Raw genomic sequence first — 57,671 nt, forward strand, 5'->3', positions numbered from 1 at the left:
CTGTTATCTTCTTATTTGGTATCTCTAGTCTAACCTGTCTCATGAACTCATTCATAATAGCAATTTTCTCTCCTAAGGTTGCTTCACTTCCCATAACATTTGGATATCTACAAAAATCAAGAGTTATTCCATCTACATTTTCCACCACTGAAACCTCTTTGAGTACATTTAAAATATAGGTTCTATATTTTGGATAGTAATAGCTTAAATTATAATTATTGTTTTGAAGAAACTCCTTATAGAAATCATACATGGCACCATTTAAAAATAGAGTTGATTGCTGATTATAAAAAGCATTCATTCTAAGGGAAGCATTAACACTAACCCCTAAGGTTTCTCCTTTACTAGCTACTAGTTCTAAAGGTGATTTCCCTCCAATTAATATATTTAATATTTGATATCTTGCTAGTATATCCCCCTCTCGTACATAGGAATCAAACTTTTCAGCTCCTTGAAAAGCTGTTCCTGCAAACTGGCTATTATAATTTAATAATCCTGTAGTCCCCAGTGTCCAGTTTATACTTTGACTATTAAGCTTTGATGTTATATCCTCTGGAAACTTTTCAAGACTAGTTATATCTGGATATTTTCCTAGAAAGAAATCAGTATACCCATCATTATCATATACAACAGTTTTTTTATTTCCAGGTGAACTCTCACTAGTCTTATTGTAGAGAGTGATTTCTTCTTCATTTAATGGCACTAATCTAACATAAGCAATTTGAGCCTTTTTTCCCTCAACTCCTGATATTGTAACACTATCATCTTCAGTAAAATTCTTTGCAAATATGAAGCTCTCATTTATAAATCCATTTCCTGATTTATTTTTATTATCATCATAATTTTTAAACTTAAATTCATTTCCATTAGAGTTAATAGTGAACTCTTCTGTATCATTGTGATAACCAACATAGAATCCCATCCAGCCCTTAACTTTAAAAGGTAGTTCTAATGATTTAGAGTTTCCTAGGGTATATATCATACCTCTACTATCCCTAGAGTTCACTGTTTTATAGGCCTTTAAAGACCATCCGTTCTCACTTAAGGATTTATTATCTAATGGCTTCGACTTATGTACATCATAAAATATATAGTTTTTCCCAGTTTCATTTTGTATAGTATCTCCTGGCTTTATTTTTATATAGTCTTTATATGGTTCATTTTTATTTATAGTAAAATTAATTTCTTTTCTTTCTTTAAGTTTATTTCCCTTTTCTGATTGTATATTAGTCTCTATTTTTAAGACATATTCCTCTCCTTCTGTATACATTCTTATAGGCGGTTTTACTATTACAGACTTTTTATCCTCACCAATCTGAAGTCTTATATTTACCTTTTCCCCTTTTTTATCAAATACACCTATGGAACTTACTGCCTTGTCATTATAATCTATGGCTTTATTAAACTTTATTATCCAACTCTTATCCTTTTCCACCATAGTATTTGGTATAGTAGAAGCTTGTACTTGTTTACTGGTAAAAATAATTCCAAACATTAAAATTATGATAAAATAAAACTTTTTTCTATTTATTTCCTTCATCCTTCTGCCTCCCTAAGCGTCCATTATATAGTCTCCTTATCTATATACGTGCTTTTTTACTCCATAGTTATTTTATAATTTTAAGATTTTTCTCTTAAAATTCTTATTCTCCTTTGTCTACTTCTACTATAGTTATATTTCTACAGTTCCAATCATGGGTTAAATTCAGTATATTACCACTCTCTAAACTCTTCACTACTGGTCGAGTTGAACACTCTTCGTTGTTTTCCATTACTATAGCCTTCTCCCCACTACTCAATTTTACTATTGTACCTAATGGATAGGGTGCTACTTTTCTTAAAAATACTTTTACTAATTTAGGATCAAAAATAATTCCATTATGAGCCATTATATACTCTATTGCATCTGAGGGAGTATATGCCTTTCTATTAGGTCTTTCTGATATTAGATTATCATAAACATCACATATTCCTATTACTCTTCCAAATAAAGAGATTTTTTCGCCCTTCTTTTTATCTGGGTATCCAGTTCCATCAAAATGTTCATGGTGTTGAAGTATTCCAACATATGATGTTACAGCTATACTGTTACTATAGTAAGTTTTTATATATCTATATCCCTTCTCAGGATGAGATTTAATAAGCTCCTCCTCTTCTTTTGTTAGTTGTGATATCTTATTTAAAACCTCCTTTGATATAAATATCTTTCCAATATCATGAAGCATAGCAGATGCAACTAACTTTTCAAGCTTTGACTCATCTAAATTCATAGCAATTCCCATAACTGCTGATAGTACTGCGACATTTACACTGTGACTGAACATAAAATCATCAAAGGTCTTAATATCAATCATATTTATCATTATACTCTTACTTTTCATCAATTCATTTATTATATTCTTTGCAACATTTTCCACAGTATCTATGTTTTTTGCTATAGTATTAGGATTATTATAGAGTTTTCTTATTAATTTTACTGCTTTTACCCTAAGTTCATCAGATATTACATTCTCAATAGATATATTTTCAGAAATGTTATCCTCTATATAAGCTCCATTTATAACTAACTTTTTCATATTCTCTATATATTCTTTAGTAATAGAAACATCTTTTGCAAGAAGTACTGCGCCGTCTTGAGAGTAGATGTTCTTTCCTAGAATCATTCCTGGTCTTAAGCAGCCAGTTGGTACGTATCTCACTCTTAATCACCTCATATTTATTATCGTACTATTCCTAGCTTAATGAACTAGTAAAAATTAGTAACCAGCGACTGTTCACTGGTTACTGCTTCATTACTGTATTACTTTTCTTACATCATAAAGTGCATTTAGTACGAGCCAGTTTTGTGGGAAATACCTATTTATTGTCCAATAGCTTATTCCCCCTAGCTTATATCTATTTACAAGCATCAGTTTTGCTTCTATACTTCTTGCATCTTCAAACCAAACTTCATGTTGTCTTCCTAATGAATCATAATAATTAAAGAAAGGTGCCTGGGCTCTTTCATCATATCTTATTGCAGATCCAGTTCTTAAAGCTAATTCAACAGCTCCTACATTTGTTAAAGTCTGAGCTCTTGTTCCTCTTCTAAATGGAAGAGTCCAATCATAGCCATAGTTAGGAATTCCTAAAAAGATTTTATTTCTTGGAATAGCTGTAACTGCGTAATTTACTACTCTAACCACTTCATTAAGTGGTGCTACAGCCATTGCAGGACCAGCTGTATATCCCCACTCATAGGTCATAAGTATTACATGATCTGCAAGAGCTCCATGAACAGGATAATCGTGTGCTTCATAAAGTAGCCCTGGCTGATTAGCTTCATTTTTAGGAGCTAATGCTGTAGTTACAGAGTATCCTAGTGGTCTTAATCTTGAAGTTACTTTCCTGAGGAAGTTATTATAATCTTCTCTATTTTCCGGGAAAATATATTCAAAATCTATATCTAATCCATAATAATTTTTACTTCTTAACATTTCAATAACATTATTTATTAAAGTCTCTTGAATTTGATCATTAGTAAGAATTGTTCTTGCAAGCTCGCTGCTAAAACTTCCCCCTTCCTCTATATTACTTATAACTAGAAGTGGAGCAACATTTGCTGCTCTTGCGGCTTCAATTAATGGAGTATCATTAATTGGAGCAAGGGACCCATCCGGTCTTACTTCATGACTAAATATACTGAGATAGGTTAGATAAGGAAGGGTTTTCCTTAGAACCTCTGGATTTATGTTAGGGAATGCGTAACCATTTACTTCTATAGTGCCTATTTTTCTAGTAGGGGGAATGGTTATAGTTTGCCCTATTGAAATAATGCCTGTACTTGTTATTTGTGGGTTAACATCTAATATGCTTTGAACCGTAGTTCCAAATCTTCTAGCAATACTATATAATGAATCTCCTGCCTTAACTGTATAGCTTCTATTCTCTCCTAAAACTACTATAGTCTGACCAACTACTAAATTTCTTGGGTTTGAAAGTTCATTGTCTGAGATTATTTTATTAGGTGAAACACCGTATTGCCTTCCAATTGAGTATATGCTATCACCTGGTCTTACAACGTGAATTACCAAAAATGGCACCTCCTATTAATACTAATTTACTATATGCGAGTTAGTATTAATATGATACTTACTTTACTATATAAGAATTTTACGACGTAAAATTCTTATGTTTTAGGTACCAGGCTCTAGGAAGGGATGTTTTGATAATTCAAAACTATATTTTATATAGGCAAAGCCCATCACATTCATTACAACACACTGTAATGGTGGATTAAATAATGAAAGAATGTGCTGTTATGCACATTCTTTCATTATTTTAACTATATAGTCCTTTTATATTCATATTTCATGTATTCATTAATGAGCTTGTCCAGTTCCATGCTAACCTCTAGTACATCACTTTCTAAGTTTTCCCTATCAGCAACAATTTCATTTAAAACTTCTCTCAATTCCTCTATTTCCTTAACAATAATGGATAAGCTTCTTTTATGTTGCTGCATCATAAACTCACCTCTTACTCACTAGTAATTTTAATCTTTGTTTATTTTTGTTTAATTTTTCTTACTTTTCTTTATTTATACTTAATATTCGATATTAAGTATAGCATATCTTCATCATAAAGTAAAATACTGTTATTTTATTTAAATTTAAATTAAAACCTTTTGACCTTTTAATTAATTTCCTTTTATTTAAATCTTGTATACTATCTTTCATCTTTTCTTCATATAATTTTCTATATAATAATAGTGAGGTTGAAATAATTATGTTTATTGTACTTAAAAAATCTAGATTGATTTTAATTTTATCATTCATTATTTTATTTGCATTGATTACTTGTTTTTATTATTCACCTTATAATCCAGTGGTTAACGCAGACGATAATAATGAAGAAGTTACTCAGAAAATTGAAGAGATCTTCAAAATAAGAAACGTTGCCATACTTTCTAATGATGAAAAATCTATCTCTAATATATACGATAGAAAAACCAAATATGGGCAGTGGGCTTATGAACACGAAATAAGAAAATTAAAATATGTAAAAAATTGGTCTGAGAAACAAGGAGTAAAGTTTATAGGAATTAATCCAACAGTAGTTATTAGAAGTATTAAAGGTGGTAATAATTCATATTCTATCAATCTAATGTGTTCTACTGAATATTCCTACATATATGAAAATGAAACACCTGTAGACGAGGCTTCTGCCGAGAATGCCCTTACAAAAGTGAATAATTTTAGAATAGGAACTTCTCATTCTATAAGAGTTACAAACAAAGACGGTAATTGGTTTATAACAAAAGAATGGTATACTGATCCCTTTGCCGACTCCTTAAATTTAGAGAAAATAAAAACTGTAGATATAAAACAGTACATCTTATCTCAAACTGCTAGAGACTTCTCTAAACTTAATAACAGAAGAATATCGGCTGTAGAATATGCAGATAAGTATTGTGGTACTGCTAGTGATGGACAAAATGGTTATAAATATAATAAAAAATATGGAGACTTCAATCCTCAAGGCGGTGATTGCGCTAATTTTGCTTCACAAATACTTCACGAAGGTGGCAAATTTAGAAAAAATGGTGCTTGGAATTTCGAAGGTGGCGGAGGTACAAAAGCATGGCTTAATGCTCAAGGCTTTAAGAATTACATGATAGGCAGTGGAAGAGCATCTGTAATTGCCTCTGGAAGCTATAATAAAGTGTATAAAGCCTCTTACAAGCTTTTACCTGGTGACTTTGTAGCCTATGAAAAGAAAGGTAGAATTACTCATATATCCGTTGTAACTGGTGCTGACTCTAAAGGTTACGCCCTTGTTAACTGTCATAATACAGATAGATATAGAGTACCTTGGGATCTTGGCTGGAGCGATAAAAGTATTAAGTTTCATTTAGTTAGAGTTCACTATTAAATAAAAAAGTCGGCTATGCCGATTTTTTAGCTTAATCTAAAAAAACATGTTATGCAAAAATTGCATAACATGTTTTTTAATACTAAAGAAAAAAGCTAATTTGACGTTACCAGCCTCCCGAAGATCCGCCGCCTCCGCTGCTTCCTCCACCGAAGCCTCCTCCGCCGCCTCCGAATCCGCCACCGCCGCCAAAGCCTCCGCCTCCACGACCTCCTCGACGTCCTCCGAAGATAGAGTTCCAAAACATAATTTGTAATAGAAATCTTATTATTCTTGCCCTATTAAATACCACATCTAATAATAGCATTCCTAGCATTATATACATAGGAAAAGGACTTCTTTGCTGCCTATTACCCTCTGTATTTATATTATAATTTATTTTTTCATTTTTCTCTAAGGTAACTTCATATTCTTTTGCTATTACATCAGCAAAGATTGTATACGCTCTTCTAATTCCAGAACTATAATCATCTCTTTGAAAATTTGGAACGGCTTCACTTTGCATAATTCTATTACTTAAAATATCTGGAACGGGGCCTTCAAGCCCACCACCTATTTCTACAGACCACTTTTTCTCATCTAGTGCTACAAGGATTAGTAATCCATTATTTATGTCTTTTTGTCCTATGCCCCAATTTCTAAATAAGGTTATTCCATAGTCTCTAATCTCTCTTCCTTGTAGGGATTTTATTACTACAACTACTGCCTGTGCTCCTGTTTTTTCTTCTAATTCTTTACCCACAGAAAACAAATACTCTTTTGTATCTCCATCTACTATTCCTACATAATCATTTATATATTTTAGATTTGTTGGGTTTGGATATTCTACTGCTCCCTTAGCTATAGAGCTTGGTACGAACATACTAGTTATAAAGATTAATAGAATTATTGATAACTTGCTCAGCGTAATTTTATTTAACTTCATTTCTTCACCCCTTTTGTGAAGCTAAGTTGTAAAGTCTACTTTAGGAACTTCTTTAGCTCCCTCTGAAGCTTTGTAATATTCCCTTTTCTCAAACCCAAAAACTCCTGCAAGAATAGACCCTGGGAATCTTCTTATTTTAGTATTATATGAGTCTACTGCTTTATTATAATCTTGTCTTTTTACAGCTATTCTATTTTCTGTCCCTTCTAAAGCCACTGATAAATCAATAAAATTCTGATTTGATTTTAAATTTGGATATTGTTCTACTACAACTAACAATCTAGATAGAGCAGATGAAAGTTCTGCATCTGCATTGGCTCTTTCATTAACATTTTGAGCTCCACCTAGTTTTGCTCTTGCATTAGCTATTTCTGTAAATATCTCTTTTTCCTGAGTTGCATATCCCTTAACTGTGTTTACAAGATTAGGAATTAAATCATTTCTTCTTTGTAGGTCAGTTTCTATATCAGCCTCTGCTGTTATAACCCTTTGCTCTAAGGTTACCATACTATTGTAGCTACCCATAAATGGCATAGCTATAAGTAAAATTACGGCTACTATTATAAGTACTGTTTTTAAAGTTTTATTCACTTTATTACCTCCCTTTTATACTTTCTTATATAATTCTATTCAAATAGTTCTATAATCTTTCCTATCTATAATTTCTGTGGTACCGAGAATTATTCCTAAAAACCAAGGCATTATATAATAAAATATTCTAAAGGTAATTAGTATTGCCATAGCTTTTTGAGAACTTGCTCCTATAGTTTCTAATCCTACTAGACATATCAAATCAAAGGACCCCATGCCTCCTGGAATAAAGCTTATTATACCAGCAATTGCGGCTATACTTATAACTCCTAATGCTTCTAAAAGCATGATTTCTCTACTAAAGCTCATACAGACTATCCAAAAGAATAAACCTAAACAAGTCCACTCAACTAAGGAAGCTCTTATTAACTTCCATCTTAACTCCTTAGGATTGTTCTCACAGCTTTGTACTTTTGATACAATTTTCTTATTAAGCCACTTCCATTCGTATAATAAAATATATACTATTAAATACACAGCAAAAATTATTACTCCTATCCATAAAAACTCATATCTACTCAGTATTGGCCTTACTTTAAATATATTAAATATCAATAACCATGAGGCTACACATATTCCTATGATAGTTGATGGAGCCATCATAGCACTGCCATAAATAGCCTCTTTAGTTGAAATACCTTGCTTTTTATAAAGAAAAGTCCTAAGACTTGCACCTGTAAGTCCAGCAAAGCTTAGAAAATTATTAAAACTATTAGATATCCAAGCTATTTTCCATACCTTTGAAATTGGTAACTCATATTTAATATGTTTTAGAAGAACATAGTCATATACCGTCATACTACTTACAGCAATAAATCCAAAAATAAAGAGAATTATAACCTTCCATAACTCTAGGCTGTACAGTAGACTTATGACCTCTCTAAAATCATATTTTTTTAATTGTCCTCCTCCTTCACTATATATAAAGTAAAGTGCAATAAATGCTATAGTAATTCTCAATATATTAATTTTATATTTCTTTAAGGATGATTTGTTTTTCATATATTTATCCTCGCTTTAATTATTGCTTCCTTTCCGAAATGATTAATATTATTATATGATTATTTACTATATTTACTCCTAATAATAAAGGGTGGTTATAATATAACCACCCTGTTAAGTCTAAATTTTTATATACTTATATTACTTTATATACTTATATTACTTTATATAATTTTTCATACTCTATGTTACAAGAACCTGCTTGAGCTTGATCTGCACAGTATATTCTCTCTCCATAATAGTATTCTTCACCTTTTACATATATTGCTTTAAGGGCATCATCGTCTGGAAACGCGTATACTCTTTTGTATTCATCTGGGTTAACTAGAGTGGTTGATGAATCTGCAATATTACTATCCTTTACTAATTCTAATTTTACACTTCCATCTTCTATACTTTTAATTACTTCTTGTAAATTTTTCATATTCCATTCCTCCCATTTAATGAATAATGTAATTTTTTGAGTATTTAACAATTATTACTTATTATAATATCACATCTTTATTGCAATTGCACTACACTTTAATAAAGTCCTATATTTATTCGTTTATTATTTCGCTGTAAAAAAGCTACCTACAATAATGGTTAAATAATATGTTATCATTCTCCACAATATCATTGCAGAAACTATATTACTATTAGTAAAAAACATTTTAAAAAATAAATAAAATCCCCCTTCTGACCCACCGGATGCCCCTGGGAGAGGTATAATAGATGTTATCATAGTTAAAAACGTTTGTGCTGATACTATATTCCACAAACTACTTCCTTCTAAATTAAAACTTCTATATATTAAATAAGTTATAGAGGAATAAGTTATTAATTGAAGCATCGTCAGTAAAGCTGTCTTTATCATTATATTTAAATTATTACATATTATTATTATATTCTCATGGAAGCTATTTAATTCTTTATCTACCTTTTCTCTAACTTTTTCTGTAGACTTAATTATTCTTATACTTTGTAAAACTCTTAAAAAGATTATTAATATGAATTTAGCCACTTTTTTATTTGTCGCTACTATTATTATAAAACTAATAAGACTTATATTTACAATAAATCCTATCATAGATACGTATAATAGATTAGATAAGTATTCCTTAAAAAAAGAAAATTTAAATATGACTATTACAATAGAGTAAAGAATATATATGCTTTGAAATAAAATAAATTTTATAGTAAGAATAGATGTGGAAGCTCCTCCATCAATACCCGACTTTATCATATAATATAACTGTGCTGGCTGTCCTCCTGAGGCAAATGGAGTTACTGCATTAAAAAATTGACCTATCATGGTTGCTCTAATAGATACTTTTAATTTTTGCTTAGAATGAAATAATAAAGCGATCTTATGAAAAATTATTGCTTCAATTCCCCAACAAATGAACATAAAGCTTATTGCTATTAAAATCCACCAGTGATTTAAACTCTTAATGTTATTTATTAATTCCTCTAAACCTTGCGTAAAAATGGCAAAGGCTAAAACTATTGTTGCTGTAAATATAATTACTACAAAGTTAAATATTTGTTTTACCTTTTCCTTATTTATTCTGTATGTTATCATAAACTTTTCCTATAACTTTATCATATATTTCTTTTAAATTTCATTAATTGTAGCTTTTCCATTTTGAGAATTAATATTAGTTTAATATTGAAACGTAAAAAGACATGCGATTCAATAAGATTGCATGTCTTTTTAACAGGGTACTATTTTATCTCTATAGTCAAGTAATTAATCATTTTGTAATGCAGCTCTGCCTTCTTCACCAGTTCTGATTCTTATAACATTTGCCACTTCATATACAAATATTTTTCCATCTCCAATTTTTCCTGTGTTTAATATCTTTTTAGCTGTTTCTACTACTAAATCTACTGGTACTTCACAGATTACAGTTTCTATCTTAACTTTTGGAACTAAATTCATATCAAGAGGTACTCCTCTATAGTACTCTGGAAATCCTTTTTGCATTCCGCATCCAAGAACATTAGTTACTGTCATTCCTGTAACACCTATTTCATTTAGAGCCTCTTTTAATTCTTCAAATTTATTAGCTCTTGTGATAATTTCTATTTTAGTAATCTTATCTCCCAATTCTATTCCCCCCTTATTTAGCAATTACATTTAACTATCAATTATGAATTTACATTAAAAGGACTTCCTGTGAATTCTACTACAGCCTTTGATTTAAAATCTGCATAACTATCTATACCATGCTCTGTTAAATCTAATCCTGTAATTTCTTCTTCAGCACTTACTCTTAATCCTATTGTAGCTTTTATAGCTTTGAACATTATAAATGCTGTTACAGATGTCCATAATCCAACAGATGCTACTCCAGCCAATTGAACTCCTAGTAATCTAAGTCCTCCACCGTAGAATAATCCACCTTCTACTGCAAACAACCCAACAACTAATGTTCCAAATACACCATTTAAACAATGAACCCCTATAGCTCCTACCGGGTCATCTATTTTAAATACTTTATCTATTGTTTCTATTCCAAATACAACTACACATCCTGACATTAATCCTATTATAACTGCTCCTACTGGAGTAACTACATCACAACCTGCAGTTATTCCAACAAGTCCTGCTAGTGAACCATTTAATGTCATACTTACATCAGGTTTTTTATACTTAGTCCATGTAATTGTAAGTGCAACTAATGTAGCTGCTGCAGCTGCAAGGTTAGTTGTTACAAATATATGAGATATTGAATCTACGTTTGTACCTGATAATGTTGATCCTGGATTAAATCCAAACCATCCAAACCATAATATAAATACGCCTAGTGCTCCAAGTGTAATGCTGTGTCCTGGAATTGCATGAGCTTTTCCATCTTTTGAATACTTTCCTATTCTTGGTCCTAATATCTTAGCTCCTATTAAAGCAGCCCATCCACCTATAGAGTGAACTACTGTTGAACCTGCAAAATCGTGGAATCCTAATTGTGATAACCATCCACCACCCCATATCCAATGACCTGCTACAGGATAAATAAATGCACTAATTATAAAACTATAAACTAAATATGATTTGAATTTTGTTCTTTCTGCCATTGCCCCTGAAACTATAGTAGCAGCTGTAGCACAGAATACTGTTTGGAATATTAAGAATGCTTCAAGTGGAATTCCAAGTCCTAAATGTTCAAAACTTCCTCTTGTAAATAAATCTACTTTACCTATGATTCCTCCAATATCTTCACCGAACATAAGTCCAAATCCTAAAATCCAAAAAATTAGTGTTCCTAAAACGAAATCCATTAAATTTTTCATAATAATGTTTCCTGCATTTTTAGCTCTTGTAAATCCTGCCTCAACCATTGCAAACCCTGCTTGCATAAAAAACACTAATGCTGTTGCAATTAAAACCCATACTGTGTCAATTGATTTTACTAATGTTGTTAAATCCATACCATAACCCCCCTTAATAATTCACACCCTATACCTGATTTCAAATTCATATTATCAATTCGTTAATATTATTTTCTTTCTCTTAACACATTGATAATTTATTTACTATATTAGTTATTATATTCTCATTTTGTTAAAGTGTCAATTATTAATTCGATAATGATATCCTTTTCATTTTAAAAATTTTAAATAATTAGTGTGTTGTCTCTATAAATTTATCATGTTTTTCTATTTTTTATTAACTAATTATTAATTTACATTTTTTTACCTAGTGTTATTTATTAGACAAAAGGTTGGCTACGGCGATAGGTTCCTCTCTGCACACCCTAGTTTTCTATAAACTAAAAATAAAAATCACCTATGATTTTATTAAAATCATAGGTGATTTTCTTAATATTAATTATTTAAAGTTAAGATCTTTAATTTCTTAATTCTATTTTTGTCTATATCTTCTATAACAAATTTAATATCTCCGCATTCTACAACTTCACCTTTTTCAGGGAAACCGCCTATTTCTCCTATTACAAAGCCCCCAATCGAATCAAAATCTTCTGATTCAATGCTAGTCCCAATCATTTCGTTTACTAAATCAATTTTAGCACTTCCATCAACTATATATTCATCTTCTTTAATAACTTCTATTTCATTATGATTATAATCATCATATTCATCTTCGATTTCTCCAACTATTTCTTCTACTAAATCCTCCATAGTTACAATTCCTGCCGTACCACCATATTCATCTAACACAACAGACATAGCTACTCTATTTTTTCTCATCTCTTCAAATAACTCTGTGGTAGCTTTATACTCATAAGTGAAATAAGGTTTTATCATAAATTTATTTATATCAAACTTTTCATTGTTACTATTATAGAAAAATAAGCTTTTAACATGAAGTACACCTATAATATTATCTATTGAATCTTTATATACAGGTACACGTGAAAACTGTTCCTCTCTAAACACACTTATTATCTCTTCATAAGTTGACTCTACATCTACTGCTATCATATCTGTCCTTGGAACCATAACTTCCTTAATCTGTGAGTCTCCAAATTCAAATACATTGTAAATCATTTGTTTTTCTTCTACTTCTAAAACACCTTCTTCATGACTTACATCAACAATAGTCCTTAATTCTTCCTCTGTTATAAAAGGCTTGTTCATATCTACTTTTCCACCAAATAATCTAATGACGAAATTAGTTAAATAAGTAAATATCATAGATATGGGATTTAGTATAAGTGTTATGAAATAGATGGGCTTCGCAACCTTTAGGGAGACCTTTTCCGAATTTCTTGTAGCTATAGACTTTGGAGTTATTTCTCCAAAGATCAATACTAGTATTGTCATTATTACCGTTGAAATCCCTACTCCCTTCTCTCCAAAATAAATTATAGCTAGAGAAGTTGCAAGGGCTGATGCTCCAATATTAACTACATTGTTGCCAATAAGTATAGCACTTAATAACTTGCCTGGGTTTTCTATAAGTTTACCAACTAAGCTTGCACCTTTTACCTTTTCGTCTACCATATGTCTTATTCTTATCTTGCTTAGAGACATTAAGGCTGTTTCTGATGCTGAGAAAAAGGCTGATAAAAAAAGAAGAATTCCTAAAGTAATTAACTGCCACGTACTGTCTGAATCCAAATTAAAACACACTCCTAATTTTTTATTTTGTATAATCTATTATATCACAAATTTCTATTAACTTTAACTTATAATAGTAAATACTTAATAATAAAATTCATACTTTTACACAAAATGTAAATTTAAATAGCTAGTGACATTTTTAAATCAGTCACTAGCTACTATACTTTAACCACTTTCTAAGTAATTACTTTCATCTTTTTTATTCTATTTTTATCTATTTCTTCTATAATAAACTTTATATTTTGATACTCTAAAGTCTCCCCTTTATCTGGAAACCTTCCTAGCTCTCCAATTACAAATCCTCCAATAGAATCAAAGTCTTCTGATTCTATATTCGTTCCTATCATTTCATTTACTACATCTATTCTTATATTACCATCAATTATATACTCATCTTCTTTAATAACCTGTATTCCAATTTCGTAATCGTCATACTCATCTTCAATTTCCCCTACTATTTCCTCTACTAGATCTTCCATTGTAACTAAACCAGAAGTTCCACCATATTCATCTAACACTATAGTTAATGCTGCTCTTGCTTTTCTCATTTCCTCAAATAATTCTGTGATTTTTTTATATTCATATGTAAAGTATGGCTCTCTTAGTGCTTCATTTATATCAAAATCTTTTTCATCTATAAAAGCTAGGTTTTTTATATGCAAAATTCCGATTATATCATCTATACTCTCTCTATATACAGGTATACGTGAAAATTGTTCCTCTTTAAAAGTATTTAAAATTTCTGAATAGCTGGAGGTTGCTTCTATGGCAACCATATCAGTTCTTGGAACCATAACATCTTTTACCTGTGAATCTCCAAATTCAAATACATTATTTATCATCTTTCTTTCTTCAATTTCTAAAACTCCTTCTTCATGACTTACATCTAACATAGTTTTTAATTCTTCTTCTGTGATAAAAGGTTTTGTGTTATCTCCTTTTCCACCAAAAAGTCTTATTATGAAGTTAGTAATATAAGTGAAGACTATTGCAACGGGATTTAATAAGCTAGTAACAAAAAATATGCTCCTTGCAACTCTCAAAGAAACATTTTCTGGATTCCTAGAAGCTAATGATTTAGGTGTTATTTCTGCAAATATTAGAACTAATATAGTCATAATTCCAGTAGCAATTCCTACTCCACCTTCTCCAAAATGTTCTATAGCAATAGACGTTGCTAAGGCTGAGGCTCCTATGTTTACCACATTATTTCCTACTAATATAGCACTCAGCATCTTACTTGGGTTTTCTACCAATTTATTTACTAGATCAGCTCCTTTAACTTCATCTTCAACCATTTGTCTTATTCTAATTTTGCTTAAGGATGTTAAAGCTGTCTCTGAGGCAGAAAATAAAGCTGAGAACCCTATGAGGCATATTAATATCATTAATTGGATTATAGTTGTTGAGTCCACTGCTAAACACACTCCCGCATTTTATTTTAAATCTTTACTTTCATATCTCATATGTTTTATTCTACCTATTTTTTTCTACTTATATACAGAGTATAGTTAAACCATCTTATTATCAACGAAATACCTTTTTTTTATAATAGAAATAAACATTTTTTGATTATTTCTAGAATATTATAGAAGGTATTATTCTAAGGGGGAACTAGTATTGATAATTACTGATTTGGAAAAAACCATCTATTTTGAACACCGTTTCTGGCTTCAAATTTTAGGGGACCATTCACACTTTCTCTTCGATGCTTTAGCACCGAGTGAAAAAGAGGCAATAGAGAAGGCTCAGCACTTTATTAATTTATTTGATAATTTACTAAAGGAGTCAAGAAAAAATTTATCTGCTGAAAAATTAATGTCACTTACCCACAGTGCATATAAAGCTGCTAATGATATTCTTAATTTTAAGTTATATATAATAAGTGAACAACTGGTGGGTAATATAAAAATAGAATTACCACCTACATTTATAAACCATATGGTAAATGAAGTTCAGGAATATTTAATTGTTTTAAATTATATTATTAGAAATCAATTACCTGTTGCTCATGCTATACACCACCATATACTTTGGCTTCCCGATGGAGCTGGTCATGCTTCTGCAATTGGCAGTTCTCTTGATATGGTAGAGACAGATCTAATCCACATAAGTAAAGATTTTGCTAAAACTTTTAAAAACATGTATATTAAATCAACTGAATTTCTGGGATACATGAGAAGTTGTTTAACAGAATTTCCTGCCTTAGACAGATTAAATAATCAAGTAGAAGTTAAAATGACAGCTTTTCAATGTTTTCTAAAAGAGCTTGAGGAATTGGTTAAATCCAAAAAAGTTTTAGGAACCTTAACTCCTCTATTACTGGATCATATGTATAGAGAAGAATGTTATTACTTAACAAAGTTATCTCAAGTTTCAGATATAAAGCTAATTGAATGCGATCCTACTAAACCACGTGTTCAATCATAGTTAAATAAAAAGACCAACATCATTGCTGGTCTTTTTGCTGTTACTAAACAAAAATTCTTGTTCCAATTCTTCTATCATATTCTGACCAAGTTCCTGGTTCAGTATTTGCTTTTACTAATTCTATTTTATTAAAGGTTGCATCTATATAATCTGCATAATGTACAACAAATGCTTCTGTAGTATTTGTTGATTTAGGAGAACCAAATTCAGGCTTTCCATGATGTTGAACTATACATCCCTTTAATATATGCTTAAACTCTTCACTATATATATCTCCACCTAAGCGAAAAGCTTCTTCTATCATTCCTATTCCTATTACAATATGTCCTTCCATTTCTCCTCGCATTGTAACTGAAAAAGGACCATCTACAAAATATTCTTCTATCTTTCCAATATCATGGAGCTTTGCCGCAAGAACAGCTATTTCTTTAGATCTACAATCATATCTGTGTGCTAGAACTTTAGCCATATACATTACATTAAGTGTATGTTCAGCAAGGCCACCTATATAGTTATGATGCTGTCTAAGTCCTCCAATACCCTTTTTAAATCTCACTAGAAAATTCTCATTTTTGAAAAAGTAATCATTTAAAGCTTTTGTCTCTTCAGTAGTAAATTCCTCTTCTGAAATCTTATCCATCTCACTCATAATTTCTTCTATAGGAATAGGCACAGTAGGAAGAAAGTTATTAATATCATAGTCATTTTCTATTTTAAATTCTTCTACTAATAAAATTCTATCTTTAAATCCTCTTATCCAAATTACATCCCCAACTTTAAGTATATCATTTTCATCTGGTATTTCTGCCTTTACATCTCCTGTCTTATCTCCAATATAAGCAATAAGTTTTCCATTTTCTCTAGTTAACTTTTTCATTACCATAAAACAAGTAGCTATAACATCATTATCATTTAATTCTGTAGTAAAAATTGTTTTCATATATACCGTCCTCTTCATATCAAAGTTTCATTTTAGATATTTATAATATGTATTGTTTCACTAAAACCAAATTTTATCCTTTAACTATCCTTGAACCGCTCTTAGAAACTTACATTCTTTTCCTCTATTAATTCATTTTCATAAAAAATGCCCTGAAACTCTAAAACACCACTTTCACTGTAATATTTTCCTTCTCCATTTGCATTTCCATTCTCTAAATTGCCTTCATAATTTAATTTCCCATTTTCATAATATATTTTTCCTTTACCGCCATATATTCCTGCTTTCCATTCTCCCGCATAATTTAACTTACCATTTTCATAATATGACTTTCCATACCCCTCTGGCTTTCCATCCTTTACTATGCCCTTATAATATAATTCTCCACTTTCTAAATATATCTTACCTTTTCCATTTGCTTTCCCATCTTTTACTTCACCAATATAATTTAGTTGTCCACTTTCATAGTAGAGTCTTCCGGAGTTAGGTGGCAAAATAGGGAGCATATTATTTGTATACAGCATAAAACCTGATATGCATAAAATAATTACTAATATACTAGGTATTCCTATTTTTTTATTCATATCTACTTACCCTCCTTTTAAGAATTTTACGTCGTAAAATTCTTATAATACTCCAGCTCTATTCAATACATTATAAAATATTACGAGGAAAACACAAAAAATCATTCCCAATATACCGTTAGCCATAAGTCCTATAAATAGTGCTGCTATTATAGCTACAGGATGAACCCCAAGGGAAGTGGATACTATTTTAGGTTCTACTATTTGCCTCACTACCATAGCTAATAAATATAATACTAATATGGCCATTCCTACAAAATAATTCTTAGATAAAAAGAAAACTAGTGCAACAGGTATATAAATCATTGCCATTCCAAGTATAGGTAGCATATCAAATATTGCAGATAAAACACTTAATAATAAGGCATACCTTACACCTAAACCTAAGAATCCAGCAAAAGTTATTAAGAAGGTTATAGATACAATTATTAAATATGAGAAGAAATAATGTACTAACATCCTCTTAGTTTCATTTATAGTATCATATATTTTATGATTTTTTTCTGTTGGCATTATCTTAAGCACTCTATCTTTTGCATTAGTCATATCTTTCGTAAAGTAATACGTACTTATAAGTGTAAAGAATATCACCATAAATATGTATGGTATAGATGAGAAGAAAGAAATAATTCCTCCTAATATAACGCTAGTAATACTTATAGTAGCGTTAGAAACTTTAGTTAATGTACTTGAGAAGTTTTTTTCTATTGTAGTTGTAATTGTTGGGTCTAGATTGCTATAGTATCTATAAATTTTCTCATAAAAATTAGAAAATAAGTCATGACTATTAGAGACATATATCTGCGTATTTTTTGCTAATTGAATTGCCTCTTGGCTTAAATTCGATATTCCCCAAATTAGTAGTCCCATAATAACTATAAAAAATGTTACCGTAGTTACTAGAGATGCTAGTGCATTCTTTATTTTTAACTTGTTCACCAAAGTTTTAGTTGGTTTTGCTAATATTGCTGAAAATATCAGTGCTAAAGTAAAAGGTAGTGTATAAGTTAACGTCTTAAAGAATACTAAAAAAATTATTGTATACATTATAAAAAATATAGCTAACTTATCTATTTTCTTAAGTAAAGCTTCCATAGTATATAATCCCCCTCAACAAATCCATTCCAAAATATTCTATTTCATTTATTATATCATATCAAATCTATTATAATAACTTTTATATAAATCTTATAAGACTTTAAATAAAAGCAAAAATTTCTTTATATATCTATTTAACTCACTTTTTCATACACATATACAATTCCTATGTAAGAAAATCACATCCTAGCTAATACTATATAGTAATAGCATTAAATCTATTATTAATTTAAACTTCAGAAAGGCAGATGATATCAATGAACTTTTTTAAAGAATGTACAAGAAAAGTTACAATACTTCTTATCTTACTCCTACTAATATTTATGCAAACTCAAGCTACTGCCTTTTTAGGTACGGTTTCCGCTAGCAATATTGATAAAAAAACAGTTTACTTAACCTTTGATGATGGTCCTATACCGATTGTAACAGATAAAATACTAGATACACTAAAGGAAAATGATATTAAGGCTACTTTTTTCGTAGTAGGCAAAGAAATTCATGAAAGAGAACATTTATTAAAAAGGATTCATGAAGAAGGTCATGCTATAGGTCTACATACCTATTCTCATAACTTTAAAAAGATTTATTCTAATTCTAATATCTTTATAGATGAAATGTTAAAAACTCAAGAAGAGATTAAAAAAGTTGTGGGTCATACCTCCAATATAATAAGATTTCCAGGCGGCAGTGAAGGTAGACTTACTCAAAATTTTTTAGATAAGTTACATGAGAATAATTTAAAAGTTTATGACTGGAATGTAAATACCTATGACGGAGTGAATGCTACTATGCCTGTTCAAAAACTAATTAATAATGGAACTAAATATAAGGATAGTTATTCTAGATTAATAATTTTAATGCATTGTAATTCTAATAACAAGAATACAATTAAAGCACTTCCTGAAATTATAAGATATTATAAAAGTATAGGCTATGAATTTAAAATAATCACAGATGATACAAAAGAATACTACTATAGAATTAAAAAATAATTAAGGCCGTAAGAATACTCTTACGGCTTATAAATTAAACTACATCTTTATTCTTTAATATCTTATCAATTATACCTCCACCAAGACAAGCCTCTCCATTGTAAAAAACAACTGCTTGACCTGGGGTTACTGCCTTTTGAGGAGTATCAAAAATAACTTTACATCTATCGCCATTAGTTATAACTCTAACGCCTTGGTCCTTTTGTCTATATCTAAATTTTGCTGTACACTTAAATTCTTTAGGCATTTCCTTATCACTAACCCAATTGATATCCGTTGCTTCAAGTCCATAAGAAAATAACTTTGGATGATTTTCTCCTTGAGCTGCATATAAGATATTCTTTTTTAAATCTTTTTCTACAACAAACCAAGGTTCACCTGTACCTTTTCCTCCAATTCCAAGTCCTTTTCTTTGACCTAAGGTATAGTTCATAAGACCATAGTGCTTTCCTACAGTTTCTCCTTCAAGATTTTTTATATCTCCAGGTTTAGCAGGTAAGTATTTGCTTAAAAACTCAGTAAAATCCCTCTCACCAATAAAACAAATTCCTGTACTATCCTTCTTCTTAGCTGTTTCAAGCTCTGCTGCCTCTGCTATCTCCCTAACCTTTTTCTTTGGCAGATGTCCTATAGGAAACATAGTTTTTGAAAGCTGGTATTGTCCTAGTGCACATAGAAAATAAGTTTGATCTTTATTTTCATCATTCCCTCTTAATAGTCTGTATTCCCCATCTACGAAATCAACTTGAGCATAGTGTCCTGTGGCTATGTAATCTGCTCCTGCTTCCAATGCATAATCTAAGAATGCTTTAAATTTTATCTCCTTATTGCACATTACATCTGGATTTGGAGTTCTTCCTCTTTTATATTCATCAAGGAAGTATGTAAATACTCTATCCCAATATTCCTTAGTAAAATTTACAGTGTAATATGGGATTCCTATTTGGTTACACACCATAATTACATCTTCATAATCATCAGTAGCAGTACAATTTCCATCTTCATCTTTTTCATCCCAATTTTTCATAAATACTCCAATTACATCGTAGCCTTGCTCTTTTAACAAAAGTGCTGTTACAGATGAGTCTACCCCACCTGACATTCCTACGATTACTTTTGTATCTTTTGGCTCTTTTTTCATTTATATCAACAGCCTTTCTCTTTAATTTAAAAGGAAAGCACTCTCTGCTTCCCCTTATCTTGTAAGTCTATATAGTATATTGTTCTTTCTATACGGAAGATTTTCTCTTATCATTTCGAGTCTATGAACATCATAATACCCTTCTTTTACATAATTCTCTATGTCACTAGCTCCTGCTGGATTATATATTATAATGTCTACTCCTAAAGTATTCATAAAGATTAGTGTAAGAGCATCTTGAAAAGTCATACCTCTTCCTTTGTTATTATTATAGACAATTATTTTAGGAACCTTTAGAGGATAATCAAAATTTTGCAACAGATCAAGTAACTCTTCATGTAAATTAGTTAAAACTGCAAAAGTTGAAAGCTTCATATCCTTTTTTTCTTTTTCTTCTTTATCTGCTAATGAAAATAAAAAGGCTTTAATCCTATCAATGATGGAGAGTTTTACTTTCACCTTAAAGTTATCGTATTTCCATAGGCTTGGAATCTTACAAAATTCAATTATCTTTTCAGCCATAATTCCTTGCATAACAGGATTTACTTTCTTATACTTCCAATACTCCGAAGTTAGTAGTCTTTCTTTATCTAAATTACCGTTTATATCTGATATTTGAAAAAAAGCTTTACTTACATTTTTTTTATACTTTTTCTTATATAAAGGAAGTTTTTTAAATAGCAAAGTGTTTTCTTCTTCTACAAGTAAATTTATCTCTTCTCTATAAATTTTTATATCTTCATGAACTCCATTTACCTTTGAAAATAAATTAGGAACATTAACTTCCCTTTCTCTAATATTCCAGCCCGGTCTTATCATAGCTTCTTGTTTTCCCAGTAATACTATTTCATCATAAGTTGTTTTTAATGTATCAGCTTTAATTTTATAATCTGCAAATTGCCATGGCTTAAAACAGCCTGATTCTTCATCATGTAATATGTCCATAATCTCTTCGCTTATTTTATATGCTTGAGTTTCTGTTCTTTTCTTATTATTAGTTTCATCATTATAGCTATCAAAATTAGACATTTGGATATTTCCACCTTTCTAATTATTGCTGAAAACAAAGTGAACTATCATAGCTAAGACCTTATAAGTATATACTCTCAATAATTTTACCATTTAATTCTGCAAAAATAAATATAGTTTCTATTACTTTATATCTATTATTTTACATGATTTAAGTTTACTATTTCTTCAAAAAACAAAAACCAGCAATATTTGCTGGTTTTTATCTTTAGGATAGATATACTTCCTCAACAGTTTTTACATAATGGTCTAGTCCTTCATCTACCATTACTACCACCTTAGGAGCACCTTCTTTGTTTACATAAGTCCTATAGCCTTTTAATCCATCTCTGTCTAATTTCTCTTCTCTATCAACTATTACTTCAGATTCTCCTTCATAATGATAATCTTCAAAAGCCTTTACTAATTTAGGTAAAAACTGATCCTCTTGACAATCTATTTCCTTTATTACTTCCATAACATTCTCAATTGTTCTCATTTTCATGCCTCCTATTAGAAAGTTGGCATACTATCTAAGTTATCACCGTCATTATCATTTGGATTACTTCTTAAGAATTCTCTTCCATTTCTTGCTTTACCTACATTAACACCTTCTAATGCACCATCTCTTACCATAGTTATAGCTTCATTAATTGAATAAACACTTCCGTTATCTATCATTACATCTGTAATATCACCATCTGTATTCTTTTTTACTTTAACTATTTTTCCTTTATCACTCATGCTAATTCCTCCTATATTCTTTAGTTAGTTCTTATTACTATTGATATAGTTTTTGAATTAGCTTATAACTTTATTCATTCTAAGTTAATAAATATTTTATTGTTTCATTCTTTGTAACAATTCCTTTTATAAGTCTACTCGGTTCTACTTTTCCCTTCACTAAACGATATGCATTTAATACTATGTCTTCTGATTGTTTTTGTTTTGAAGAATCATTCGCATATATTGTAGCTATTGCTTCTCCACTTTTTACATAATCTCCAATTTTCTTATGAATAACTACTCCTACACCTAAGTCAATTTTACTTTCCTTAGTCTCACGACCTGCTCCAAGTATAAGGGCTGCTATTCCTATATCATCAGCTTTTATTGCTTTTACATAACCTTCTTCTTTTGATAATACTTGCTTAATAATGGATGCTGTTGGAAGAAGTTCAGGGTTATCCACCATAGCAGTATCTCCTCCTTGTGCCTCCACTAGCTCTCTTAACTTTGCAAGTCCTTTACCTGACTTTATAATATTTTCAAGGATTCCTCTAGCCTCTTCTGCATTCTTGGCTTTTTCCCCTAAAACTAGCATGTGGGAACCTAGCGTTAAGCATAGTTCTGTTAAATCTGAAGGCCCTTTTCCTTTTAAAGTATCTATTGCTTCCTTTACTTCAAGAGAATTTCCTATAGCAAAACCTAATGGTTCATCCATTTCGGTTACTACTCCAATAGTATTTCTTCCAACATTAGTACCTATATCTACCATTTCTCTTGCTAATTCAAAAGCATTTTCTTCACTCTTCATAAAAGCACCACTACCTGTTTTTACATCTAGTACAATAGCATCAGCTCCTGATGCTATCTTTTTACACATAATACTTCCTGCAATTAGAGACATATTATCTACAGTTGCTGTAACATCACGAAGAGCATATAGCATTTTATCTGCAGTTGCTAGCTTTCCCGTTTGAGCACCTATAGCTATTTTTCTCATATTTATATTCTCAATAAACTTATCAATAGTCATTTCTACAGAAAATCCCTTAAAAGATTCTAGTTTATCTATAGTACCTCCAGTATGACCAAGGCCTCTTCCTGACATTTTAGCTACTGGTACTCCTGCTGCTGCAACAATTGGTCCAAGAATTAGTGTAGTTGTGTCTCCAACTCCACCCGTACTATGTTTATCTACCTTTATACCCTCAATACCTGATAAGTTTATAACCTCTCCACTGTCTACCATGGCTTTAGTTAAATCTGCTGTTTCTCTTTTATTCATCTTCTGAAAGTATATAGCCATCATTAAAGCTGAAACCTGATAGTCTGGTATTTCTCCCTTTGTATAACCTTCTATAAAAAAATTTATCTCTTCCGTGGTAAGTTCATAACCATTTCTCTTTTTCATTATAATATCGTACATTCTCATAGGTAAGCCCTCCCCACTTTTAGATTTCCTTTATTACATTTCTCATAAGATTTATAAAAGTCTCTCTTACTCTTGTAGATGTTTCTACGACTTCTTCGTGGTTTAGTGGTTGATCTAGAATTCCTGAAGCCATATTTGTCATGCAAGATATTCCTACAACCTTAATTCCACTATGAACAGCTATAATAACCTCTGGAACTGTGGACATTCCCACTGCATCTCCACCTAGTATACGCACCATCCTAACCTCTGCTGGCGTTTCATAAGTTGGGCCACTCATTGCTGCATATACTCCCTCTTGAAGTAAAATATTAAGTGATTTAGCTATTTCTCGAACTTTCTCTCTTAGATTTTTATCATATGCATTTGACATATCTGGGAAACGAGTACCAAACTCATTTAAATTCCTTCCAATTAGAGGATTATCTCCTGTTAAATTCAGATGGTCACTTATAAGCATTAAGTCTCCTGGATTAAAGCTTTTATTCACAGCTCCCGCTGCATTTGTCACAATAAGTTTTTCAACCCCTAATAACTTCATTACTCGAACAGGAAAAGTTACTTCCTCCATTTTGTATCCCTCATAGTAATGAAATCTTCCCTGCATTGCTACAACTTTTTTACCTTCTAAAGTTCCAATAACTAATTTTCCTGCATGCCCTTCCACAGTAGACACTGGAAAATGAGGAATGTCACCATATGAATAATGCTCTGCATCCTCTATTTGGTCTGCAATGCCTCCAAGTCCAGAGCCTAAAATTAATCCAATCTCTGGCTTTACTTTTAATTTTTCCACTATATAATCCGCAGCTTCTTTCATCTTATTATATAAATCCAATTTTATAATCTCCTTTCCACTATTGCTATAGATGCGCTAGCACCTACTCTATTAGCTCCAGCTGCAATAACTGCCTCTGCATCTTCCCTAGTTCTTACTCCCCCTGAAGCTTTAACACCAATTTCTGTTCCTACAGTTTCTCTCATCAATTTAATGTCTTCTACTGTAGCTCCTCTCGTCGAAAAGCCTGTGGACGTTTTTACAAAGTCTGCTCCAGCTTCTTTTGAGATTTCACAAGCTTTAACTATCTCTTCTTTTGATAAAAGACAGTTTTCTAAAATTACCTTTACTAACACTTTTCCCTTTGCTGAATTAACTACAGCTTGAATATCCTCTTTTACTTCATCATACTTTTTAGCTTTTAGGGCTCCTATATTTAATACCATGTCTATTTCTTGTGCACCATTTTCAATAGCCTGCTCAGCTTCAAAGGCTTTTGCCTCTTTTGTTGTAGCTCCTAATGGGAATCCTACAACTACACAAGTTCTAACATCTGTCCCCTCTAATTCTTTACTTACTAAAGTTGCGTAATATGGATTTACACACACTGATGCAAATCTATACTTTTTAGCCTCTAAACAAATTTTTACTATTTCTTTCTCAGTAGCCTCTGGTTTTAGTAGAGTATGATCTATGTATTTTTCTAATTTCATTTTTAATCTCTCCCTTCTATTATTATCCGCTTTTATGAAGCTTTTAATACAATCTAAAATATTAAGGGGCTGCCTCTTAATATTTAACATTTGTTTCCTGTTATACCATTAATCATATATAGACCCTATATTATATCTTTGTTAGAATAACCATGAGATAAAAAAAAGCCGAATCTCCATTTTGGAGTACGGGGGACTTATTACTAGGGGTGAATCTCCATTTTGGAGTAGGGTGACCTCAACCCGAACCCGTCAACTAACCTCGAAGGCATAGGGAGGTACAAATTTATGTTAAAATCTAAGAAACTGAAATCGTTTATAGCAACTATATCCCTTTCAGTATTATTTGCTTTGCCTGTACAAGCTGCTACTTATAGGGTCACGGCTAATGATAACCTATATAGAATAGGTATACTCTTTGACACCTCAGTTAGCACCTTAAAATCTACTAATAATTTATCAAGCGATACTATATATCCTGGTCAATTATTAAATGTACAAGCTGCCACACATACTGTAAAACAAGGAGATAGTCTTTACTTAGTTTCACAAAAATATGGGATATCATTAGAAAGTCTAAGAAAAGCTAACAACAAATGGAATGATCATCTTTCTATAGGTCAAAACCTTATAATTCCTGGAACTTCTTCAGTTAGTAGCCAAGCTACTACCACTATGGCTGCTAGATCTATTGCCACTACACCTAAGAGTGTAATTTCTTATACTTCTGCAGAGCTTGACCTTTTAGCAAGATTGGTTAGAGCTGAAGCAGAAAATCAACCTTATTCCGCAAAAGTTTCTGTTGCGGCAGTTGTAGTAAATAGAGTTCAAAGTTCACAATTCCCGAGTACAATAAGCGGAGTAGTAAATCAAAGAGTAAATGGATATTATCAATTTACTCCTGTTAAAAATGGAACTATATCTAGACCAGCTACTGCTTTAGATAGACAAGCTGCCTTAGAAGCTATTAATGGAGCTGATCCAACAAAAGGAGCATTGTTCTTCTATGATACTAGTGTAACTAGTAAATGGATGTTATCAAAACCAGTATCTACTAGAATAGATAAGATGGTATTTGCTTACTAAATAAAATTGTAAAATAATTTTATTTTAGTCGCTAATCTATAATTGCTAATCTCTATGTATATTTCTGTATCCAATAGTAACTAGCTACCCATGATTAGCGACTTCTTTTTTTTCTTTCATCATATTTATAAATCGTTCTACAATATATGGATCAAATTGAGTCCCTGCACATCTTTTTATTTCTTTTAATGCTTCATCTTTTGCTATACCTTCATGATAGGACCTATCCTGAGTCATAGCATCAAAGCTATCTACTATAGATACAATTCGTGCTAACAAAGGTATTTCTTTTTCCTTAAGCTTTTGAGGGTAACCAGCTCCATCCCATCTTTCATGATGAGATAGTATTAATTGTGCTATACCTCTTAGTTCCGGAGAGGAAATGGCTATCTGATACCCTATTTCAGGGTGACGTTTTATAATATTCCACTCTCGTTCTGATAACTTTCCTGGTTTAGTAAGTATTTCTTTTGGAATAGCAATTTTGCCTATATCATGTAGCATAGCTAAAAGAAGTAGATCATCTAAGTTATTTTCTGGCAATCTTAATTCTTTTCCTAATTGTATAGATAAAATTTCAAGCCTTTTAGCATGTTCTCTTGTTTCAAATGTGGTCTCTTCTAAAGTCTTTTGAAGTGACTCAATTATAGAGCTACGAGTACTTTTACTCTCAAGAAGCTTTCTTTTGTACATATAATCATCTGCTTCTTTAAATATATCTGTCATAAGCTGATCTTTACTATATCTAACAGAGAATCCTAAGGATATACTCGGTTTAATTGGATCAAAATCTGTTTTATTACAATTTTCTCTTATGCTTTCTATTACTTTCTCAGCTCTATCTGCATCACTTGAAGGAAGAATAATTACAAATTCATCTCCTCCTATTCTCGCTATTATATCTTTATCTCTGCAAGAATCCTTTAATATTTCAACAATCTTTTTTAGAAGCATGTCCCCTTTTAGATGACCAAAAGCATCATTAACTAATTTAAGACCATTTACATCTCCAATAATGATAGCAATTGGAAGCTCCTCCTCTTTATCTAGCCTTGAGATCGTCGATTCAAAATAGGATCTGTTATAAACTCCAGTTAGATTATCATATATTGCAATGTTACTTAATTCCTTATTTCTCTTTTCCAGGTTTAGATTTAATTTTAGTATTTCATCAACCATAATTCTATTTTCCCTAACTAGAACTTCAGTACGTGTAAGAGACTTTAAAATATTTTGTCCTAAAACTATAGCTTGAAAAAATACAGACATAATTACCCCAATAGGAAACCTATAATCTGTAGTTATAACACTATTTACATATAAAATGTCACCCATAGTTGTAATAAATACTAAAATGACACCTATAAATATAATTTGTGCTCCTTCAATTTTTCTAATACATGCCTTAGTTAATACATAAATAATATATACTCCTATGGCTAAAGTAAATACTTTAAAAGGAATTATGGTATATTTATATACTATTTCTTTCGATATTGTGGCCAATATAATAAAAATAATTGATATAATACTAATCATATATAAAACTTTTTTTGAAAACTGTAGCTTGAAAATCTGATATATAAAAGCAGCAAATAATGGTACCGCTAAATAAAAGCTTATGTATTCTATTTTTACCATATAACTCCATTTAATGTTAGGAAATATAATAAGTATACTCTTAGAACCTGTTGTAATAATTCTAATAGCTATAGTAAAGCAGTACATACTAAAATATAAGTATGATGTATTTTTACGATAGCTTAGATATATTACTATATGATAAAATGCCATAATAAGTATTGCAGAAAATAAGAACACCTCTGAGAATATTTGCTTGTATCTTATGTTTTGCATATTTTCAAAATCCCAATAGGATAAACCTAATACTCCATTATTTATATAAGGATTACTGATGCTCTTATCAATAGATAACGAGGAAAATATCTTGCTTATACATGCTATGAAGATTATTGTAAATATTATTAACGTTATATTTTTATTGTTCATATATGTTTTCTTATTTATCATTTATCTCCACATCCTAAATCTATAATCCTTCAGTCAAATTATACCTATGGTTAAATTTTACATCATATTACATATAATGTTAAGAATTTTCGAATAAAAAAATTCAAGGTATGCCAAAAATAGTTTAGCATACCTTCATAACTTTTTCATTTATTTTTAGATTTATTTTTGAACTTTATCAAATATTGATATATAGTTCTCATAACCTTCCTCTGCTAGCTTGCTTTTCGGTATAAATTTTAAAGATGCACTATTAATACAATATCTCAATCCACCTCTATCTCTAGGTCCATCAGGGAATACATGCCCTAAATGTGAATCTCCAAATTTACTTCTTACCTCAGTCCTTATCATTCCATAGTTCAAGTCACTTTTTTCCTTTACATTTTCTCCTTCTAAAGGTTCTGTAAAGCTAGGCCATCCACATCCCGAGTCAAACTTATTTAAAGAACTAAATAGTGGTTCTCCAGATACTATATCTACATATATCCCTTCTTCTTTATGATTCCATAATTCATTTTCAAAAGGTCTTTCTGTAGCATTTTCTTGAGTTACTTCATATTGAAGTTTACTTAATTTGTTTTTTATTTCATTTTTAGTTGGTTTGAAGTATTTCTTATGACTCATACTTATAGTTCCTTCCTAATATATTATATTTATTATTAAACTTATTATTATCTCTAAATAGAATTCTTATTTAAATAAACAGAGTTATTGACTTCAGATAAAAATAAACAACCTGTAAAAATAAAATTTTACAAGTTGCTATAGTACTACTCTAAACATTTATGCCATAAAATATCTCAGTCATTTCTCTATTTAATTTTTCTAGTATACAGTCTTTCTCTTCTCTAGTTAAATCCTCTTCTTTTATTTCAAATAAATAGTTACTTAAATCTAAGTCTCTTAATTTCATTTTTGTATGAAATATATGAGATTGGTAAATATTCATATCAATTAAATTATACTTATCTATAGTTTCTTGAGCTATAAAGTTTTGTATAGAATTAATTTTATGATCGATGAAATGTTTCTCTCCATTTACATCTCTGGTAAAGCCTCTAACTCTATAATCAATTGTAATAATATCAGAATCAAAACTATCAATTAAATAATTTAAAGCTTTTAAAGGGGAAATTGTCCCACATGTAGAAACATCAATATCTACTCTAAATGTGCTTATATCATTTTGTGGATGACTTTCAGGATAAGTGTGCACTGTAACATGACTCTTATCTAAATGTCCTACTATATTTTCACGGATTGGAGTTAAAATGCCCCTATTGCAAGATGGATCAAGTACATATACCGGCACTTCTTCTTCTGAAATTAGTAAAGTTACACTTGCTCCTTGAGGATCATAATCTTGCTTTGCTACATTAAGTACACTTGCTCCTATAGTTTCTGTAACATTTGTAAGTATTTTAGTCAATCTTTCTGAATTATATTGCTCATCAATATACTCAATGTATTTTTTTCTGTCTTCCTCGGTTTTTGTATAACAAATATCATAGATATTAAAACTTAACGATTTTGTCAAATTATTAAAACCATATAATTTAAGTCTGTTTTTACTAACCTTCTCCAATTCTTTTATTCCCCATTTCTAATTTAATATATTGTCTTTTCAACTTAATATTCTATAAGTATTGTACTCTTATTTCCAACATAATAAAAGACCTTTGTATGATTTTTTGCATTATATGACATATTTAAAATTTACCATTCCTTTATATAAATTTATTATATAAATTTTGAGCATAATACTTGTAAGCTCTAGAAGAACCTTTATTTAATTTTTACAAACTATACTAGATAACTCGAGGTGATTTGATGAATACTGTAAAGATGATAAGTACTGTACTACTATCTTTTATTGCTATAAATCCCTTTCATGGTAATGTAAACAAAAATTACTTATGGAGTCCTAAACCTGTTACAAATACAGTTGAAAATACCTTTGTTGAATATGAACCTGAATCCTTTATAGATTACTTAAAAAATGTATTTATTGATGATAAAGTAGATGGAATAGGCACTCGGGAATATAATTGGTATTTTAAGCACCTAAAAAATGGAGAGCCACCACAATCTCCAGGAGAAACTGCTGATTTTGTATCTAAATATGATTCTCACTATATAGGAGATACCTCTAAAAAGAAAATATATTTAACTTTTGACGAAGGTTACGAAAATGGTTATACATCTCCCATTTTAGATATACTAAAAAAACATAATGTAAAAGCTGCATTTTTTGTAGTAAAACCTTATATAACAACTAATCCTGATTTAATTAAAAGGATGGTTGCAGAAGGCCATCTAGTTTGTAATCATAGTGCTAGACATCCTGCTATGCCATCCATTAAAGATCAAGAAAAGTTTAATAAAGAGCTTTCTGATGTTGAAGAATCTTTTGAAGAAATAACTGGAACAAAAATGCCAAAATATTTTAGACCTCCTATGGGAAAATATAGTGAACAATCTTTACTATATACAAAAAGCTATGGATATAAAACAATATTTTGGAGTTTTGCATATTCAGACTGGCTACCAAATAAACAACCTTCTCCTGAGTTTGCTAAGAAACGTATTTTAGATAGAACTCACAATGGAGCTATTATACTCCTTCATGCAGTGTCTAAAACTAATGCAGAAGTTCTTGATGAAGTAATAACTGAATGGAATAATCAAGGTTATGAAATTTGCAGTTTAGATGAACTTACTAAATCCTAATAATTATAAATATAGAGGAGGAACAACTTTGAATTCAAAAGCAAACTTTCCAATTATTTCAGTATTTATAGATGAGGTCCTCAATGTATCTAGAGAGCATAGTGACTCTGAAGAACAAATAGTATCTGATATAAGTTTTTACATCTCCGCCTATAAAAGAGTTTCTTCAGAAATTAAAGATAAAAGTGTTGATTTTGCTCATAAACTTGTAAAGTACTTCACTTCAAATTTACTACTTCATCATCACCAGGATGATGTTCCCGTGTTCTCAATATATCTTGGTGTCAATGAAGAAAAAGTTGATATTAATACTTATGGAGGTTACTATACAAGATTTATAAAAAATCTACCTTCATTACAAAATATGTTGGATGATTTATTACTAGATATTAGAGATGATTTAGATATAAATCATAGCAATGTAGATGATATAATTTCTGAACTTCAATCTATTCCTAGAGTAGACATAAAAAATCATATGCCTAACATTAATCATGATGAAGATATTGACGAGGATGATTTAGACTGGACTTACACAAGAATAGTAAGAACTCCTTATAGTGAAGCCTATGTTCTTTATTTAAATGATGAAGCTTGTGGTGAAATTCATGTTCACATTAGTAAAGATATTAACACAACGATAGTTACAACTTCTGAAATAACTGAAAAAGAAAGAGCACTTCTAATGGGTTATGTACATGAGACTCTTTTAGAAACTCTAGAAGCTGAATATGAAAAAACTTCTACAATAAACTTTTATACTGAGGCAATAAATGATATTTAAGCTATAATGATTTTAAAGAAAAGCTACCTAATAATAAACACTTTATTATAGGTAGCTTTTAAAACTTCAGTTCCTAAGTGTATATAACTTTCCATTTTTAGCTTTAAAAAATCTTTCTCCCCTAAATCCTTTTTCTCTCAATATCTTTTGTATCTCATATAGTGTTCCTGCATGACTTACAATAAGAATATTATTACTATCTTCTTGTAGTATAGTATCTACAATCTCATTAATTCTCTTTAATGTAATTGTGCGTTTCTCTGGCTGTGATATATGATTTCTTATCCAAGCAAAACGGCTAAAAATAGCCCAGAAATGATAAGGCATTGGAATACTTAAGCTAATCCACGCTGCTGATGGAATCTCCACTAATTTATCAGTCACTATAATTTCTCCATGGTATATAGTTTTAGCTGTAGTGAAAGCTCTACTTAAGCTACTGCAATAGCACTTGTCCCACTCTTTATCTATTACAACTTCATTTTCTATTACTCCTGATATATCATAATTAGCCATATACTTATTATATTCTTTAGCAGTCATAAACCTATTTCTTTTTATATCTACTTTAAAATGCCTTACTAATCCTATTTTCATAACTTCCCTCCAGTAAATATATGAATTACAAAGTTTATAATCATATATTATGCATAAGGGGAAATAGTATTCAAAGAATACTATTTATCAATGAAACTCCTCAACAAAGTTGATGAGTAAGTGACCATCACAAAATCCAAGATTTTGGATGTCTACTTAAAACAAAAACCCCATAAGAGTTAACTCTTATGGGGTGACAATTCAATTATCTTCTGAATCCTCTATTGTTGTTGTTTTGTTGTTTTCTTGCTCTTCTGCAATCAACACATCTTTGTGGTTCGTTATCGAATCCTTTTTCTTGGTAGAAAGCTTGTTCGCCTTCTGTGAATACGAAATCTTTTCCACAGTCTTTACATACTAAAGTTTTATCTGCCATTTCAACATTCCTCCTTTTTCATATAATAAGATTTAAAGACTAGTTCACATTACGTTCCTAAAAAGAGGAAATGTTGTTAACCATATTAAATCTTTCCTAAGGTATATTTTAAATACCAGAATTTATTATATCATGGCAGGAATAAATAAGCAATCATTTAACTTAAAATATACTTAGAATTAATACCTATAATTCATTTGACAAAATCATACACTAAGTATAGAATTATATGAAGTTTTTACTACGAACAAAGGAGATAAATATGGCAACTACATTTAATACATTAGGAATAAATTCAAATATTATAAATGGTCTAAAAAAACAAGAAATAAATGCACCTACAGAAATTCAAGAAAAAGCACTTCCATTAGCAATGGAAAATAAAGATATTATTGCTCAAGCTCAAACAGGAAGTGGAAAAACCTTAGCTTACTTACTTCCTATATTTCATAAGATAGATAGTTCAAAACGAGAAATGCAGGCTATTGTCCTGGCTCCAACTCATGAACTAGTTGTACAAATAGATGCTCAAATTAAACTTCTTGCTTCGAACTCTGGTATTCCTGTAACTTCTGCAACTGTTATAGGGGAAGCTAATATAAAAAGACAAATAGAAAAGTTAAAGGAAAAGCCTCATATAATTGTAGGATCTACAGGTAGAATTTTAAAGCTTATAAAGGATAGAAAAATAAGTGCTCATACTATTAAAACAATAGTTATCGATGAGGGCGATAAGCTTCTAGATGATAAAAACTTAGCTGGAGTACAGGATGTAATTAAGACTACTATGCGCGATAGACAATTAATGACTTTTTCAGCTACTATAAATGAAAAAGCCTTAAGTGTTGCTCAAATTCTTATGAAGGATCCTGTAGTCGTAAAAGTTGAAGATGAAGCCATAGCAAACCCAAATATTACTCACATGTATTTTACTGCAGAGCAAAGAGATAAGGTTGAGGTTTTAAGAAAACTAATAGCAGCTATAAATCCTGAAAAAGCTATTGTATTTATAAATAATTCAGAAGTAATTGATATAACTACTTCAAAACTTAAGTTTCATAAAATTAAAGCTTATAGTATATATGGATCAGCTTCAAAGGAAGAACGAAAAAAGGCCATAGATGATTTTAAAGGTGGAAGACTTCAACTTCTAATTTCCTCTGATTTATCTGCTAGAGGACTCGATATAAAAGATGTAACTCATATATTTAATTTAGATTTACCTGAAGACACAAAGGAGTATTTACATAGAGTAGGCAGAACAGGAAGAGCAGGGAAAACTGGAACTGCTATATCTATAGTAACTGAAAAAGAGATTTCCTTAATAAAGAAACTTGAAAGAGACTTTAATATAAATATTGAAGCTAAAGATGTTTATAAAGGAAAGATTATGTCTGCTAAAAAGTCTTCACTTAAACCCTCTAATACTAACAACAATAAACCTTATATTAAAAAGACGAATAAGTATTAGTTTACACAAAATCATTTATATTCTCTTTAAAACTAAAATAAGATGTGTCTACCCATATGATAGATACATCTTATTATTTTCACTACAAATTTCATATTATTTTAATTATATTTCCGGTGTTATTATATACAAATTTGTCTTTAAATTCATGTTTAATCTTCTCTATAGCATATTCTCCAGTGCAATGAGACATTCCTAAAATATTAATATTTTTTTCTTTTAAAAAGTTAATTGTATTATTTAATCTTTGCCCATCTGCTTCAATTAAATGAGTTCCACCAATAATTCCATAAATAGTCATACCAGTTCTTTCTATTATTGTTTCTAAAATATTTACTATACCAACATGAGAGCATCCTAATATAATCAATAGTCCTCTTTCAAGTTTTACCGCTAATACTATTTCATCTAAAAAATCATCTAAAATATAACTCTCATTATGTTTTATTAAAAATTTGGGGTTACGTAATTCAAAATTATTGTTTCTTTTAAAATTAGAAAATATCATTATATTTTCAGTAATGTAGCATATGTCTTCTTTAATATATCTTATGAGAATATTATTTTCATTAATATACTCCTCATCAAAAGAATTACCAATGTACTTATAGGTATCTCCTTCTATCCCTTTGTATTTTTCACTAAAAAAGCCTTCTCCTACAATTAACTTAAATGAATTTCCCATATTATTTATAAGTTTTGTAAAACCTCCACTATGATCATAATGTCCATGACTTAGTACAACATATTCTAATTTGTTTAAATCAACATTCAATTTTTCAGCATTTTTAATAAAGTCTCCACTTGCACCTGTATCAAATAAAATCTTAATTTCATCAATCTCAATATAAAGAGAAAACCCATGTTCACTAAATAAAATTCCATTGTCATCTGTATTATTTTCAATAAGAGTTGTTATTGTAAGTTTCACCTTATCACTCCATTGTCTTACACCATTTTTTACAAAAATCAGCTTTTTTTCCGCATATAACTTTTTCTGAACCACAAGCAGGACAAACATACCTGTCCTGCTCATAACTCATTTCATATACATTGCTACAATTAGAACATTTAAATTTACAAAATGTAGCTTTATAATTTCCACCACTTATTCTTATAGCATTTCCTTCAGTCAAAGCAATAGCTACCTTTTTCCTTGCACTATCGATAATATTTTGAAAAGTTTGCCTTGATACCTGCATTTTTTCGGCACACTCTTCTTGATTTAATTCTTCAATATCTTTTAGTCGCATTGCTTCAAGTTCTTCTACCTTTAAACCTATCTCTTTAATCTCACATTTAGGTTTTCCCCATGGAACAAAATAAGTATTTTTGGGGAAAAATTCTACTCTTCTAAATTTTGTTGGTCTTGACAATTTAAATCCACCCTTATATTAAATTTAACATATTATTTATTCAATACATTTTGTTAAAACATCATAGGCATATTCTATTATTTCATCACAAGGTATACCTTTTCTCTTTAGTTCTATACATTCAAATGTTCCATACTTTTCTTTTACTTTATTCATTACTTCTTTAGTAATCTTTCTTACTTCATTTGGACTTTCACTTATTTTTCTATCTTTCACTGCTCCTAAAACCATCAATGCTCCAGTAATTGCTCCACAAGCAGATCCAACATTCATACCTGAACCAAAGGGAGTTGCTATTGCAACTGGTATATTTAAATTTTTTTCTTCATTTATTGCTTTTATAACAGACTCTGCACAATTATAACCTTGTTTATGATACTCTAAAACATGTGTCATTTGCATTCTCCTTTTATTCTTTAGCCGTAACTAGAATATTCCTATAATTTTAATAATTCTATTCCTCCAAATCTTTAATAATATTTCTTACTATAGGATTGAAAATTAATTCAAGACTCTCATTTTCACTTTCATATCCATGATCTGATAAATTATTTATACTATCTAACATTGGAAGCTCTGCTATAAGTTTTAAATTCATTTCCTTTAAAAACTTATCTGTATTTTCTCCATTAAAGAGTTTTATTTTTTTATCACAATCCGGACAAGTTATATAACTCATATTTTCAATAACACCTAAAACATTAATATTCATCTTTTTTGCCATATTTACAGCTTTAGAAACTATCATAGAAACAAGGTCCTGTGGTATTGATACCATAACTATTCCACTTATTGGAATAGACTGCATTACTGTTAAAGCAACATCTCCTGTTCCTGGAGGCATATCAATCACTAGGTAATCAAGGTCTCCCCAAAGAACATCTGTCCAAAACTGTTCAACTATACCTGAAATCATTGGACCTCTCCAAATCACAGGTTCCTCTTCCTTATCATTTAAAAGATTTAATGACATAACCTTTATACCATCACTAGTTTCAACAGGTAACATCATCTCTTCAGTCCCCATAGCTCTTTTTCCTTTTAAACCAAGAAGTCTTGGAGCACTTGGTCCTGTTATATCTGCATCTAATACTCCAACACTATATCCAAGCTGCTTTAAATGTTTTGCAATAAGCACAGAAATTGAAGATTTACCTACTCCACCTTTTCCACTCATAACTCCAATAATTTTTTTAACATTGTTTAAAGGATTGTTTTTAATCATACAGCTTTCCTTATCCTTTGAACATCCGTCACTTGATGGACATGTAGTACACCCTGACATGAAATCATCTCCTATATGTATATTGGCATTTGCCACTTTTATATTACTCCTATTTTTTATTATTGTCAAATGCCAATTACATTTTTTTCCCAAAAGAAGACCTTCTTATCAGTTTGATAAAAAGGTCTTTTTACAAATTAATATATTTAGTTAAAGATTTTCGATTACATTGCTTTATGTGTTAATAACTCATTACTAGCTTTTTACTTTTGATCCTTAAACATATCCATTAAAGCTCCAAAAGGATTATTTATATCTTGATCCGCTTCTTTTTTCATTTTATTCATATAGTTTTGAACATCTTTTTTATTTACTTTCTCATTCTTCTTATCAAATCTCTTGTTAAATGAAGATGCCTTTTCTCTAAAATTACAGTTTGTATTTGCACAAATATATATTTGCCCTTCTCCCTGTCCCCTAAGCTCTAATCTCTTCTTACATTCTGGACATCTTGCATTGGTAACTTTACTTACATTTTCTCTATGACCGCACTCTCTGTCTTGGCACACATTCATTACTCCATGTTTACCCTTAACTTCTAGCATATATTTGCCACAACTCGGGCACTTCTTGCCAGTAAGATTGTCATGTTTAAACTTATCACTACTTCCCTTAACTTCTTGAACTAGTTCAGCTGCATATTTTCTCATTTCTTCTGTGAAAGCTTTTGGATCTTTCTTTCCTTTACTTATAAGCTCTAATTCAAGCTCCCATTTAGCCGTCATTAATGGTGATTTTAATTCTTCTGGTACAAGCTCTATAAGTTGTTTTCCTTTTGAAGTAGGAACTATTTCCTTGCCATTTTTCTCTATATAGAACATATTAAATAGCTTTTCAATAATATCAGCTCTTGTAGCAACAGTTCCTATTCCACCTGTTTCTCCTAGGGTTTTAGCAGCAATTTTATCTACAGCTACATATTTTTGTGGCTTTTCCATAGCTGATAGTAATGTACCTTCATTAAATCTTGCTGGTGGTTTTGTCTTAAGATTCTTACTCTCCACTGAAATTATATTTAGCTTGTCATCTTTTTTAACTATTGGTAGCACTTGACTATCTCTTTCATCTTCATCGTCTACTAAGTCATCAGCTCTATCGTATACCTTTTTCCATCCTTTTGATTTTATTACATTTCCTTTAGCCATAAAAGTTTCACCATTGATATCAACTTTTATAGTTGTTTGTAAATATTCATATGGAGGTAGCATAACAGATAAAAATCTCTTAACTACTAAGTCATAAATATGTCTCTCTTCACTGCTTAAAAGAGCTATATTTCCTCTTTCCTCTGTTGGAATTATTGCATGATGGTCACTTACTTTGCTATTATCTACAAAGCCTTTGTGGGCATTTATCTTATTATTTAATATTTCAGTTGCTAGTGCCCTATAGTTTCCTACAGAAATTGCTTTTAAACGGTCTGGTAATGTGGCTACTATATCAGCAGAAATATACCTTGAATCTGTTCTTGGATAAGTTAGTACCTTGTAATTCTCATATAATCTTTGCATTATAGATAAGGTTTGTTTAGCTGAGTATCCAAAAATTCTATTTGCATCTCTTTGTAACTCAGTTAAATCATAAAGTGAAGGTGCAAATTGCTTTTTAGCGCTTTCATTTACTTCAACTACATTTCCTTGTTTACTTCTTGTTGCTAAAATAATCTTATTTACCTTATCTTCTTCAAAAATATTGCTATTATTATTCTTATCTCTCCACTGAAGAGTAAAATCCCTTGTCTTAGCATTTATTATAAAATAATCTTTTGGCTTAAAGTTTCTTATCTCTTCTTCTCGATTAACTATCATAGCAAGAGTTGCTGACTGTACCCTACCTGCTGTTAACTGAGCATTATGCTTACAAGTAAGAGCTCTTGTAATATTTAATCCTACAACCCAATCAGCTTCTGATCTACATGCTGCTGCCTTGTATAAATTATCATACTGCGATGAAGGTTTTAGATTTTTAAATCCTTCTTTAATAGCCTTATCTGTCACTGAGGAAATCCAAAGACGCTTTAAAGGCTTTTTAATATGAGCTTTGTCTAAAATCCATCTAGCCACTAGCTCTCCTTCTCTTCCTGCATCGGTAGCTATAACAATTTCACTAACATCTTTTCTATTCATCTGCTCTTTAACAGCACTAAATTGTTTTCCACTTTGCTTTATAACAACAAGTTTTAAGTGAGGTGGGAGCATTGGTAAATCTTCTATTTTCCATGACTTATATTTTTCATCATAAGCCTCTGGGTCAGCTAAGGTAACTAAATGACCTAATGCCCAGGTAACTATATACTTTTCACCTTCTAAATATCCATTTCCTTTTTTATTGCAGTTTAAAACTCTAGCTATGTCCCTTCCAACTGAAGGTTTTTCAGCAAGTACTAATATTTTATTCATTTAAACAGTCCTCTCAAAGTTATATAAAATATAATACCATAATTAAAGCTTCATACGCTATTAATCTCTAATATTTTAAGATTTTATAGCACATCCTATTAATATTGGGAGGTGCTTTAAATGGAAAGTTTAGAATTAGCTATACATGAATTATTAGAAATTAATGAATTTATAAGTGAAGAAATGATTGGGATAAAGAAAATTTCTATAACTATGGATATGCCTCAAGATAAAGATTTAAAAGATTTTATAAAAGAATACTTAGATTCTAAAAAAACTATCCTTGAAAATTTGCAATCTGATTTATCTTCAAAGCCAGCTAATGATAAAAAGGAGGATAAAGCTATGTCAGACAAGGAACAATTAAGTGATAAAGATGTGTTTCTAGATTTACTAGCAAGCTCTAAAGCTACAATTAATTCACTATCAGTAACACTAACAGCAACTACTAATGCACAAGTTAGAGGAAAGCTTGTAAAACAATTATATAGTTATATAAATTCACATCGTAAAATTCTTGATATGGCTATAAGCAAAAAATGGTACGATCCTTATGCTGATCCTAAAACACAACTTCAGAGTGAATTAGATGCTATAGGATCTATAGATAAAAACTAATAAGCTACATAATAAATAAAACTTTAACTGGAGGTAACATTATGATTGATACTAAATTAGCTCCCTATGAGATTATTGGACTTAAAGAGCTCTTAAATATGGAGGTAGTTAGTTTTAAAAAAATTCATGCTGCTCTGTCTATGGTTCAAGACGATGAGTTAGAAATTTTTATGAAAAGATCATTGGATACAAAGAATAAAAGTATTTCATCTATTAGAGATTTTGTTAATAGTGCAATTGACACAAAAAAGCAGGAGGGAAAATAATGTCTATAATGGATATGCTATTAGGTGGAAGTAATACTTTAACAAAGAAAGATGTAGCAATTGATATGATTAATGATTCTAAGTGTAAAATAATAAACTTAGCTAAATTTGCATCAAAAATTATTAATCCTGATCTTAGAACTATAATTGATTCTCAGCTTGATTATGCTATTAAAGATCATTTTGAACTAGTTGATATAGCCATTAGAAAAGGATGGTATCCAGCCTTAGATACTCCCGAAGAACAACTGACTAAAGCCTATAACAACTCCGAAAATCTATCAAGCGGAAGATAATTGCAAAATAAAATAAGAAAATTGCAAAGCAATTTTCTTATTTTATTTTGTATTCTATTTTTTTCATAAGCTCAGTAAGTTCTTTTTCAGTTAAATCTCTCCATTGTCCTTTCTTTAACTTTCCAAGATGTATATTCATAATCCTAATTCGTTGTAATCTAACCACTTTATAATCAAATACTTGACACATTCTTCTTATTTGACGATTAAGTCCTTGTGTGAGAATTATCTTAAATGCTTTTTCACCTTGTCTTGTTACTATACAAGGTTTAGTTATGGTACCAAGTATCTTTACTCCACTAGCCATACCTTCCAAAAATGCATTTGTAATTGGTTTATTTACCGTAACTATGTATTCTTTTTCATGATCATTCTCTGACCGTAGAATCTTATTTACAATATCTCCATCGTTAGTGAGCAAAATAAGCCCATCTGAATCCTTATCTAGTCTTCCTATAGGGAAAATTCTCTCTGGATGATTTACAAAGTTTACAATATTCCCTTTTATATGAGTTTCTGTAGTAGATGTAATTCCTACAGGTTTATTTAATGCAATATATACATTTTTCTTCTTTATGCCAAGAGGTTTTCCGTCAATTCGCACATCATCTCCTGGTTCTGCAGTACTTCCAAGCTCAGCAATGACTCCATTAATAGTAACTTTTCCTGCTTGTATAATTTCATCTGCTTTTCGCCTTGAACAAATACCTGTTTCACTAATAAACTTATTAATTCTCATCTTCAAAACCTTTCCTTTTATCTTTTTCCGCTTAATTTCATATTATATGTTAATTAAAACTAATTATTTCATTCATTATTATATCATATCTCTATTTTCTTAAAACAACTACTTGTTATTAAGTTTATGTCTTTATTATAACTTTAAAAATTTTATCCACTACTTGAATATTGATATAATTTTGTATTATTATGTATATACATATATAGGAATGATTTTTCCTAGAGATAACTCTTTTTCTTAAGATTTATCTTTATTATTTTCTAATTTCATGTAATTATCCTATTTCACACTCTAACTATCACAGTAACATTCCCCCTATAGATGTATTAATTGTTATATTGAACATTAAAAAATTATCAATTTTAAAGCAAGGAAGGTGAAAACTGCTTAGGCAGGAAATGATGGATGAAAAAAATAAGTTAGACAAGAAAAATTTAATAGAATTGGAAGAATACATTGATAGTCTTGAAGATAAAGAAGGCTGTCTTATTAATGTACTTCATAGGGCTCAAGATATATTTGGATATCTTCCATCTGAATTACAACTTTTTATTTCTAGAAAGCTTGGTGTAACAGCTGCAAAGGTTTATGGTGTTACTACCTTCTATTCATTCTTTACTATGGAACCACGTGGAAAGCATGTTATAAATGTTTGTATGGGCACTGCTTGCTTTGTTAAGGGTGCTGATAAAATTCTTAAAAAGTTCAGGGAAACTCTCAATATTACAGAGGGTAATACTTCTCCTGACGGAATGTTTACAGTTGATAGTTTAAGATGTATTGGCGCTTGTGGTCTTGCTCCTGTTGTAACAGTAGATGGCAAGGTTTATGGTAGATTAACGGTAGAAAATGTTGATGGAATAATTAAAGAGTATAGAGATAAGTAAGAGCAAGTTGTTTAGTTCAGAGATTGGAGGTATAGATATGAGCAGAATAAACTCCCTTGAGGAGCTAAAATCCTTAAAAGATAAATATAAAGCCTGTATTGAAAATCGTACTTTAGATATTCCCAATAGAGATAGTTCAAAAATAGATATCCTTGTCTGTGGAGGTACTGGATGTCATGCCTCTGGTGGTATCGATGTATTTGAGAACTTTAAAGAACTATTGAGGAAAAATGGACTTGAAAATAATGTACAAGTAGTTAATACTGGATGCTTCGGTTTTTGTGAAAAAGGTCCCATAGTAAAAGTAATGCCTGATAATATTTTCTATATTGAGGTTACACCTGAGAAAGCAAAATTAATTGTAGAAGAACATATTTTAAAAGGAAATGTGGTTAAGGAGTGTGTGTACAAGGAACCTGAAACTCATCATCCTCTTCCAAGGCAAGATGACTTACCTTTTTATAAAAAACAAGTAAGAATTGCTTTAAGAAATTGTGGACTCATTAATCCTGAGAATATTAAAGAATATATAGCTGTAGATGGGTATTTAGCCTTAGGAAAAGTCCTAATGGAAATGACTCCTGAAAAAGTTATTGATGAGATTAAAAAAAGTGGACTTAGAGGACGTGGTGGTGGTGGTTTCCCTACTGGCCTTAAATGGGAAACTACTCGTAAATCTAAATCTGATATAAAATATGTAATTTGTAATGCAGATGAAGGTGACCCTGGTGCCTTTATGGACAGAAGTATCCTAGAAGGTGACCCCCATTCTGTACTTGAAGCTATGGCTATTACTGGTTATTGTATTGGTGCAAGTCAAGGATACATTTATATTAGAGCCGAATACCCTCTTGCAATAGAAAGACTTAGAATCGCAATTGAACAAGCCTATGCAGAAGGTTTACTTGGAAAAGATATATTAGGTTCTGGTTTCTCTTTTGATATTGCCTTAAAATATGGTGCTGGGGCATTTGTATGTGGTGAAGAAACTGCTCTTATAAGCTCTATTGAAGGTAATCGTGGTGAGCCAACAGTAAAACCACCATACCCTGCCGAAAGTGGACTATGGAATAAGCCTACTAATATAAATAATGTAGAAACTTTAGCAAATATTAGCCCTATTTTATTAAAAGGAGCTGAATGGTTTAGTTCTATTGGTACTGAAAGAAGCAAAGGTACTAAAGTATTTGCCCTAGCTGGAAAAATTAATAACGTAGGTCTAGTAGAAGTTCCTATGGGTATAACTTTAAGAGAAATAATTTACGAACTTGGTGGAGGTATAAGAAACCATAAAGCGTTTAAAGCCGTTCAAACTGGTGGTCCATCTGGAGGATGTATTCCCTCAAAGCATCTAGATACTCCTATAGACTATGAACATCTTACTGCAATTGGTTCTATGATGGGTTCTGGTGGTATGATTGTTATGGACGAAGATGACTGTATGGTTAATATATCAAAGTTCTACTTAGAATTTAGTGTAGATGAGTCTTGTGGTAGATGTACTGCTTGTAGAATAGGTAATAAGAGACTTTTTGAAATGTTAGAGAAGATATGTAAAGGTAAAGCTACTATGGAAGATCTCCATAACTTAAAAGAATTAAGCAACGTAATAAAAGATACAGCTCTTTGTGGACTTGGACAAACATCACCAAACCCGATTTTAAGTACTATGAACTTCTTTTGGGATGAGTATGTTGCTCATGTTGAAGATAAGAGCTGTCCAGCTGGAGTATGTACTGACCTTTTAAGTTATAGCATAATCTCTGAAAAGTGTATAGGATGTACAGCTTGTGCAAAAATTTGCCCAGTTAACGCAATTTCAGGTGAATTAAAGAAACCTCACAGCATTAATAAGAATTTATGTATTAAATGTGGCGCCTGCGTATCAAAATGTAAATTTAATGCAATTATAAGAAAATAAAAAGAAAAGAGGATTAATAAGCATGAATATGGTGAATCTTACGATAAACGGTTTTGCTATTACCGTTCCTGAAGGCACTTCTATTTTGGATGCTGCAAAATCCATAAATATACACATCCCTACATTATGCTACCTAGATCTTCACGATATAAAAATGGTTAATAAAACTGCATCTTGTAGAGTTTGTGTTGTAGAAGTTGAAGGAAGACGTAATCTTGCCCCTTCTTGTGCTACAAAAGTTACAGAGGGAATGGTGGTAAAGACTGACACACTCAGATCAATAAAAGCAAGACGTACTATGGTAGAGCTTTTATTATCTGATCACCCAACAGATTGTCTTATATGTGATAAGAACATGCAATGTCAACTTCAATCTATAGCTGCTGAACTAGGAATTAGAAGAGTGCACTATAAAGGTGAAAAATCAAATTATAAAACAGACTCTTCTAGTGCCTCAATACACAGAAACCCTGATAAATGTATAATGTGCAGAAGATGTGAAACTATGTGCAATGAAGTACAAACTTGTGGTATTCTTTCTGCTGTAGATAGGGGTTTTGAAACAGTTGTATCCCCTGCTTTTAACCTTCCAATGCTTGATACAATGTGTACTTTTTGCGGTCAATGTGTGCAAGTTTGCCCTACTGGAGCACTAACTGAAATAAATAACATGGGCAGATTATGGAAATACTTGGATGATCCTAATAAATATGTTATAGTTCAAACTGCTCCAGCTATAAGAGTTGCCCTTGGCGAAAAATTCGGTATGGAACCTGGAACTATTGTTACTGGAAAAATGGTAGCAGCCTTAAGGAGACTTGGTTTTAAGAATGTATTTGATACTGATTTCGCAGCTGATGTAACTATAGTTGAAGAAGCTCACGAATTCATAGATAGATTACAAAATGGTGGAAGACTTCCTATTCTTACAAGTTGCTGTCCGAGCTGGGTTAAATTTATCGAGCACCAATTCCCTGAACTATTAGATATACCTTCAACTTGTAAATCTCCTCACGTTATGTTTGGAACCTTAGCTAAGACTTATCTTGCACAAAAGCTAGGCATAGATCCTGCTAAAATAGTTGTAGTATCTGTTATGCCTTGTGTTGCCAAAAAATATGAAATAGTTCGTCCTGAAATGAAAAATGAAGGAGAAAATAACGTAGACTTAGTTATAACTACAAGAGAGCTTGGAGATATGATTAAGGAAGCTGGAATTGACTTCAATACCCTACCTGATGAAGACTTTGATAATCCTCTTGGTGAATCTACTGGTGCATCTGTAATATTCGGAACTACAGGAGGAGTTCTTGAGGCCACCCTTAGAACTTCATATGAATGGCTTACTGGTGAAACACTAGAAAATGTAGAATTCCACGGTGTACGAGGTCTTGAAGGCCTAAAAGAAGCTTCTGTAAATATTAATGGACAAGAAATTAAGGTTGGAGTAGCTCACGGACTTGGAAATGCAAGAGCTCTACTTGAATCTATAAAATCCGGAGAAGCCCATTATCATGCAATAGAAATAATGGCATGTCCCGGTGGATGTATCGATGGTGGTGGACAGCCATACCACAATGGTAATATAGAAGTAGTTAAGTCCAGAATGGCTGCTCTATATACCGAAGATAGAAATAAAACAATTAGAAAATCTCACGAAAACCCTGCTGTACAACAGATGTACAAAGACTTTATCGGTGAAATCGGTGGAGAAAAAGCACACGAATTACTCCATACTAACTACGTTGCTAGAGATAAAATTTAAATTCCAACAAATAAATTAGATACAATAATAAAACAAAGAACTTTCAATAAATTTAAGAGACTAAAGCTATACTTATCTAAAATTTTTTAACGCTTTAAATGCATCGTCCTGATGCTTAAAGCTGAAGCCTCATCCTTGAGGCTTCTACGAAAATTTTAAAACGTCTAGCTAAGTCTCTTATTTAATTTCTTTCAAAGTTCTTATTAATTTATTATTGTATCTAAAAAAGTTGGAATTTAAATAACTCTAGTAAGTATAAATTTTAAGCACCTTGAATTTCAACAATTTACTTCCAGCAGTATTTATAATAATAAATACTACTGGATATAACTTTAACTGCTTACATTGCTGTTTAAATTAGAAGTCACCTAAGGCGGCCTTGCTTAACCTAATTTAAGGTACTAAGAGTAAAAAGGTATATAATTAATTAAGAGAATTTTGAACTAGTTTTAGAAGTTCTTAGTTTATGAGTTAAAAAATTACCGTAATTCCCACCCAGGACGGGTGGGAGCCATGACTGCAGCAGGACGCTGCATAGGCATGGGTAGGTAATTTTTAAGGGAATAAACTTAGAGCTTATTAACGTGGTGAAGATTCTCTGTTAAATTATATACCTTGGATTTTTAGTACCTTACCTCTAGATTATCCAGGCCGCCTTTGTGTAACAATTTTTACTGTTTAACTTCTGACCAGATTCTATCTAGTTCTGTTATAGCTTCTCCAATGTCTCTTAGATATTCGCCTTTCTTAACATGTTCTTTTGCTGGGTAAACTGCCTCATCAGAAAGAATTTCCTCATCTATGAATTCATGAGCTGCCACATTTGGATTTCCGTATGGGAACTCAGCTGAAATTTCAGCGGAGATTTCTGGCTGCATTATAAAATCCATAAATAATTCTGCTGCCTGAACATTCTTTGCATTCTTTGGAATAACAAAGTTATCTTGTTGAAGGAATAGTCCTTCACTTGGCATTGCATATTTTACCTTTGGATTATCTCTCTTTGCAAGAGAACCTTCTGCACCCCAAGCGAATATTGCTTTAGCTTCTCCGTTTATAAGGCTAGTCTTTGGACTATCGCTATCATAGGCTTTAACATTAGCTTGAAGTTTTGTTAGCTCTTCTTTTGCTTTTGCTAGAGCTTCTGGAGAAGTTTCATTTAAAGAGTATCCTAATTTCTTTAATGTAATACCTATTATTGCTCTTTGATCATCTAATATAACCAAGGAATTTTTAAATTCAGGCTTCCATAAATCAGCGTAACTTGTAATAGTACCTTCTGAAACTTTTGAGCTATCATAAGCTATTATTCCAGCAAGCCACATATATGGTACACTGTATTTATTTCCCTTATCAAAAGGTAAATCTAAGAATTCTTTTCCCATATTCTTTATATTAGGTATGTTATCCTTATTAATCTCTTTTATTAAATTTTGCTTTTTAAGGATTTCAACCATGAAATCACTTGCTACAGCAATATCATATTCTCCCCCGCCAGCCATAAGCTTTGCAAGCATCTCTTCATTAGATGAGAAAGTACTATAATTAACTTTTATACCATAGGTTTGCTCGAACTTATCAATAACTGATTGCGGAAGATATTCAGACCAGTTAAATACATTAAGTACTTGCTTTGGTCCATCACTTGCCTTAGCAAAATTCCAAATTCCATAGCTTAAGCTTGAAATTACAAATATGATTGAGAATACTACTGCTCCAATTTTTTTCATATTGAGGTTCACATTCTTTAGTGCTGAAGATAATCCTACAACAACAAAGGTAAACAAAATAATTATTGTAGATAGTGCATTTATTTCTGGTGTTACACCAAACTTAACCATTGAAAATACCTTAAGTGGAAGAGTTGTACTTCCTGCTCCTGCTACGAAGAAACTTATAATTACATCATCTAAAGATAAGGTGAATGCAAGTAACGCTCCCCCAATAACCCCAGGCATAATTATAGGCAATGTAACATGGAAGAAGGTTTCCAGTGGTGTAGCTCCTAAATCTAGAGCAGCTTCTTCAACAGATTTATCAAATCCATCTAGTCTAGTTTTTACAACTGATACTACGTAAGCTATACTAAAGGTTACGTGTGCAATAATTAAGGTCTTCATTCCAAGTTGCATATCAACGATTGAGAAGAATGCAAGTAAGGATATACCCATAACTATTTCCGGTATAATTAGCGGTATATTTAGTATAGAATCTATTACATTTTTCCCTTTAAACTTATACCTATAAAGTCCTACTGCTGCTAGGGTTCCAACTAGAGTGGCTATTATTGTGCTAATAATCGCTACTATAAGAGAATTCTTTACAGCTCCAAGTATGCCTGCATTGTGCATTAAGCTTTCATACCACTTAAAGGTAAAGCCAGTCCAAACTACATTGAGTTTAGATTCATTAAAGGAAAATACTATAAGAACTATTATAGGAATATACAAAAACATGTATATCAAAAAGGCATATATAGATTTAAATATTGTTCCTTTTGAACTTTTCATCTTCTATAACACCTCCCACTTATTTTTGTTTCCATTAAATTTAGTGTAATAGAAGATTAATATTATCATTACCACCATAAGGACAACAGATATAGCTGATCCAAATGGCCAGTCTCTTGCTGTTAAAAATTGATTCTTGACAAGATTACTCATTAGCATTACTTTGCTTCCTCCCATTAAGTCTGTTATAAAGAACAGTCCAAGGGTTGGAACAAATACTAAAAGTGAACCTGAGAATATTCCTCCTTTTGTTAGTGGAAGAGTTACCTTTAAAAACTTATTTAAAGGATTTGCTCCCAAATCTTCTGCTGCCTCCAGTAAGCTCATGTCAAGCTTATCAATTGATGCATAAAGAGGAAGTACCATAAATGGGAACATCATATATAACATGCCTATCATTACAGCCATATTGTTATACATAAGCTGAAGTGGTACATCTATTAATCCTATATTTAGAAGAACAGTATTAATAATTCCTTCAGTTCTCAGAAGTATTATCATAGCATAAGTTCTAACTAAGGAGTTTGTCCAAAAGGGTAACATAATTAACAATAAAAATAGTGGTTTTAACTTTTTCCCTGAGCGTGCAATTATAAATGCAAAGGGATATCCTAAAACTAAACATATTATAGTAGTTACTAGTCCTATAAGTATAGATTTAAAGAAGATAGTAAGATAAAGCTTATCAAATATTCTTGCGTAATTACTTAAGGTAAAACTATATACAATATCTCCTGCTTCTCCTCTTGATGCAAAGCTAACTACTAAAATTAAAATTAATGGAACTATGAAAAAAGCTAACATCCATATTGATACTGGCAATATAGTCACAAATGCACCCAATAACTTCTTTAATCTATCTATAGTCCCGCTAAACATAGTTTTATTTTTTGGTGTATTTGTATTGAAGTTAAGAGAAGTCTTATTATCCATTTCTCTGCCCCCTATGCCTTAATTACTACTGTATGTTTTGGATTCCAAGTTACAAAGTAATCTTTTGTTTCATCTTGGAAGTCATAGCTTTGTCCTATTGGTTCATTTACCACAATTTCTTTACCGTTTTTTAGCACCATAACTGTCTTAATATTAGAACCAACATAAATTCTCTCATCTAGCTTACATTGAAGGTAAACGTCCCCTTCTTCTGGTTCTAGTTTTATCTTTATTCTCTCTGGTCTTACTGATACTGTAAACTTATCTCCTAAATCATAATTAAGATTTGGAATTCTTATTATGTCTTGTTCCTGCTCTAAGTGCAGCAATACTTCAGTTTCTTTTATTTTAATTACTTCTCCTTCAAGAAGGTTTGTCTCTCCTAGGAAATCAGCTACAAATTTAGTTTTTGGTCTTTCATAAAGCTCTTCCGGTGTTCCAACCTGCTCTATTACACCTTTATTCATAACTACTATTCTATCTGACATAGTCAATGCTTCTTCTTGGTCATGAGTTACAAAAATAAAGGTTATACCCAGATTTTTTTGAAGATACTTAAGTTCTAATTGCATCTGTTTGCGAAGTTTTAAATCAAGAGCGCCTAGTGGCTCGTCCAATAGTAGAACCTTTGGATTATTGATTAAAGCTCTAGCAATAGCTACTCGCTGCATTTGACCGCCACTTAGCTGGGATGGCATCCTATTTTCATATCCTTCTAATCGAACAACCTTCAACATTTCTAATACTCTTTTAGTAATTTCATCCTTTAGTACTTTTTTCATTTTTAAACCAAAGGCAATATTATCAAAAATATTCATATGTGGAAATAGAGCATAATTCTGAAAAGCTGTATTTACAGGTCTTTGATGTGGTGATTTATCTGTAATATTCTCTCCATCAATTATTATATTTCCATTAGTAGGTGTTTCAAATCCAGCAATCATTCTTAAAGTTGTTGTTTTTCCACAACCACTTGGCCCTAATATGGTCAAAAACTCTCCTTTTTTAATCTCAAGGTTTAAGTTATTCACTACTGCATCCTCTTGATCATATACCTTACAAACATTTGACAATTGAACAAAAACATCCTCTGTCACACCGTAACAACTCCTTTACTTTTCATGTTATTTTAATTTCCTATAAACTAAAAAGAAAAACCCCTTATGGCATAGCATAGGCCAAGAAAGAGGTTATTACATAGGGTTATAATTATAACCCTAATAGTATAATTATACTGTATTAAAATATAACATAATTATTGGTAAATCTCAATAATCTTTTATTAGTTTATTTATATTTTTATGCTATTTATTTTTCATTGATATCTTATATTTTAAACAGCTTCTTCATTATTATTTGTGGTAAACTGGCTATTATATAAATCAGCATAGAATCCACCATTTTCAAGCAATTCTATATGATTTCCTTGTTCAATAATGCTACCATTATTCATAACTAGTATTAAATCTGCATCACGAATTGTAGACAATCTATGTGCTATAACGAAACTTGTTCTTCCATTCATAAGGTTATTCATAGCCTTTTGAATCTGAACCTCTGTTCTTGTATCAACACTACTTGTAGCCTCATCTAAAATTAATATTGAAGGATTAGCAAGTATTACTCTTGCAATAGTTAATAGCTGTTTTTGTCCTTGTGATATATTTGATGCTTCTTCATTTAATATTGTGTCATAACCCTCTGGGAGTGTTCTAATAAAATGATCTGCATGAGCTGCCTGTGCTGCTTTAACAACTTCCTCGAATGTAGCATTTTTATTACTATATGCAATATTATCTTTTATAGTACCTGTAAATAGCCAAGTGTCCTGAAGTACCATACCAAACATTGCTCTTAAATCTCCTCGTTTTACCTCTCTTATGTCTATTCCATCTACAGTAATTTTTCCACCTTGAATTTCATAGAATCTCATTAAAAGATTAACTAGAGTAGTTTTTCCAGCACCAGTTGGACCTACTATTGCAACCGTTTGTCCTTGCTTTACATCTATACTCAAGTCTTCCATAAGAGTTACAGTTTCTTTATATCCAAACTTAACGTTATCGAATTTAACTTCTCCCTTAGGTTCTTTAATAGCTACAGCTTCTTCTCTATCTGGAAGCTCTTCAACTTCATCTAGAATTTCAAAAACACGTTCAGCAGCTGCTACTGTTGATTGAAGAATGTTTGCAATATTTGCTGTTTGAACTATAGGTTGAGTAAACTGTCTTGAGTATTGGATAAATGCCTGAATATCACCAACTTCAATTCTATTTTTAGTTACAAATATTCCACCTACTACACAAACTAGTACATATCCAATGTTATTTATAAACATTAGAACAGGCATTATAATCCCTGACATGAACTGAGCTTTCCATCCCACATGATAAAGCTTTTCGTTAATTTCATTAAATTCATCTATTGATTTCTTTTCTCTTCCAAATACTTTTACAATCTTATGCCCTGTATACATCTCTTCTACATGTCCATTTAGCTCCCCAAGAATTTTCTGTTGATCTGCAAAGTATTTTTGTGACTTTTTAGCAACAGCAATAGTTACAATTCCTGAAAGCGGTAGCGTTACGATTGTAATAAGTGTTAGCCATGGACTTATTGTAAGCATCATAACTACAATACCTACAATAGTTACTACAGAAGTTATAAGCTGAGTTAAACTCTGTTGAAGCGTATTTGCTACAGTATCCAAATCATTAGTAACACGACTTAAAATTTCACCATGAGTCCGTGAATCAAAGTATTTAAGTGGCAATCTATTTATTTTCTCACTAACTTCTTTACGCATATCATAAACAGTATTTTGCGCTACCCCTGCCATGATATATTGTTGAATGTAATTAAAAATTGCACTTACTAAATAAAGTCCTATTAGTATTAAAACAATCCTACCAATATAGTTAAAATCTATTTTTGGTCCATGTGTACTTATAAATCTCCACAGCTCCGGATCTATACTTGTCATATCCCTTGAAGGTGCCTGTTGTGCAGACTGTGGATTTGCCATGATACCATTTATAGTTTTTCTAATAGATTCTGGTAAGTCTGGCATTTTTAAAAGACTTGGTATATTCTCAGGTGTGAATAAGTTTTTAGCATACTCCCCTTTAGCCATAAGCCCTTCAAATAGCTTAGTTGTTGCTCTTCCCATAATCTTTGGTCCTACAATACTAAATATTGTTCCTGCAATTGCAGTTACAAACACTGCTATAAGATTTACTTTTCTTGGCATTAAGTATTTTATAAGTCTTTTTGAAGTTTCTTTAAAATTTTTAGCCTTTTCTACTGGCCTTCCCATTGGAGGTCCACCATTTGATCCTGGTCCTCTACTTGGTCCTTGTTGTCTATTTTCACTCATGCTAATTCCTCCTCACTAAGTTGTGAAGACACAATCTCACGATATATCTCACTTGATTTTAGAAGCTCCTTATGAGTTCCAATTCCTACAACCTTGCCCTCATCCAAAACTATAATTCTATCCGCATCCATTACTGTACTTACTCTTTGAGCTACAATAATTACAGTAGCCTCTTTAGTCTCACTCTTTAGTGCTGCTCTAAGCTTTGCATCTGTCTTAAAATCTAGAGCTGAGAAACTATCATCAAATACATATATTTCTGGTTTTCCAATTAATGCTCTAGCTATAGAAAGACGCTGTTTTTGTCCACCGGAAACATTATTCCCACCCTGAGCTATAAGTGAATCATAACCATCCTTCATCTTAGAGATAAAATCAGAAGCTTGAGCTACTTCTGCTGCTTTTACTACTTCCTCATCACTAGCTCCTTCTTTTCCATATCTAATATTTTCACCTATGGTACCTGTAAACAGGACTGCTTTTTGTGGTACAAATCCAATTTTTCTTCTAAGATCTTGCTGACTCATATCTCTAATATCTACCCCATTAACAAGAATACTTCCACTTTTAACATCATAAAAACGCGGTATAAGATTTATAAGAGTAGATTTACCTGAACCCGTTCCACCAATTATAGCTGTAGTTTCTCCTGGGCTTACACCAAAGCTTATATTTTTTATAGCTGGTTCCTCTGCCCCTGGATAACTAAAGGTAACATCCTTAAATTCTATATACCCTCTTTTATCATCGGCAATGCGTGGCTTTATAGGATTACTAATTTCAGGTTCCATATTTAAAACCTCATTAATTCTCTCTGCTGAAGCCTCCGCACGAGGAATCATAACAAACATCATTGCAAGCATAATAAATGAAAACATAATTTGCATAGCATATTGAATAAATGCCATCATATCTCCTACCTGCATATTTCCATTATCAATACGAATACCACCAAACCAAATAATAGCTACACTTGTAGCACTCATTACAAACATCATCACAGGCATTACAAAAGCCATCATCTTGTTTACATTAATTGCTGTAGACGTAAAATCGTAGCTAGCTTCCTCAAATCGCTTTTTTTCATCATCAATACGGTTAAAAGCACGTATTACTCTGATTCCAGTAAGATTTTCACGTAATACTAGATTTATGTTATCAATCTTCTTTTGCATTAATTTAAACATTGGAATTGCCTCTTTTGCTACAAGAAATATAACTAATATAAGAAAGGGAATAGCAACTGCGAGTACTAGTGTTAGTTTTCTATCCTTTGACATTGCCATAATAATTCCACCTATAGCCATGATAGGTGCAGTTACCATAAACCTCATAATCATAATTGTTACTTGTTGAACTTGAGTGATATCATTTGTAGTTCTTGTAATCATAGAAGAAGTTCCTACTTTATCAAATTCATGTAGTGAAAACTCCTCTGCTTTTGTAAAAATTACTCTACGCAAATCTTTTCCAAAGGCTGTGGCAGCTTTTGAGGATAAGAGACTTGCTATTATGGTAAAAACACCACTTATTCCAGCTACAAGTAGCATAAATCCGCCAATTTCAATAATATAATTTGTATCCCCATTAACTATACCCTTATTAACTATATCCGACATTAAGGTAGGCAGGTATAGCTCTGCTATAGTTTGGAGAAATAAAAGTATTAAAACAGCAACCACATATTTTGTATATGGTTTTAAAAACCTAAACAATTTAATCATAAATTCCCATCTCCCACTATTTATTACAATTACAATTATTTTTTTTGTCAAAATACTCATATATTGATGATAATAATCTAGTTAATTCTTTACTATCCTCCACTCCAAGAAAATCTACCATCTCTTGAAAGTTTTTACTCATTTTTTCTTTTGCTAGCATTACCACTTGTTCCCCTTTTTCCGTGGGTCTAACAAGTACAATTCTTCTATCCTTTGGTTCTTGATTACGTTCCACAAATCCTCCTGCTTCAAGAGAATTTATAATATGTGTAACTGCTGCAGGGGTTACCTGAAGTTTTGAGCTTAGTTCAGAAGTTTTTACTCCATTACTATTATCCTTCATAAGCCCTATCATTTCTTTTAGTAAGAATATTTCACTTTTTTTAATTCCATCAAAAGAGCCTTTATGCCACTCTATTTTCTTAAACTTCATAAAACATCTTATAAGTTCATTTGCAACAATTTCTTTTGCATCCTTTTCCAACTCAACACCCTCTTTACTTTAGTGTATTTTATTTTAGCAACTAAATATTTTACATGCTAAATTATATTCCTGTCATAAAATTTTGTCAACACTATTTTTTATCCATTTAAAATTAGTAAATATTGATATTACTCTATTTTTAAGATGATGCTAAGCACTATTATGTATTTTTCATAAACAGAAAAAGGGACAAATCTATATTAAAGAAATGTACCTTTTAGTGTTGATATATAGTATACATATTTAAAATTTTAATAATTACAACATGTTTATAATTTAATATATTCTTTTGATGCAAAGTTTTTTTCCATAGTCCAAGTTGTTGCTATGCCATTTTTAAGTCTTAAGACTACAAAAGTTTTATAGAAGTCTTTTCTTTCAAAATCTCCTCATTCTCTTTAATAATCCTACTAACTTATATTATTCCAAATAAGTGTTTTGAAACTCTGAAGGAGTTTTGCCAAGATGCTTAATAAAACATGTTGAAAAATGAGATGTACTATTAAAGCCACATTGCAGTGATATATCCGACTTGTCCACTCCATTTTTTAACTTATGGTAATATTATTATTTAAGGTAAATGTTATCAATAAATTTTATATACAATAAATTATAACTAAAACTTAAATTGAAATATGTAAAATTGTTAATAATATATAGAGAAAATATGCGAAATGAAATACATATAAATTATGAAAGAAGGAATATTTATGGCAATACTTACTTATGAAGATATAAGAAATAATAAAGAGATTGAAACATATATTGAAAGATCAGATCAATTACTAGATATTTTAGGTATTACAAGACATGACACTGGTCATGTTTCTAAAGTTTCTGATACTGCTTCTAAAATATTAACTCAGTTAGGTTTCAGTGAAAGAGAAGCCGAACTTGCAAAAATTGCTGGATATATTCACGACATAGGAAATATGGTAAATAGACAAGATCATGCTCAAACAGGAGCTGTTCTATGTTTTAATATTTTAACTAGATTGGGTATGGATCCAGATGAAATTGCCCTAGTTATTTCAGCTATAGGCAATCATGATGAAGGAACTGGATCACCAGTTAATAATGTTTCTGCTGCTTTAATATTAGGAGATAAATCTGATGTGCGTCGAAGCAGAGTAAGAAATCCAGACTTTTCTACCTTTGATATTCATGATAGAGTAAATTATGCAGTAGAACACTCAGAGGTGATTATAAATCCTGATACTCGTTCTATCTTACTAGATTTGAAAATAGACACTTCAATTAGTTCTATAATGGATTACTTTGAAATATTTCTTACTAGAATGCTTATGTGCAGAAAAGCTGCTGATTATTTAAATGCAAAATTTGATCTTGTAATGAATGAAATAAAAATTATGTAAGGCATTTCTCATAATTTTGTTCATAAACAATAAAAGAAGCCTCCTATACGAGGCTTCTAATTAAGTTTCTTAGTATGAAGTGCTTCCCCCTACCCAGTTTGAGAGGATGTCATGTTAGAGCATTTAGGTAGAGTATAGAGCATATTAACATCAACCTGTCCCTCATTATTGCGGTCAACTATTGCTACATGTTGAACCTTATCTGAATTGATTATATGAATAGGAAGGATTTGAGAATAATGTCTATCTTCAACAAATTTTAACCAATCCCAATAAGCTTTAGCCACTGCTTCACTACATATAATTCTACGTACTTCCTCAAAGTTTCTAACTTTTAATTTTCTAATTCCTAATATATCTAGTCCACCTTGTACAAATCTTAATTTATCATATCTTATGTGCTTTTTATCTGAAAGTTCTTTCATCCTATTAATTGCATTAATTTTTACCTGTTCTTGAACTAAAGGTCTTACTATTAAAAAGTTTTGGTCTACGAGAACTTCTCCTAAATCTCTAGATATAATTCCATCATACTGCTTTCCTTGACCAATAAGAACATCCACTCTAGCCTCAAACAACTTACCTTGTCCATCGTAAAGAGCTGTATGCCCCCATCTTGTATTCTGCACGACCCTTGATCCCTTAGCTATCCAATCTACAAACCTAAGCCTTGAAAAGTGAGCAGGTTCCGTAATAATTATATCTCCTGCCTTAAGGATACTTTTAATTTTAGTTAAGGTTTTTACCTCTATATTATCTTCTATAATTTCATCATCAGACCAAAACCTATTCATATCCAATAACGGATTAATCATTTCAAAATTCACCCCGCCTAATCAGTCTTAGTATATATCTATTTAATCTATATACAACATATTCTAATAGATTGTTTACTTTAATTAATATTATAACATATAAGAAGCTATACCATTTAATTTCACATAAAAAAAACACCAATCAATACTGGTGCTTTTTTCAATTATTTGAAATTATAAGTATAACTAACAATAATCAATTATTTTTAGTTATTATAGTAAAGGCTTTCTGTAGGATATTCTGGATCAGATGTTACATCTATGCCAAGTTTTCTAAAAATTTGTTCATCATTTCTACTTAAAATCGTAGTTGCATGAGCTTGACATCCCTTTAACATTACTAGCTTTTCCATAGCTACTTGAGCAGTTGGATTTGTAACAGCACATATACTAAGTGCAATTAGTATTTCTTCACAATCTAAAATCGCATTATTATTTCCTAAAGTTTTTGATTTTAAATTTAATATTGGTTCAAGA

57 protein-coding genes and 1 riboswitch (2 of these 58 only partly in view) are annotated in these 57,671 nt (G+C 31.0%); of the genes, 14 read left to right on the forward strand and 43 right to left on the reverse strand.

Annotated elements, in window-relative coordinates:
• The 4 genes from ACX0KU_RS00815 to ACX0KU_RS00830 all read right to left on the reverse strand — a co-directional run.
• Nucleotides 1-1,540, reverse strand: partial view of an Ig-like domain-containing protein gene (locus ACX0KU_RS00815; RefSeq protein WP_472991055.1) — the 5' portion only. It extends 470 nt beyond the left edge of the window; 1,540 of the gene's 2,010 nt are visible here — the first part of the coding sequence; the start codon lies at nt 1,538-1,540; its stop codon lies beyond the left edge, outside the window.
• Between the two features lie 103 nt (nt 1,541-1,643).
• Nucleotides 1,644-2,699 (reverse strand): HD-GYP domain-containing protein, encoded by a 1,056-nt coding sequence (locus tag ACX0KU_RS00820; protein WP_472991056.1) that lies wholly within the window; start codon nt 2,697-2,699, stop codon nt 1,644-1,646.
• A gap of 93 nt (nt 2,700-2,792) precedes the next feature.
• Nucleotides 2,793-4,073, reverse strand: coding sequence for a glycoside hydrolase family 18 protein (locus ACX0KU_RS00825; RefSeq protein WP_472991057.1), 1,281 nt, complete (start codon nt 4,071-4,073; stop codon nt 2,793-2,795).
• A gap of 251 nt (nt 4,074-4,324) precedes the next feature.
• The gene (locus ACX0KU_RS00830) at nt 4,325-4,507 is read right to left on the reverse strand and encodes an aspartyl-phosphate phosphatase Spo0E family protein (protein ID WP_472991058.1); all 183 of its coding nucleotides are present in this window, start codon (nt 4,505-4,507) and stop codon (nt 4,325-4,327) included.
• Between the two features lie 260 nt (nt 4,508-4,767).
• On the opposite strand from ACX0KU_RS00830, the gene ACX0KU_RS00835 reads away from it, so the two are divergent.
• Entirely contained in the window at nt 4,768-5,913 is a 1,146-nt protein-coding gene (locus ACX0KU_RS00835) for an amidase domain-containing protein (protein ID WP_472991059.1), read from the forward strand.
• Nucleotides 5,914-6,019: 106 nt separating this feature from the next.
• On the opposite strand, the gene ACX0KU_RS00840 is transcribed toward ACX0KU_RS00835, so the two are convergent.
• The 9 genes from ACX0KU_RS00840 to ACX0KU_RS00880 form a co-directional block, all read right to left on the reverse strand.
• Entirely contained in the window at nt 6,020-6,838 is an 819-nt protein-coding gene (locus ACX0KU_RS00840; RefSeq protein WP_472991060.1) for a TPM domain-containing protein, read from the reverse strand.
• A gap of 21 nt (nt 6,839-6,859) precedes the next feature.
• On the reverse strand, nt 6,860-7,429 hold the full coding sequence (locus ACX0KU_RS00845; protein ID WP_472991061.1) for a LemA family protein: 570 nt from the start codon (nt 7,427-7,429) through the stop codon (nt 6,860-6,862).
• Between the two features lie 39 nt (nt 7,430-7,468).
• Nucleotides 7,469-8,431 carry a lysylphosphatidylglycerol synthase domain-containing protein gene (locus ACX0KU_RS00850; protein WP_472991062.1) on the reverse strand — a complete coding sequence of 321 codons (963 nt, stop codon included), beginning with the start codon at nt 8,429-8,431 and terminating at the stop codon, nt 7,469-7,471.
• A 154-nt stretch (nt 8,432-8,585) separates the two neighbouring features.
• Entirely contained in the window at nt 8,586-8,855 is a 270-nt protein-coding gene (locus ACX0KU_RS00855; RefSeq protein ID WP_472991063.1) for a hypothetical protein, read from the reverse strand.
• A gap of 126 nt (nt 8,856-8,981) precedes the next feature.
• Nucleotides 8,982-9,995 carry a lysylphosphatidylglycerol synthase transmembrane domain-containing protein gene (locus ACX0KU_RS00860; RefSeq protein ID WP_472991064.1) on the reverse strand — a complete coding sequence of 338 codons (1,014 nt, stop codon included), beginning with the start codon at nt 9,993-9,995 and terminating at the stop codon, nt 8,982-8,984.
• A gap of 168 nt (nt 9,996-10,163) precedes the next feature.
• Nucleotides 10,164-10,523: a P-II family nitrogen regulator gene (locus tag ACX0KU_RS00865; RefSeq protein WP_472991065.1), complete on the reverse strand. Its 360-nt coding sequence runs from the start codon at nt 10,521-10,523 to the stop codon at nt 10,164-10,166.
• A gap of 41 nt (nt 10,524-10,564) precedes the next feature.
• Nucleotides 10,565-11,845: an ammonium transporter gene (locus tag ACX0KU_RS00870; RefSeq protein ID WP_472991066.1), complete on the reverse strand. Its 1,281-nt coding sequence runs from the start codon at nt 11,843-11,845 to the stop codon at nt 10,565-10,567.
• A 396-nt stretch (nt 11,846-12,241) separates the two neighbouring features.
• Nucleotides 12,242-13,498: an HlyC/CorC family transporter gene (locus ACX0KU_RS00875; protein ID WP_472991067.1), complete on the reverse strand. Its 1,257-nt coding sequence runs from the start codon at nt 13,496-13,498 to the stop codon at nt 12,242-12,244.
• Between the two features lie 179 nt (nt 13,499-13,677).
• Nucleotides 13,678-14,916 (reverse strand): HlyC/CorC family transporter, encoded by a 1,239-nt coding sequence (locus ACX0KU_RS00880; protein ID WP_472991068.1) that lies wholly within the window; start codon nt 14,914-14,916, stop codon nt 13,678-13,680.
• A 205-nt stretch (nt 14,917-15,121) separates the two neighbouring features.
• On the opposite strand from ACX0KU_RS00880, the gene ACX0KU_RS00885 reads away from it, so the two are divergent.
• On the forward strand, nt 15,122-15,931 hold the full coding sequence (locus ACX0KU_RS00885) for a DUF2935 domain-containing protein (protein ID WP_472991069.1): 810 nt from the start codon (nt 15,122-15,124) through the stop codon (nt 15,929-15,931).
• A 43-nt stretch (nt 15,932-15,974) separates the two neighbouring features.
• Here ACX0KU_RS00885 and ACX0KU_RS00890 read toward each other — a convergent pair whose 3' ends face one another.
• The 3 genes from ACX0KU_RS00890 to ytvI all read right to left on the reverse strand — a co-directional run bounded on the left by ACX0KU_RS00890 (nt 15,975) and on the right by ytvI (nt 18,550).
• On the reverse strand, nt 15,975-16,871 hold the full coding sequence (locus ACX0KU_RS00890) for an HD domain-containing protein (RefSeq protein WP_472991070.1): 897 nt from the start codon (nt 16,869-16,871) through the stop codon (nt 15,975-15,977).
• A gap of 101 nt (nt 16,872-16,972) precedes the next feature.
• Nucleotides 16,973-17,455 (reverse strand): toxin-antitoxin system YwqK family antitoxin, encoded by a 483-nt coding sequence (locus ACX0KU_RS00895; RefSeq protein WP_472991071.1) that lies wholly within the window; start codon nt 17,453-17,455, stop codon nt 16,973-16,975.
• A gap of 42 nt (nt 17,456-17,497) precedes the next feature.
• Nucleotides 17,498-18,550 (reverse strand): sporulation integral membrane protein YtvI, encoded by a 1,053-nt coding sequence (gene ytvI / locus ACX0KU_RS00900; protein WP_472991072.1) that lies wholly within the window; start codon nt 18,548-18,550, stop codon nt 17,498-17,500.
• Nucleotides 18,551-18,810: 260 nt separating this feature from the next.
• Between ytvI and ACX0KU_RS00905 the strand changes: the two genes are divergently transcribed.
• Nucleotides 18,811-19,545, forward strand: a complete 735-nt coding sequence (locus tag ACX0KU_RS00905) for a polysaccharide deacetylase family protein (RefSeq protein WP_472991073.1) — start codon at nt 18,811-18,813, stop codon at nt 19,543-19,545.
• 34 nt (nt 19,546-19,579) lie between these two features.
• On the opposite strand, the gene mnmA is transcribed toward ACX0KU_RS00905, so the two are convergent.
• The 7 genes from mnmA to deoC form a co-directional block, all read right to left on the reverse strand.
• Nucleotides 19,580-20,686 (reverse strand): tRNA 2-thiouridine(34) synthase MnmA, encoded by a 1,107-nt coding sequence (gene mnmA, locus ACX0KU_RS00910; protein ID WP_472991074.1) that lies wholly within the window; start codon nt 20,684-20,686, stop codon nt 19,580-19,582.
• A 54-nt stretch (nt 20,687-20,740) separates the two neighbouring features.
• Complete coding sequence (locus ACX0KU_RS00915) at nt 20,741-21,715, reverse strand: YceG family protein (protein ID WP_472991075.1); 975 nt, start codon at nt 21,713-21,715, stop codon at nt 20,741-20,743.
• 208 nt (nt 21,716-21,923) lie between these two features.
• Nucleotides 21,924-22,193 (reverse strand): hypothetical protein, encoded by a 270-nt coding sequence (locus ACX0KU_RS00920; protein WP_472991076.1) that lies wholly within the window; start codon nt 22,191-22,193, stop codon nt 21,924-21,926.
• Nucleotides 22,194-22,207: 14 nt separating this feature from the next.
• Nucleotides 22,208-22,438, reverse strand: coding sequence for a DUF3892 domain-containing protein (locus tag ACX0KU_RS00925; protein ID WP_472991077.1), 231 nt, complete (start codon nt 22,436-22,438; stop codon nt 22,208-22,210).
• Between the two features lie 79 nt (nt 22,439-22,517).
• Nucleotides 22,518-23,852: a pyrimidine-nucleoside phosphorylase gene (locus ACX0KU_RS00930; protein WP_472991078.1), complete on the reverse strand. Its 1,335-nt coding sequence runs from the start codon at nt 23,850-23,852 to the stop codon at nt 22,518-22,520.
• 19 nt (nt 23,853-23,871) lie between these two features.
• A complete protein-coding gene (locus tag ACX0KU_RS00935; protein WP_472991079.1) occupies nt 23,872-24,690 on the reverse strand; it encodes a purine-nucleoside phosphorylase in 819 nt (272 codons plus the stop codon).
• Between the two features lie 2 nt (nt 24,691-24,692).
• Nucleotides 24,693-25,343, reverse strand: coding sequence for a deoxyribose-phosphate aldolase (gene deoC / locus ACX0KU_RS00940; RefSeq protein ID WP_472991080.1), 651 nt, complete (start codon nt 25,341-25,343; stop codon nt 24,693-24,695).
• A 156-nt stretch (nt 25,344-25,499) separates the two neighbouring features.
• Nucleotides 25,500-25,626: riboswitch (cyclic di-AMP (ydaO/yuaA leader) on the forward strand.
• Nucleotides 25,627-25,631: 5 nt separating this feature from the next.
• Between deoC and ACX0KU_RS00945 the strand changes: the two genes are divergently transcribed.
• Nucleotides 25,632-26,429 (forward strand): cell wall hydrolase, encoded by a 798-nt coding sequence (locus ACX0KU_RS00945; protein WP_472991081.1) that lies wholly within the window; start codon nt 25,632-25,634, stop codon nt 26,427-26,429.
• 84 nt (nt 26,430-26,513) lie between these two features.
• Here ACX0KU_RS00945 and ACX0KU_RS00950 read toward each other — a convergent pair whose 3' ends face one another.
• The 3 genes from ACX0KU_RS00950 to speD all read right to left on the reverse strand — a co-directional run bounded on the left by ACX0KU_RS00950 (nt 26,514) and on the right by speD (nt 30,048).
• Entirely contained in the window at nt 26,514-28,460 is a 1,947-nt protein-coding gene (locus ACX0KU_RS00950) for an HD domain-containing phosphohydrolase (RefSeq protein ID WP_472991082.1), read from the reverse strand.
• 162 nt (nt 28,461-28,622) lie between these two features.
• Entirely contained in the window at nt 28,623-29,087 is a 465-nt protein-coding gene (gene msrB, locus ACX0KU_RS00955; RefSeq protein ID WP_472991083.1) for a peptide-methionine (R)-S-oxide reductase MsrB, read from the reverse strand.
• A gap of 151 nt (nt 29,088-29,238) precedes the next feature.
• Entirely contained in the window at nt 29,239-30,048 is an 810-nt protein-coding gene (gene speD, locus ACX0KU_RS00960; RefSeq protein ID WP_472991084.1) for an adenosylmethionine decarboxylase, read from the reverse strand.
• Between the two features lie 245 nt (nt 30,049-30,293).
• On the opposite strand from speD, the gene pdaA reads away from it, so the two are divergent.
• Together pdaA and ACX0KU_RS00970 are read left to right on the forward strand one after the other, a co-directional pair.
• On the forward strand, nt 30,294-31,193 hold the full coding sequence (gene pdaA, locus ACX0KU_RS00965; RefSeq protein ID WP_472991085.1) for a delta-lactam-biosynthetic de-N-acetylase: 900 nt from the start codon (nt 30,294-30,296) through the stop codon (nt 31,191-31,193).
• 28 nt (nt 31,194-31,221) lie between these two features.
• On the forward strand, nt 31,222-31,977 hold the full coding sequence (locus ACX0KU_RS00970) for a hypothetical protein (protein ID WP_472991086.1): 756 nt from the start codon (nt 31,222-31,224) through the stop codon (nt 31,975-31,977).
• A 66-nt stretch (nt 31,978-32,043) separates the two neighbouring features.
• Here the strand turns inward: ACX0KU_RS00970 and ACX0KU_RS00975 are convergent, their stop codons facing one another.
• Both ACX0KU_RS00975 and ACX0KU_RS00980 read right to left on the reverse strand, forming a co-directional pair.
• On the reverse strand, nt 32,044-32,574 hold the full coding sequence (locus ACX0KU_RS00975; RefSeq protein ID WP_472991087.1) for a histidine phosphatase family protein: 531 nt from the start codon (nt 32,572-32,574) through the stop codon (nt 32,044-32,046).
• A 205-nt stretch (nt 32,575-32,779) separates the two neighbouring features.
• Nucleotides 32,780-32,950: a zinc-ribbon domain-containing protein gene (locus ACX0KU_RS00980; protein ID WP_472991088.1), complete on the reverse strand. Its 171-nt coding sequence runs from the start codon at nt 32,948-32,950 to the stop codon at nt 32,780-32,782.
• Between the two features lie 262 nt (nt 32,951-33,212).
• Here ACX0KU_RS00980 and ACX0KU_RS00985 point away from each other — a divergent pair, with 262 nt between their 5' ends.
• Nucleotides 33,213-34,421 (forward strand): DEAD/DEAH box helicase, encoded by a 1,209-nt coding sequence (locus tag ACX0KU_RS00985; protein ID WP_472991089.1) that lies wholly within the window; start codon nt 33,213-33,215, stop codon nt 34,419-34,421.
• Nucleotides 34,422-34,512: 91 nt separating this feature from the next.
• Here the strand turns inward: ACX0KU_RS00985 and ACX0KU_RS00990 are convergent, their stop codons facing one another.
• The 5 genes from ACX0KU_RS00990 to ACX0KU_RS01010 all read right to left on the reverse strand — a co-directional run bounded on the left by ACX0KU_RS00990 (nt 34,513) and on the right by ACX0KU_RS01010 (nt 39,481).
• Nucleotides 34,513-35,352, reverse strand: coding sequence for an MBL fold metallo-hydrolase (locus ACX0KU_RS00990; RefSeq protein ID WP_472991090.1), 840 nt, complete (start codon nt 35,350-35,352; stop codon nt 34,513-34,515).
• Between the two features lie 4 nt (nt 35,353-35,356).
• Nucleotides 35,357-35,797, reverse strand: a complete 441-nt coding sequence (locus ACX0KU_RS00995; protein WP_472991091.1) for a DUF134 domain-containing protein — start codon at nt 35,795-35,797, stop codon at nt 35,357-35,359.
• Between the two features lie 36 nt (nt 35,798-35,833).
• A complete protein-coding gene (locus tag ACX0KU_RS01000; protein WP_472991092.1) occupies nt 35,834-36,193 on the reverse strand; it encodes a C-GCAxxG-C-C family (seleno)protein in 360 nt (119 codons plus the stop codon).
• 58 nt (nt 36,194-36,251) lie between these two features.
• A complete protein-coding gene (locus ACX0KU_RS01005) occupies nt 36,252-37,082 on the reverse strand; it encodes an Mrp/NBP35 family ATP-binding protein (RefSeq protein WP_472992379.1) in 831 nt (276 codons plus the stop codon).
• Nucleotides 37,083-37,285: 203 nt separating this feature from the next.
• Entirely contained in the window at nt 37,286-39,481 is a 2,196-nt protein-coding gene (locus ACX0KU_RS01010) for a DNA topoisomerase III (RefSeq protein ID WP_472991093.1), read from the reverse strand.
• Between the two features lie 120 nt (nt 39,482-39,601).
• Here ACX0KU_RS01010 and ACX0KU_RS01015 point away from each other — a divergent pair, with 120 nt between their 5' ends.
• From ACX0KU_RS01015 to ACX0KU_RS01025, 3 genes are read left to right on the forward strand one after another with little or no spacing between them, the layout of a single operon-like run.
• Nucleotides 39,602-40,099 carry a spore coat protein gene (locus tag ACX0KU_RS01015; protein WP_472991094.1) on the forward strand — a complete coding sequence of 166 codons (498 nt, stop codon included), beginning with the start codon at nt 39,602-39,604 and terminating at the stop codon, nt 40,097-40,099.
• 41 nt (nt 40,100-40,140) lie between these two features.
• Nucleotides 40,141-40,365, forward strand: a complete 225-nt coding sequence (locus tag ACX0KU_RS01020) for a hypothetical protein (protein ID WP_472991095.1) — start codon at nt 40,141-40,143, stop codon at nt 40,363-40,365.
• Nucleotides 40,365-40,661: a spore coat protein gene (locus ACX0KU_RS01025; RefSeq protein ID WP_472991096.1), complete on the forward strand. Its 297-nt coding sequence runs from the start codon at nt 40,365-40,367 to the stop codon at nt 40,659-40,661. The genes ACX0KU_RS01020 and ACX0KU_RS01025 overlap by 1 nt, the downstream gene beginning before the upstream one ends.
• Nucleotides 40,662-40,698: 37 nt before the next feature.
• Here ACX0KU_RS01025 and rluF read toward each other — a convergent pair whose 3' ends face one another.
• Entirely contained in the window at nt 40,699-41,400 is a 702-nt protein-coding gene (gene rluF, locus ACX0KU_RS01030) for a 23S rRNA pseudouridine(2604) synthase RluF (RefSeq protein ID WP_472991097.1), read from the reverse strand.
• A gap of 404 nt (nt 41,401-41,804) precedes the next feature.
• Here rluF and ACX0KU_RS01035 point away from each other — a divergent pair, with 404 nt between their 5' ends.
• Genes ACX0KU_RS01035 through ACX0KU_RS01045 form a run of 3 tightly spaced genes read left to right on the forward strand, consistent with a single transcriptional unit; the run spans nt 41,805 to nt 45,976 of the window.
• Nucleotides 41,805-42,290: an NADH-quinone oxidoreductase subunit NuoE family protein gene (locus tag ACX0KU_RS01035; protein WP_472991098.1), complete on the forward strand. Its 486-nt coding sequence runs from the start codon at nt 41,805-41,807 to the stop codon at nt 42,288-42,290.
• A gap of 37 nt (nt 42,291-42,327) precedes the next feature.
• Nucleotides 42,328-44,211 carry an NADH-ubiquinone oxidoreductase-F iron-sulfur binding region domain-containing protein gene (locus ACX0KU_RS01040; protein ID WP_472991099.1) on the forward strand — a complete coding sequence of 628 codons (1,884 nt, stop codon included), beginning with the start codon at nt 42,328-42,330 and terminating at the stop codon, nt 44,209-44,211.
• 22 nt (nt 44,212-44,233) lie between these two features.
• Nucleotides 44,234-45,976, forward strand: a complete 1,743-nt coding sequence (locus ACX0KU_RS01045) for an NADH-dependent [FeFe] hydrogenase, group A6 (protein ID WP_472991100.1) — start codon at nt 44,234-44,236, stop codon at nt 45,974-45,976.
• A 671-nt stretch (nt 45,977-46,647) separates the two neighbouring features.
• Here the strand turns inward: ACX0KU_RS01045 and ACX0KU_RS01050 are convergent.
• The 7 genes from ACX0KU_RS01050 to ACX0KU_RS01080 form a co-directional block, all read right to left on the reverse strand.
• Nucleotides 46,648-48,486 carry an extracellular solute-binding protein gene (locus tag ACX0KU_RS01050; RefSeq protein ID WP_472991101.1) on the reverse strand — a complete coding sequence of 613 codons (1,839 nt, stop codon included), beginning with the start codon at nt 48,484-48,486 and terminating at the stop codon, nt 46,648-46,650.
• Nucleotides 48,487-48,489: 3 nt separating this feature from the next.
• Nucleotides 48,490-49,365, reverse strand: coding sequence for an ABC transporter permease (locus tag ACX0KU_RS01055; protein ID WP_472992380.1), 876 nt, complete (start codon nt 49,363-49,365; stop codon nt 48,490-48,492).
• A 65-nt stretch (nt 49,366-49,430) separates the two neighbouring features.
• Nucleotides 49,431-50,516, reverse strand: coding sequence for an ABC transporter ATP-binding protein (locus ACX0KU_RS01060; protein WP_472991102.1), 1,086 nt, complete (start codon nt 50,514-50,516; stop codon nt 49,431-49,433).
• 236 nt (nt 50,517-50,752) lie between these two features.
• Complete coding sequence (locus tag ACX0KU_RS01065) at nt 50,753-52,795, reverse strand: ABC transporter ATP-binding protein (RefSeq protein ID WP_472991103.1); 2,043 nt, start codon at nt 52,793-52,795, stop codon at nt 50,753-50,755.
• Nucleotides 52,792-54,519 carry an ABC transporter ATP-binding protein gene (locus tag ACX0KU_RS01070; RefSeq protein WP_472991104.1) on the reverse strand — a complete coding sequence of 576 codons (1,728 nt, stop codon included), beginning with the start codon at nt 54,517-54,519 and terminating at the stop codon, nt 52,792-52,794. The genes ACX0KU_RS01065 and ACX0KU_RS01070 overlap by 4 nt, the downstream gene beginning before the upstream one ends.
• 16 nt (nt 54,520-54,535) lie before the next feature.
• On the reverse strand, nt 54,536-55,003 hold the full coding sequence (locus tag ACX0KU_RS01075; RefSeq protein WP_472991105.1) for a MarR family winged helix-turn-helix transcriptional regulator: 468 nt from the start codon (nt 55,001-55,003) through the stop codon (nt 54,536-54,538).
• A gap of 420 nt (nt 55,004-55,423) precedes the next feature.
• Nucleotides 55,424-55,543, reverse strand: coding sequence for a helix-turn-helix domain-containing protein (locus ACX0KU_RS01080; RefSeq protein ID WP_472991106.1), 120 nt, complete (start codon nt 55,541-55,543; stop codon nt 55,424-55,426).
• Between the two features lie 152 nt (nt 55,544-55,695).
• Between ACX0KU_RS01080 and ACX0KU_RS01085 the strand changes: the two genes are divergently transcribed.
• Nucleotides 55,696-56,379 carry an HD domain-containing protein gene (locus tag ACX0KU_RS01085; RefSeq protein ID WP_472991107.1) on the forward strand — a complete coding sequence of 228 codons (684 nt, stop codon included), beginning with the start codon at nt 55,696-55,698 and terminating at the stop codon, nt 56,377-56,379.
• Between the two features lie 89 nt (nt 56,380-56,468).
• Here ACX0KU_RS01085 and ACX0KU_RS01090 read toward each other — a convergent pair whose 3' ends face one another.
• Together ACX0KU_RS01090 and ACX0KU_RS01095 are read right to left on the reverse strand one after the other, a co-directional pair.
• Nucleotides 56,469-57,173, reverse strand: coding sequence for a hypothetical protein (locus ACX0KU_RS01090; RefSeq protein ID WP_472991108.1), 705 nt, complete (start codon nt 57,171-57,173; stop codon nt 56,469-56,471).
• A gap of 227 nt (nt 57,174-57,400) precedes the next feature.
• On the reverse strand, nt 57,401-57,671 hold the 3' end of the coding sequence (locus ACX0KU_RS01095; protein ID WP_472992381.1) for a DUF1846 domain-containing protein. The gene runs 1,238 nt beyond the window's last position; only the last 271 of its 1,509 coding nucleotides appear in the window; its start codon lies off the right edge, out of view; its stop codon occupies nt 57,401-57,403.

It is taken from the genome of Clostridium sp. X (assembly GCF_055755365.1).

Bases quoted from the DNA above. Each gene is read 5' to 3' on its own strand.
- ACX0KU_RS00850 (WP_472991062.1), bottom strand. From the start codon at position 8,431: ATGAAAAACAAATCATCCTTAAAGAAATATAAAATTAATATATTGAGA.
- ACX0KU_RS01020 (WP_472991095.1), top strand. From the start codon at position 40,141: ATGATTGATACTAAATTAGCTCCCTATGAGATTATTGGACTTAAAGAG.
- deoC (WP_472991080.1), bottom strand. From the start codon at position 25,343: ATGAAATTAGAAAAATACATAGATCATACTCTACTAAAACCAGAGGCT.
- ACX0KU_RS01015 (WP_472991094.1), top strand. From the start codon at position 39,602: ATGGAAAGTTTAGAATTAGCTATACATGAATTATTAGAAATTAATGAA.
- ACX0KU_RS00975 (WP_472991087.1), bottom strand. From the start codon at position 32,574: ATGAAAATAGGATTAGTAAGGCATTTTAAAGTAGATATAAAAAGAAAT.
- ACX0KU_RS01070 (WP_472991104.1), bottom strand. From the start codon at position 54,519: ATGATTAAATTGTTTAGGTTTTTAAAACCATATACAAAATATGTGGTT.
- ACX0KU_RS00840 (WP_472991060.1), bottom strand. From the start codon at position 6,838: ATGAAGTTAAATAAAATTACGCTGAGCAAGTTATCAATAATTCTATTA.
- mnmA (WP_472991074.1), bottom strand. From the start codon at position 20,686: ATGAAAAAAGAGCCAAAAGATACAAAAGTAATCGTAGGAATGTCAGGT.
- ACX0KU_RS01055 (WP_472992380.1), bottom strand. From the start codon at position 49,365: ATGTTTAGCGGGACTATAGATAGATTAAAGAAGTTATTGGGTGCATTT.
- ACX0KU_RS00835 (WP_472991059.1), top strand. From the start codon at position 4,768: ATGTTTATTGTACTTAAAAAATCTAGATTGATTTTAATTTTATCATTC.
- ACX0KU_RS00930 (WP_472991078.1), bottom strand. From the start codon at position 23,852: ATGAGAATGTACGATATTATAATGAAAAAGAGAAATGGTTATGAACTT.
- ACX0KU_RS00890 (WP_472991070.1), bottom strand. From the start codon at position 16,871: ATGAAAACAATTTTTACTACAGAATTAAATGATAATGATGTTATAGCT.
- ACX0KU_RS00985 (WP_472991089.1), top strand. From the start codon at position 33,213: ATGGCAACTACATTTAATACATTAGGAATAAATTCAAATATTATAAAT.
- ACX0KU_RS01090 (WP_472991108.1), bottom strand. From the start codon at position 57,173: ATGAATAGGTTTTGGTCTGATGATGAAATTATAGAAGATAATATAGAG.
- ACX0KU_RS01035 (WP_472991098.1), top strand. From the start codon at position 41,805: ATGGATGAAAAAAATAAGTTAGACAAGAAAAATTTAATAGAATTGGAA.
- ACX0KU_RS01065 (WP_472991103.1), bottom strand. From the start codon at position 52,795: ATGAGTGAAAATAGACAACAAGGACCAAGTAGAGGACCAGGATCAAAT.
- ACX0KU_RS00945 (WP_472991081.1), top strand. From the start codon at position 25,632: ATGTTAAAATCTAAGAAACTGAAATCGTTTATAGCAACTATATCCCTT.
- ACX0KU_RS00855 (WP_472991063.1), bottom strand. From the start codon at position 8,855: ATGAAAAATTTACAAGAAGTAATTAAAAGTATAGAAGATGGAAGTGTA.
- ACX0KU_RS00870 (WP_472991066.1), bottom strand. From the start codon at position 11,845: ATGGATTTAACAACATTAGTAAAATCAATTGACACAGTATGGGTTTTA.
- ACX0KU_RS00895 (WP_472991071.1), bottom strand. From the start codon at position 17,455: ATGAATAAAAAAATAGGAATACCTAGTATATTAGTAATTATTTTATGC.
- ACX0KU_RS01010 (WP_472991093.1), bottom strand. From the start codon at position 39,481: ATGAATAAAATATTAGTACTTGCTGAAAAACCTTCAGTTGGAAGGGAC.
- ACX0KU_RS00905 (WP_472991073.1), top strand. From the start codon at position 18,811: ATGAACTTTTTTAAAGAATGTACAAGAAAAGTTACAATACTTCTTATC.
- ACX0KU_RS01005 (WP_472992379.1), bottom strand. From the start codon at position 37,082: ATGTCAGGGTGTACTACATGTCCATCAAGTGACGGATGTTCAAAGGAT.
- ACX0KU_RS01085 (WP_472991107.1), top strand. From the start codon at position 55,696: ATGAAAGAAGGAATATTTATGGCAATACTTACTTATGAAGATATAAGA.
- ACX0KU_RS00860 (WP_472991064.1), bottom strand. From the start codon at position 9,995: ATGATAACATACAGAATAAATAAGGAAAAGGTAAAACAAATATTTAAC.
- ACX0KU_RS00830 (WP_472991058.1), bottom strand. From the start codon at position 4,507: ATGATGCAGCAACATAAAAGAAGCTTATCCATTATTGTTAAGGAAATA.
- pdaA (WP_472991085.1), top strand. From the start codon at position 30,294: ATGAATACTGTAAAGATGATAAGTACTGTACTACTATCTTTTATTGCT.
- ACX0KU_RS00950 (WP_472991082.1), bottom strand. From the start codon at position 28,460: ATGATAAATAAGAAAACATATATGAACAATAAAAATATAACGTTAATA.
- ACX0KU_RS01040 (WP_472991099.1), top strand. From the start codon at position 42,328: ATGAGCAGAATAAACTCCCTTGAGGAGCTAAAATCCTTAAAAGATAAA.
- ACX0KU_RS00915 (WP_472991075.1), bottom strand. From the start codon at position 21,715: ATGTCTAATTTTGATAGCTATAATGATGAAACTAATAATAAGAAAAGA.
- ACX0KU_RS00925 (WP_472991077.1), bottom strand. From the start codon at position 22,438: ATGAGTGATAAAGGAAAAATAGTTAAAGTAAAAAAGAATACAGATGGT.
- ACX0KU_RS00980 (WP_472991088.1), bottom strand. From the start codon at position 32,950: ATGGCAGATAAAACTTTAGTATGTAAAGACTGTGGAAAAGATTTCGTA.
- ytvI (WP_472991072.1), bottom strand. From the start codon at position 18,550: ATGGAAGCTTTACTTAAGAAAATAGATAAGTTAGCTATATTTTTTATA.
- ACX0KU_RS00920 (WP_472991076.1), bottom strand. From the start codon at position 22,193: ATGAGAACAATTGAGAATGTTATGGAAGTAATAAAGGAAATAGATTGT.
- ACX0KU_RS01025 (WP_472991096.1), top strand. From the start codon at position 40,365: ATGTCTATAATGGATATGCTATTAGGTGGAAGTAATACTTTAACAAAG.
- ACX0KU_RS01045 (WP_472991100.1), top strand. From the start codon at position 44,234: ATGAATATGGTGAATCTTACGATAAACGGTTTTGCTATTACCGTTCCT.
- ACX0KU_RS01000 (WP_472991092.1), bottom strand. From the start codon at position 36,193: ATGACACATGTTTTAGAGTATCATAAACAAGGTTATAATTGTGCAGAG.
- msrB (WP_472991083.1), bottom strand. From the start codon at position 29,087: ATGAGTCATAAGAAATACTTCAAACCAACTAAAAATGAAATAAAAAAC.
- ACX0KU_RS01050 (WP_472991101.1), bottom strand. From the start codon at position 48,486: ATGAAAAGTTCAAAAGGAACAATATTTAAATCTATATATGCCTTTTTG.
- rluF (WP_472991097.1), bottom strand. From the start codon at position 41,400: ATGAGAATTAATAAGTTTATTAGTGAAACAGGTATTTGTTCAAGGCGA.